This window comes from Terriglobus saanensis SP1PR4, assembly GCF_000179915.2.
GTDB classification, from domain to species: Bacteria; Acidobacteriota; Terriglobia; order Terriglobales; family Acidobacteriaceae; genus Terriglobus; species Terriglobus saanensis.
On record NC_014963.1, the window covers coordinates 1,956,079 to 2,013,749 of the forward strand.

Annotated in this window: 45 protein-coding genes, 1 other RNA gene and 2 pseudogenes (2 of these 48 only partly in view); 23 read left to right on the forward strand and 25 right to left on the reverse strand. The window is 55.0% G+C overall.

Features of this window, described 5'->3' with window-relative positions; genetic code table 11:
• On the forward strand, window positions 1–373 hold the 3' end of the coding sequence (locus ACIPR4_RS22470) for a hypothetical protein (RefSeq protein ID WP_013568162.1). 689 nt of this gene lie to the left of the window's left edge; only the last 373 of its 1,062 coding nucleotides appear in the window; its start codon lies beyond the left edge, outside the window; the stop codon is at window positions 371–373.
• A 112-nt stretch (window positions 374–485) separates the two neighbouring features.
• Here ACIPR4_RS22470 and ACIPR4_RS08045 read toward each other — a convergent pair.
• From ACIPR4_RS08045 to ACIPR4_RS22695, 3 genes and pseudogenes are all read right to left on the reverse strand, one after another.
• Window positions 486–872, reverse strand: a pseudogene (locus ACIPR4_RS08045) (error-prone DNA polymerase); the annotation flags it as partial.
• Window positions 873–1,001: 129 nt separating this feature from the next.
• On the reverse strand, window positions 1,002–1,256 hold the full coding sequence (locus ACIPR4_RS08050) for a PqqD family protein (protein WP_013568163.1): 255 nt from the start codon (window positions 1,254–1,256) through the stop codon (window positions 1,002–1,004).
• A 216-nt stretch (window positions 1,257–1,472) separates the two neighbouring features.
• Window positions 1,473–3,032 (reverse strand): hypothetical protein, encoded by a 1,560-nt coding sequence (locus ACIPR4_RS22695; RefSeq protein ID WP_013568164.1) that lies wholly within the window; start codon window positions 3,030–3,032, stop codon window positions 1,473–1,475.
• 646 nt (window positions 3,033–3,678) lie between these two features.
• Between ACIPR4_RS22695 and ACIPR4_RS08060 the strand changes: the two genes are divergently transcribed.
• Both ACIPR4_RS08060 and ACIPR4_RS08065 read left to right on the forward strand, forming a co-directional pair.
• The gene (locus ACIPR4_RS08060; protein ID WP_013568166.1) at window positions 3,679–4,734 is read left to right on the forward strand and encodes a hypothetical protein; all 1,056 of its coding nucleotides are present in this window, start codon (window positions 3,679–3,681) and stop codon (window positions 4,732–4,734) included.
• Window positions 4,735–4,886: 152 nt separating this feature from the next.
• Window positions 4,887–6,272: an MSCRAMM family protein gene (locus ACIPR4_RS08065; protein WP_013568167.1), complete on the forward strand. Its 1,386-nt coding sequence runs from the start codon at window positions 4,887–4,889 to the stop codon at window positions 6,270–6,272.
• A 1,557-nt stretch (window positions 6,273–7,829) separates the two neighbouring features.
• Here ACIPR4_RS08065 and ACIPR4_RS08075 read toward each other — a convergent pair.
• Window positions 7,830–8,243 (reverse strand): hypothetical protein, encoded by a 414-nt coding sequence (locus ACIPR4_RS08075; protein ID WP_013568170.1) that lies wholly within the window; start codon window positions 8,241–8,243, stop codon window positions 7,830–7,832.
• A 27-nt stretch (window positions 8,244–8,270) separates the two neighbouring features.
• Entirely contained in the window at window positions 8,271–9,434 is a 1,164-nt protein-coding gene (locus ACIPR4_RS08080) for an NHL repeat-containing protein (RefSeq protein ID WP_041585989.1), read from the reverse strand.
• 732 nt (window positions 9,435–10,166) lie between these two features.
• On the opposite strand from ACIPR4_RS08080, the gene ACIPR4_RS08085 reads away from it, so the two are divergent.
• The gene (locus ACIPR4_RS08085) at window positions 10,167–10,658 is read left to right on the forward strand and encodes a tetratricopeptide repeat protein (RefSeq protein ID WP_041585990.1); all 492 of its coding nucleotides are present in this window, start codon (window positions 10,167–10,169) and stop codon (window positions 10,656–10,658) included.
• A gap of 153 nt (window positions 10,659–10,811) precedes the next feature.
• Here ACIPR4_RS08085 and ACIPR4_RS21575 read toward each other — a convergent pair whose 3' ends face one another.
• Window positions 10,812–11,612, reverse strand: coding sequence for a MarR family transcriptional regulator (locus ACIPR4_RS21575; protein WP_013568172.1), 801 nt, complete (start codon window positions 11,610–11,612; stop codon window positions 10,812–10,814).
• An 80-nt stretch (window positions 11,613–11,692) separates the two neighbouring features.
• Between ACIPR4_RS21575 and ACIPR4_RS08095 the strand changes: the two genes are divergently transcribed.
• From ACIPR4_RS08095 to ACIPR4_RS08105, 3 genes are read left to right on the forward strand one after another with little or no spacing between them, the layout of a single operon-like run.
• Window positions 11,693–12,664 carry an alpha/beta fold hydrolase gene (locus tag ACIPR4_RS08095; RefSeq protein ID WP_245536489.1) on the forward strand — a complete coding sequence of 324 codons (972 nt, stop codon included), beginning with the start codon at window positions 11,693–11,695 and terminating at the stop codon, window positions 12,662–12,664.
• Window positions 12,665–12,675: 11 nt separating this feature from the next.
• Entirely contained in the window at window positions 12,676–13,695 is a 1,020-nt protein-coding gene (locus ACIPR4_RS08100; RefSeq protein ID WP_013568174.1) for an alpha/beta hydrolase, read from the forward strand.
• 31 nt (window positions 13,696–13,726) lie between these two features.
• Window positions 13,727–14,179, forward strand: a complete 453-nt coding sequence (locus ACIPR4_RS08105) for a VOC family protein (protein ID WP_013568175.1) — start codon at window positions 13,727–13,729, stop codon at window positions 14,177–14,179.
• An 819-nt stretch (window positions 14,180–14,998) separates the two neighbouring features.
• Here ACIPR4_RS08105 and ACIPR4_RS08110 read toward each other — a convergent pair.
• Window positions 14,999–15,430: a hypothetical protein gene (locus ACIPR4_RS08110; RefSeq protein ID WP_013568177.1), complete on the reverse strand. Its 432-nt coding sequence runs from the start codon at window positions 15,428–15,430 to the stop codon at window positions 14,999–15,001.
• Window positions 15,427–15,591: a hypothetical protein gene (locus ACIPR4_RS22700; RefSeq protein ID WP_013568178.1), complete on the reverse strand. Its 165-nt coding sequence runs from the start codon at window positions 15,589–15,591 to the stop codon at window positions 15,427–15,429. The genes ACIPR4_RS08110 and ACIPR4_RS22700 overlap by 4 nt, the downstream gene beginning before the upstream one ends.
• A 144-nt stretch (window positions 15,592–15,735) precedes the next feature.
• Here ACIPR4_RS22700 and ACIPR4_RS08115 point away from each other — a divergent pair, with 144 nt between their 5' ends.
• Together ACIPR4_RS08115 and ACIPR4_RS08120 are read left to right on the forward strand one after the other, a co-directional pair.
• Complete coding sequence (locus ACIPR4_RS08115; RefSeq protein WP_049780810.1) at window positions 15,736–16,050, forward strand: hypothetical protein; 315 nt, start codon at window positions 15,736–15,738, stop codon at window positions 16,048–16,050.
• Between the two features lie 126 nt (window positions 16,051–16,176).
• Entirely contained in the window at window positions 16,177–16,470 is a 294-nt protein-coding gene (locus tag ACIPR4_RS08120; RefSeq protein WP_013568179.1) for a YciI family protein, read from the forward strand.
• 57 nt (window positions 16,471–16,527) lie between these two features.
• Here the strand turns inward: ACIPR4_RS08120 and ACIPR4_RS23620 are convergent, their stop codons facing one another.
• Window positions 16,528–16,776: a helix-turn-helix domain-containing protein gene (locus ACIPR4_RS23620; protein ID WP_144312361.1), complete on the reverse strand. Its 249-nt coding sequence runs from the start codon at window positions 16,774–16,776 to the stop codon at window positions 16,528–16,530.
• A gap of 340 nt (window positions 16,777–17,116) precedes the next feature.
• Here ACIPR4_RS23620 and ACIPR4_RS08130 point away from each other — a divergent pair, with 340 nt between their 5' ends.
• The 6 genes from ACIPR4_RS08130 to ACIPR4_RS22920 are packed head-to-tail and all read left to right on the forward strand — an operon-like array spanning window position 17,117 to window position 21,074.
• Window positions 17,117–17,614 (forward strand): DUF302 domain-containing protein, encoded by a 498-nt coding sequence (locus ACIPR4_RS08130; RefSeq protein ID WP_013568181.1) that lies wholly within the window; start codon window positions 17,117–17,119, stop codon window positions 17,612–17,614.
• Between the two features lie 17 nt (window positions 17,615–17,631).
• Complete coding sequence (locus ACIPR4_RS08135; RefSeq protein ID WP_013568182.1) at window positions 17,632–18,141, forward strand: DUF302 domain-containing protein; 510 nt, start codon at window positions 17,632–17,634, stop codon at window positions 18,139–18,141.
• 51 nt (window positions 18,142–18,192) lie between these two features.
• On the forward strand, window positions 18,193–19,197 hold the full coding sequence (locus tag ACIPR4_RS08140; protein WP_013568183.1) for a quinone oxidoreductase family protein: 1,005 nt from the start codon (window positions 18,193–18,195) through the stop codon (window positions 19,195–19,197).
• Between the two features lie 48 nt (window positions 19,198–19,245).
• The gene (locus ACIPR4_RS08145; protein WP_013568184.1) at window positions 19,246–20,361 is read left to right on the forward strand and encodes an alpha/beta fold hydrolase; all 1,116 of its coding nucleotides are present in this window, start codon (window positions 19,246–19,248) and stop codon (window positions 20,359–20,361) included.
• 9 nt (window positions 20,362–20,370) lie between these two features.
• Window positions 20,371–20,652, forward strand: a complete 282-nt coding sequence (locus tag ACIPR4_RS22915; protein ID WP_222829269.1) for an alpha/beta fold hydrolase — start codon at window positions 20,371–20,373, stop codon at window positions 20,650–20,652.
• A complete protein-coding gene (locus ACIPR4_RS22920) occupies window positions 20,625–21,074 on the forward strand; it encodes an alpha/beta fold hydrolase (protein ID WP_222829270.1) in 450 nt (149 codons plus the stop codon). The genes ACIPR4_RS22915 and ACIPR4_RS22920 overlap by 28 nt, the downstream gene beginning before the upstream one ends.
• A 940-nt stretch (window positions 21,075–22,014) precedes the next feature.
• Here ACIPR4_RS22920 and ACIPR4_RS08155 read toward each other — a convergent pair.
• The 3 genes from ACIPR4_RS08155 to ACIPR4_RS08165 all read right to left on the reverse strand — a co-directional run bounded on the left by ACIPR4_RS08155 (window position 22,015) and on the right by ACIPR4_RS08165 (window position 32,877).
• Window positions 22,015–25,461 (reverse strand): S53 family peptidase, encoded by a 3,447-nt coding sequence (locus tag ACIPR4_RS08155; RefSeq protein ID WP_013568185.1) that lies wholly within the window; start codon window positions 25,459–25,461, stop codon window positions 22,015–22,017.
• A gap of 265 nt (window positions 25,462–25,726) precedes the next feature.
• Window positions 25,727–29,230: an alpha-mannosidase gene (locus tag ACIPR4_RS08160; RefSeq protein WP_013568186.1), complete on the reverse strand. Its 3,504-nt coding sequence runs from the start codon at window positions 29,228–29,230 to the stop codon at window positions 25,727–25,729.
• A gap of 119 nt (window positions 29,231–29,349) precedes the next feature.
• Complete coding sequence (locus tag ACIPR4_RS08165) at window positions 29,350–32,877, reverse strand: TonB-dependent receptor (protein WP_222829271.1); 3,528 nt, start codon at window positions 32,875–32,877, stop codon at window positions 29,350–29,352.
• A 252-nt stretch (window positions 32,878–33,129) separates the two neighbouring features.
• Between ACIPR4_RS08165 and ACIPR4_RS08170 the strand changes: the two genes are divergently transcribed.
• The 7 genes from ACIPR4_RS08170 (at window position 33,130) to ACIPR4_RS23485 (ending at window position 43,110) form a co-directional block, all read left to right on the forward strand.
• On the forward strand, window positions 33,130–35,271 hold the full coding sequence (locus ACIPR4_RS08170; protein WP_013568188.1) for a tetratricopeptide repeat protein: 2,142 nt from the start codon (window positions 33,130–33,132) through the stop codon (window positions 35,269–35,271).
• Window positions 35,272–35,597: 326 nt separating this feature from the next.
• Entirely contained in the window at window positions 35,598–37,844 is a 2,247-nt protein-coding gene (locus ACIPR4_RS08175; protein ID WP_049781114.1) for a GH92 family glycosyl hydrolase, read from the forward strand.
• A gap of 195 nt (window positions 37,845–38,039) precedes the next feature.
• On the forward strand, window positions 38,040–39,083 hold the full coding sequence (locus ACIPR4_RS08180; RefSeq protein ID WP_013568190.1) for a threonine aldolase family protein: 1,044 nt from the start codon (window positions 38,040–38,042) through the stop codon (window positions 39,081–39,083).
• A gap of 142 nt (window positions 39,084–39,225) precedes the next feature.
• The gene (locus ACIPR4_RS08185; protein ID WP_245536490.1) at window positions 39,226–40,557 is read left to right on the forward strand and encodes an alpha-L-fucosidase; all 1,332 of its coding nucleotides are present in this window, start codon (window positions 39,226–39,228) and stop codon (window positions 40,555–40,557) included.
• 97 nt (window positions 40,558–40,654) lie between these two features.
• Window positions 40,655–41,419, forward strand: coding sequence for a hypothetical protein (locus ACIPR4_RS22475; RefSeq protein ID WP_187290267.1), 765 nt, complete (start codon window positions 40,655–40,657; stop codon window positions 41,417–41,419).
• Between the two features lie 667 nt (window positions 41,420–42,086).
• Complete coding sequence (locus ACIPR4_RS08195; protein WP_041585994.1) at window positions 42,087–42,392, forward strand: hypothetical protein; 306 nt, start codon at window positions 42,087–42,089, stop codon at window positions 42,390–42,392.
• Window positions 42,393–42,831: 439 nt separating this feature from the next.
• Window positions 42,832–43,110 carry a winged helix-turn-helix transcriptional regulator gene (locus ACIPR4_RS23485; RefSeq protein WP_049780811.1) on the forward strand — a complete coding sequence of 93 codons (279 nt, stop codon included), beginning with the start codon at window positions 42,832–42,834 and terminating at the stop codon, window positions 43,108–43,110.
• Window positions 43,111–43,375: 265 nt separating this feature from the next.
• Here the strand turns inward: ACIPR4_RS23485 and ACIPR4_RS08210 are convergent, their stop codons facing one another.
• The 10 genes and pseudogenes from ACIPR4_RS08210 to ACIPR4_RS08250 form a co-directional block, all read right to left on the reverse strand.
• Window positions 43,376–44,932, reverse strand: a complete 1,557-nt coding sequence (locus ACIPR4_RS08210; protein WP_013568193.1) for a Do family serine endopeptidase — start codon at window positions 44,930–44,932, stop codon at window positions 43,376–43,378.
• Window positions 44,933–44,964: 32 nt separating this feature from the next.
• The gene (locus ACIPR4_RS08215; protein ID WP_013568194.1) at window positions 44,965–46,299 is read right to left on the reverse strand and encodes a M56 family metallopeptidase; all 1,335 of its coding nucleotides are present in this window, start codon (window positions 46,297–46,299) and stop codon (window positions 44,965–44,967) included.
• Window positions 46,296–46,685 carry a BlaI/MecI/CopY family transcriptional regulator gene (locus ACIPR4_RS08220; protein ID WP_245536491.1) on the reverse strand — a complete coding sequence of 130 codons (390 nt, stop codon included), beginning with the start codon at window positions 46,683–46,685 and terminating at the stop codon, window positions 46,296–46,298. The genes ACIPR4_RS08215 and ACIPR4_RS08220 overlap by 4 nt, the downstream gene beginning before the upstream one ends.
• Before the next feature lie 106 nt (window positions 46,686–46,791).
• A pseudogene (locus ACIPR4_RS08225) lies at window positions 46,792–47,219 on the reverse strand (PIN domain-containing protein).
• Window positions 47,216–47,458 carry a prevent-host-death protein gene (locus tag ACIPR4_RS08230; protein ID WP_041585996.1) on the reverse strand — a complete coding sequence of 81 codons (243 nt, stop codon included), beginning with the start codon at window positions 47,456–47,458 and terminating at the stop codon, window positions 47,216–47,218. Before ACIPR4_RS08230 ends, ACIPR4_RS08225 begins: the two are co-directional and overlap by 4 nt.
• A 349-nt stretch (window positions 47,459–47,807) precedes the next feature.
• Complete coding sequence (locus ACIPR4_RS08235) at window positions 47,808–48,278, reverse strand: tyrosine-type recombinase/integrase (protein WP_041585997.1); 471 nt, start codon at window positions 48,276–48,278, stop codon at window positions 47,808–47,810.
• A gap of 891 nt (window positions 48,279–49,169) precedes the next feature.
• Window positions 49,170–49,523, reverse strand: a transfer-messenger RNA (tmRNA) gene (gene ssrA / locus ACIPR4_RS22100).
• An 80-nt stretch (window positions 49,524–49,603) separates the two neighbouring features.
• A complete protein-coding gene (ligD, locus tag ACIPR4_RS08240; RefSeq protein WP_144312365.1) occupies window positions 49,604–52,471 on the reverse strand; it encodes a DNA ligase D in 2,868 nt (955 codons plus the stop codon).
• Window positions 52,472–52,483: 12 nt separating this feature from the next.
• On the reverse strand, window positions 52,484–53,416 hold the full coding sequence (gene ku / locus ACIPR4_RS08245; RefSeq protein WP_013568198.1) for a non-homologous end joining protein Ku: 933 nt from the start codon (window positions 53,414–53,416) through the stop codon (window positions 52,484–52,486).
• Between the two features lie 92 nt (window positions 53,417–53,508).
• Window positions 53,509–53,859, reverse strand: a complete 351-nt coding sequence (locus tag ACIPR4_RS08250) for a MarR family winged helix-turn-helix transcriptional regulator (protein WP_187290268.1) — start codon at window positions 53,857–53,859, stop codon at window positions 53,509–53,511.
• A 146-nt stretch (window positions 53,860–54,005) separates the two neighbouring features.
• Between ACIPR4_RS08250 and ACIPR4_RS08255 the strand changes: the two genes are divergently transcribed.
• Window positions 54,006–54,401, forward strand: coding sequence for a VOC family protein (locus ACIPR4_RS08255; RefSeq protein WP_013568200.1), 396 nt, complete (start codon window positions 54,006–54,008; stop codon window positions 54,399–54,401).
• Window positions 54,402–54,550: 149 nt separating this feature from the next.
• Here ACIPR4_RS08255 and ACIPR4_RS08260 read toward each other — a convergent pair whose 3' ends face one another.
• The 3 genes in view from ACIPR4_RS08260 to ACIPR4_RS08270 are tightly spaced (at most 23 nt apart) and all read right to left on the reverse strand, a layout consistent with a single transcriptional unit that may run on beyond the window.
• Window positions 54,551–55,501 carry an aldo/keto reductase gene (locus tag ACIPR4_RS08260; RefSeq protein WP_013568202.1) on the reverse strand — a complete coding sequence of 317 codons (951 nt, stop codon included), beginning with the start codon at window positions 55,499–55,501 and terminating at the stop codon, window positions 54,551–54,553.
• Window positions 55,502–55,524: 23 nt separating this feature from the next.
• Window positions 55,525–57,135 carry a malate synthase A gene (gene aceB / locus ACIPR4_RS08265; RefSeq protein WP_013568203.1) on the reverse strand — a complete coding sequence of 537 codons (1,611 nt, stop codon included), beginning with the start codon at window positions 57,133–57,135 and terminating at the stop codon, window positions 55,525–55,527.
• Between the two features lie 18 nt (window positions 57,136–57,153).
• On the reverse strand, window positions 57,154–57,671 hold the 3' portion of the coding sequence (locus ACIPR4_RS08270; protein ID WP_013568204.1) for a 2-keto-4-pentenoate hydratase. 256 nt of this gene lie beyond the right edge of the window; 518 of the gene's 774 nt are visible here — the last part of the coding sequence; its start codon lies beyond the right edge, outside the window; it ends in the stop codon at window positions 57,154–57,156.

The following is a 57,671-nucleotide window of genomic DNA, read 5'->3' on the forward strand; positions in this document are numbered from 1 at the left end:
GGACCGCGCGAGTCAGATTGCGACTACAGGGGTCTACTATGACAGGATGGTTTCAGGCGATCCTCATACAGAGCAGTACACAAGACCTTGGGGACCAAACGATATATACAACGACCTAATCGATGCGCGTAGTAAAGCAGTGATTCACCGTCGGATGTTCATCCTCGTTCGCTTCGATTATTACGACAAAACTGGACACTGGCGTGAGGATATCTGTAGACGCATTAAAGGTGAGATGACCTCGCAATCAAGTCATTGGGATTCCTGCGACATTATGCAAAATGCTCGCTACCGGATTGGGGCGCCTCTTGGTGTAAGAGAAGCGAAAAAGCTAGGAAAGCATGAAGTAGGGCAACAGCCAGGTTTCCCGTAAAGCAATCCCATTGCATGTAAGCAAACAGTCTTGAATGTGCCCATTAAAGTTTGGGCCCCGGAGAAGTCCATCGTTCCCTGGGCGTGCGCAACGCTTGCTAACGATAGTGCGACAATCCGCGCGCATATCCAAGACCAAGGCGCAAGGAGAGACTTTGGTCTTTTTCATGCTCGATTGTGCACGGCCAATCGGAGACCTGCACATCGATGGGTTTGATACGAAGGCCGTGTCGTTGCGCGTCTTTGACGAGGACGGCGGGCATGTAAAAACCCATGGGCTGGTTGTTGAGGATGGCGCAGGTGAAAGCAGCGAGGTACTTCACTTTGAAGTATGCGGAGGCATACGCAATCAGAGCGAAGCTCGCAGCATGCGATTCGGGAAAGCCATACAACGCAAAGGAACTGATGTTCTTCTGCGTCGCAGTGTCGAGTCCGTTCGCTGTCATGCCAGCCTTCAGTTTTCCTTCGAGATTCTTCATCCGCTCCCAGGAGCGCCGCATATCCTGATCAAGTGAAACGCTCCATCGACGGGGTGCGCTAACAACCTGCGTGAAGTCGGATCGACCAGAATCAGTCGGTACTCCACCTCTTCGAGATGCGTTGACGTTGTCATGATGCTTCCAGTCTGTTCAACGAGACAACAGTTTGTGTTCTTTGAGAGAAGCAAGGAAATCACTCACATCGTGTGCAACGACTTCTCGCGGTGCGCCAGTCTCTTCGACAAGGCTCGCCACGATGGCCTCTTCGCTCTCGCCTTGTTCCAGTGCCTGCCAGACATATCCGCCGGTAGTGTTCAAGGTCGAGATGGTTCCTTGCTGCGTATCGAGGATTGCGGCACCGTCCTCATTCGCGACAGTCCGAAGATGAGCCTTGTCGTTTGCCATAAACACTCCGCAGCCTTGGACGATCAATGCGCAACCGGCTGTGAAGGTGAGCTTCGTCTTCCTTCTTGCATCGTGCAAGCGAAAACGGGCAATTGGCCAAACTTACTTCGCCGTCGCAGCAGAAGGATTTGCGAGCGCAATGTGGGGAATTTCTAGTGCGTTTTTTTCACACACTTTCGGCCAAAGGTACTTTCAGGCTTAAGACTTCGCCACAACCTAAACGGGTACCACCACGCCGCAGACCCGTCGCAGTTGGGAAAGTTCGCTTATGCCGAACACGACCTTTTCACACTCGCCGCCTGTCCCGCTCAGCAAGGCTAAGCTGCTTCCGTCCCGATCCAGATATCCGAACATATGCTCCAATCCACGGCGCATGGCGTAGAGAGGTCGTGACCAGCCTCGCTTGTTCCAGTCGCTCCGTACGTCGGGTAGACCAGAAAGCTCTTCCAGGAGCACCCACGAGCCAGGTCGGAGATTCGGTTGAAAGCCAGTTACTGTCTTCTCCTCACCCATGCGCACTACTCGTTCTTCGAGAAGGCTCGGTTGCGGAAACTTCAAAGCGAACAACGCCGCATACTCTCCAATTTCTTTGCGCCTTGCGTCCCATACCTCAGAGGGCATTGGAGCGAGAGCCTTGGCGCGCAACGACGCCAGATCGGAAAAGTTTCGTGCGCGTAACATCGCGTCCAGGGAAAAATGACCCGCATCGTGGAGCGCGTAGCCTCCGGTTCTCAACGTATCGCTATAGGTTGCAAAGTGCTCGATACTCATCTGAATCAGAGCATCGGCGTGCGGTTCGGAGCTCGTATTGCTGCGGTAGCGACGCCTCGTTCTCTCGCTGACCTTTGAGTGGAGTCTCGCCTGAAGTAACTCCTGGACATAGCGTTTCTGTTCACTCGACCGCACGAACCTCCTATGCTTCGTTGCAAACAACTTCCCACGAGAACGGTGTTCCCACGGAAGGATGAGCTCTGCGCTGCCGTCATACGCCCAGATCCCGCGTAAGCAGCGATACTCCTGCATCGGCAACCCCACCGCGAAGGCGCGCACACGTCCCGCGATTCGCACCGACCCGGGATACAGAAACTCCTCCGTTCCGAAGTAGGAATGGTCTGCAGTGAGCAATTGCAATTTGCCCCGCGTGGCCACACAGCGGCTACAGCGATATCCGTTGCGAAACTGGAGCAGGTAGATCGAGCGTGGGTTGGGTCGGATCCGCTCCTCATCCGCAACTGGATCTACAAGTGCCATGGAACCCGGAGGAAGACTGGACCCCAGACTGTCTTCGGTTCCTACGTGGAGATAGAAGGTGCCGGGATGATGCCATCTTGGACGGTTTAGCGCACGGATCGGGACCGCACTCTGCCAGCTTCGCACCAGCGTGTGCAGTGTAGCGTTTTGTGAAAACGCCTCGGCGGGGGCTAACTCCAACGGCAGTTGTACCGGATAATCCCGATTGAAGATGTACGATTCCACGATGTGGGTACGCCCACCGTTGAGGTAGAGGTCATACTCTCGGATGGCATCAAGCGAATAGCCAAACAGACGATAGCCCCCCTCTTTCGTGAGCAGACACAGTGTCTCCAAATCTTCCAGCATCTGCACCATAGCGCGGTCGCGCGTGTGCCGTAGATTCGTGATGAGGTCTTTGATCCATTGCTCGCGCCGCTCGCGGACGCGTTGTTCGCGCTCATTGGCCGGTGGAATCTGCCTTAGAAGGCCGCGAATGTGTTCCACGCGCTCGATGATTTCATCGTAGTCGGCAGGTCGATACATGGCGAAGCCTTCTCCTCTTGGTACTCAGCGTCGGAGTTGCGAATTCGCACAAAGCGGAGCCAGACCCTACCAACGTTCGACAACGGGCTTTCCGGAAAAACTCTGGCCCAGAACCGTGCAAATCGTATGCTTGCGTGCAAGTGCAGACGCATAACGATTCCTTAAAGACGCTTTCTTTTACTTGGATTTCGTATAGCTATTCCGGTGTTTTCCCAATCTGGAACGACTTGATGATTGAAATAAGTCGAGTCTCCAAAGCTGGACGTCACCATCTTGCTTTATGAGGACTTTCTTCGGAGGGAGATGGAATGTTAGGGGCCGCGCTAATACACGTCACGGTCAGCGACGCTTTTGGGAAGGATTGCAGCAGCACGGTGCAAACTAAAGAGTTGGTAATTCTAAGTTAGCAAATGTAATCCCTGACCCATTGACAGACAAGGAATCGGAGGTTCATTAATATTCCGACGAGGTGATAAGTCAAAGACTTCGCAGCTATGTATCGATCTCTGTTCTTGTTACTCCTGCACCTCTTCCCCCCAGAAGTTTAGTTACGTATGACTCGTCTCTTGGCACCGGCTCGCTTACAGTCCCAGAGCCAGGGTGCCGAACCTATTTCGTTCGCTTAAACCCGAAAAGGAAACCGGCCATGAAAAACCTACTCAATCGATCCTCCAACTCCTCATTGATCAGCCAACGCGCTTCAACTAACTTCTGGCTTCTTTCTTCGCTCTTGATCGCGCTCCTCACTGTATTCACGGTCAGCGCCTCGGCGCAAAGCTTGTCATGGTCCGCTTCAAGCAGCTTAGGGGTAACAATCAGCGGTGTACCCGGACGCGAAACTCCCGCCGCCGCAGTCTACAACGGACAGATGTATGTCGCGTATACCTCCACTTCCGTGGCGGACCAATTTGGCAACAAGTACGTCTATGTGGGCAGCGGCACCGGCGCAGCTTACTCCGGATTCGGCTATATCAATCCTTCGGGCGGTGTCGCGTCATCGAACACGAATCCCTCGCTTGTGGCCTTCAAGGGCAGGCTATACCTGGCGTTCAACAACGCAGCACCGACAGGAACAGAGTTTACTGACATCGTTAGCTTTGACGGTACTAGCTGGGGAGTCGTAACGGGTCTTCCCGTATCGGGCAATGTGCTCTACTCTCCATCTCTCGCTACAGACGGTACCTATCTCTATGTAGCGCTTCTGGACGCTGCTACGCGGACGATGACGCTATGCAAATCGGCGGATGGGTCCACTTTCAGCTGCACAAACTTTGCCGGAAGTCTCCCTGACTCGTTGGGCTATAACCCAGGTCTAGCTGTCTACAATGGGGTCTTGTACGCGGGTTGGGTGACGAATGCCAATAGCCATGACATGTATTACTACACTTCATCCGACCAAGGAGTGACATGGACCAAGAGCAACGCTCTGGACGGCAGCCAATCTTCGTGCGCACCGCATCTCGGTGCACATAACGGGATTCTCTGGTACGACGTCCGGACCAATGATGATGCTCACAAGTTCTCCCAGCGATACACAACGAATGGGGTTAGTTGGGCGAATGGTGCGGATGCGCATCTTGCGATGGAAGGAGAACCCGCAATTCAGGATGGATCGGGTCTTTCGATCTTTTCTCAATATTTTTACCTCTTCTACGCTTCGAATGACGGAACCAACACGCTTAATGTGACGCTCGGAAGTTAGCGCGTTCTGTGTAATCTGCGACCTCACAAGAACGATCATCCCGAAACTCTTGTGTCGGGCGGGACTATGGCAGTCGAAGTTGCTGCCATAGTCCTACCGCCTCGATCTTGATGAGCGCCATGCCTCATCGAATGCAAAACTGGAGAAAGTTGATGGAGAACCAGCAGCTCGGCGATGATTCAGCCACTTACTTCATTAACCAAAAATCCAGTTCTTCTGGTCCGGAGCGATCCATGGCCTATCGCTTGATTGAGCGAAGCCTCTTGTTGGCTCTCTTGTTTGTCTGTGGGATGTATCGCGTGTGGCCCCAGGATAAGAATTGCTATTGTTCTATTTCTGGCTCAATCGTTGAGCAAGAGAATGTCCCCCTCTCTGCGGATGTGCTGATATACAAACTGGAAATTCAAGATGGGCGCGCGACCCCTGCACCGGCATGTACGACGAAGACGGATGGAGAAGGCCGCTATGTTTGTAATCTGCGTTCTAGAGGACAGTACATCGTCCAGGCACATGCACGGCAGCAGCCAGCGCGAGAGAAAGTTAATCTTCCGGCCCCGACAACCATCTATCCCGTGACCTTCTATCCAAATACCACAAACGTAGATACAGCGATTCGACTTGTCATTACCGATGGCGAACGTGGCTCAGCAAACATCATGTTTGCCGCAGTGGAGCCATCCACAATTCATGTGGCGCTTCCGACCAATCCCCCGAGGTCGTCGCTGACTGTGAGCATGCACGGGCATGACTATGATCTTGCTACGGAAATCATTGCAGCGTACAATGCGGCGGCAGGCACCTTCGACATCCATTCCATTTCCCCTGGAATCTATCGCATAGATGCTGGGTGGTATGCCGATGCCGCAGACCATCGGGCCACTGTGACTACAACCACTCAGTCAAATTTGGTCGCAACGATCAACCTCCAGGAAACGACCAACGCACGCATCGAAGGAAAATTGCAAGAAGGCACATGGCCTCAGCTAAAGTGGCCCTCCGCATTGGTTTTGCGATCGACAGGAAACGGGATCCAGAAAGAACTCGCTTCATCGGTCAGCTCTGATGGACGTATTGTATTTCCATCCGTTCCTGCTGGGGAGTATCGATTGGCGGTTCAGGGTGCAGGCGATACGTTTGTGCAGTTGGTAGCGCTCAATGGAAAATCATTGCCCGACGGGCGCATTCCGGTCGCAGTTGGTGAACGCTATGGTCTTCTGGATATTCAATTGAGCAACCTTGCCGCGAGTGTCGAAGGGAAGGTGGACACCGGCTCGGAGACCGGCGCTGTGAGCGTTGTCATTCAATCCGAGTTCGACGGAGAGGTTCGCACACTAACGACGGATCAGCAGAAACACTTCCAGATTATGGGGTTGTCGCCTGGACAGTACCGTCTTTATGCCTGGTCTAGTCTCCAGAATGTGGAGTACCGTAATGCCGATTACCTGGCCCGATTTGTTAGGGACTCTACCGAGGTGAATCTCGATGAGGCGGAGCATGCGACGCAAGTAGAACTTCATCTGTCGCAGCAAGTCGACTAAGCTGTCAAGGAACGATTGAGATAAACCCAGGAATGGACGAGCCATACTGACAGGTCTACACACTGACGTTATTTCTTTCTAAGGTGCTGTCCGCATGGATTCTTCGAAGCCAAAGCTAGCACTCCTGCGTACTTTGATATTGTCAACTAGGCCATTCAAGCTTAGATCAGACGCGGTTGGGGGGGAGATGCCGTACTCGTGACACAAGTCCGTCAGCGACATCTCTTCCTTCTGGTAGCTCGATAAGAACTGTAAGCGTTGGTCGTTCCGCGTTCAAAGACGCACGCTGCCACCGAAACACATGGCGCACACCGCACTCGTACCACTTGGGACGGAAACTGGAACCGTCTCCGTCTGTCTCACCGACGGAAAGCGTGTCGATCCCCCAGCAAAGCACCGTTGAACCCAACGGCGCCATCTGCAGAGCCGACACGTTGCAAATGATGACCACAGATCTCAAGGGACAACCCACTCCCGACCCATCACACGTCGCCAACGTGTGATGTGCGGATTCATTCACACGACGAGCTGCACAAGTTGGAGACGATCGCCGCCGCAGGCGTCTCCGTGCCCCACCCTTTCCTAAACGGGCGACACGTGTTCGGGATACTAGTTAGACAGCGCAACCCAAATAGTCGTAGTGTCCCTTATCGGTCGCCGCGACCCTCCGAAGACCCCTAGTGTCTATATCGAAGCACCAAATATCAGAGGTTTTGTTCTTTCCGTCGTACAACGGCAGAAAAACGCTATTTGTTCTAGCGCACCAAGCGCCTCTGTTTCCTCGAAACGACAAGCCTCTCATCTCAGCTCGATCCAGCAGCAGGATTGGCTGAGAACCTTTGTGAGGCATAAGCTGAAGACCTTTGGTTCCTAAGATAAGAATATCCTTCGTTACCGGCGAGAATAACGCCGTTGCCGTGCCGGAAGGAGCGCCAGTCACACTGTCGAGTCGCCCCGACGAAAGGTTCAAGATCTGTAAGTCTGTATTTGCTTTCAAGTCCTCTCGACTGTAGCGGATCAGTAGCACTTCCTTTGCATCCCCGGAGACATCTAGCAACTTGTACCAAAGCAGATTAGACGAAGAATCGCCAATCTTTTTTGTGAGTTCGAAGCTGTGGACGACAGTACCAGACCCAACATCGTAGAGATCCAGTGCAATCGACTTCCTGTCGGTGCCTATGGTCTGTGAAAGCAACCGAGTTCCTGACGAGAAGAGTAAGGGGGAGCCAAACCATCCGGAAGGATGTGGAAGTTCTTTATATTCCCATTTACCCCCGATGTTTTGCCATAGTCCTAAAAAGGATCGATAGGTCTTGTTCTTATACTCTTTGCAGTTGATGAGGAGCCGATTGCCACTTAGCGAAAGACCGGAAAGTGTCGACAACGTGCGGTCCAAAAAAACGCGATCGTAGTCGCTACCATCGGATCGCATTATATAAAGTGCATCGCTTAGTGGCTTGTCGCCTATCCTAAGAAACGCAATGTCATCACTGTGGACCACTCTACTCGCGCAGCCCACAGTAGATAACAACAAACTTGCAAGCAGACCCCTCATATTTACAGAAGACAATGCCATCTAAAAATAGCCCCCGAGCCTCCTACCTGCGCATCCAACTGTGCCTGCAAATTAGGATCAGTGCAAGCTGGTTCAGCCTGGCTCCAATCCATTTGGATGTACCAGGACGAATTCGTGATGGCGTCGGGATGATCGCTGATACCGTCTGCCGTTTCTGTCGTTCCAGAAAACGTGCTAGCGCTACCTGCCGAGCCTCCTGTTGGATTCACATAGTTCAGGGAGCCTCTGTCGTTTACACCCCCAAGATAGGTTTCATCGAGGGGATTTGCTTCAAGTGCAACCGTGGTGACGTCGCGAATGCCACCGTTGAATGCCTTCTCGCCACAAGAAAAGGTGAAGAACATCAAGGCAAAGGGTGAAGCTCCGATAAGCACGGCTTTTGCTAGAAGTATCATGGGGTCGCCTCTCCAGATCGAAATCAGTTAGTTGATATAGGTCGAAACGATATTGGCATTCATATCCACGCGTCGGATCGCATTATTACCTGAATCGGCTACATATAGGTAGCCGTTCGCGATTGCAATCCCTGTTGGCTTGTCGAACTTGGCAGATGTAGATGCTCCGTCCACGAGGCCACTTTGACCGCCAATCCCAGCATACGTGGTCACATTTCCCGCGGAATCCATTCTTCGTATGCAGTTGTTGAAGGTGTCGGCGATGTAGTACGCGCCGTCGCCTGAGTTGTAGACTACCTGTGTCGGTTTATTGAACCGGGCGCTGTTGCCCTGGCCGTCAGCATATCCGGCAGTGCCATTTCCCGCTAGAGTGGTGACTTGATTCGCACCGTTCAGTAAGCGGATCGCATGGTTTCCGGAGTCGACAATCAATGTGCCAATAGGGGTAGCCAATGCAACTGTGGGATAGCTAAAGCGCGCTACGCTGAGGTTGCCATCTATGAAACCTGGTACTTGAGATGCGATCAAAGTGCCAGCGTTATTGTTGGCGTCCATTGTGCGAATAGAGTTGTTGCCGGTATCTCCAATGAGGAGGCCGTCCGTCGCGAAGCCCGTAGGTGAATTGAATCTAGACGCGGAACCGTTGCCGTCGGCATCTCCTAGACTTCCGCCACCCATGGTTACAACCTGCCCATTTGGCAGTCCATTTACCGACTGACAAGTGACCTGGTCGCCCGGTGCCTGTATGCACATACGTCGGATTGCGTTATTACCAGTGTCATTGATTCGAATCTCGATAAGACGAAGCCGCGTGGGAGGAAAGCCCGGACCGCTTTGGATATCTTGCGCAGTGTAGACGGCGGACAACCCCGTTGGGGTATTGAATTGGGCGCTGGCAGGGCTACCGTCGTTGTACCCCGCTGTTCCCGATCCCGCCAACACACTCAGCGTTCCAAGACTCGGATTGAACATCTTAATAACGTTGTTTCCCGTGTCCGCAATGTATAGGTTCCCATTAGCCACGGCGAGACCAGTTGGGTTGTGAAGGTTGTTAAAAGTGTAGTGAGCGTAACCAGTGAAATCGACGACGTTTGGCCCGTCGGCAAATACGGATGAGATTGGGATCCGGTTGAATGAGATCAAACTGACCGCTGCAATAAGAATCATCAGCGGCAATATAGAAATCCTCATACGCTTCGTGCTTGCATGCATCCTCCTCAGAGCGCGTTGCTAGAGTGCGGCTGGAGTGATCGTCGGATCATGTTCACCTGGAGAAGAATCGGTTAACTGTTTCAACCCATTTTCAATGGGGAATACCCGTTCCAGTTACGATGCGGCGCGTCTATCGGCGCCTCTGAGATCAGAAAAATAGTAACGCCTCTTGCGAGGAATGGATCAACCGGCTTCAAAAAGGGCTGACCGACCTCCCAATTTGGGAATCATTTGATCTGTGCATGCCAATAAGTTCTGACAGCTCATCAAGACTAAGAAAGGGTTCATCATTCTTCACTCCATCTATGCTGCTTCTTACCGCCGCAACGGGAACGTTAGGAGCAAACACCAGCGCTCCGCGCTAAACAAGGACACCAAACCTCCTAAGAGGTGAGTATACCGGGACACGCGTTACACATTGGACCGGGGACATCCATTACAAGTCCTTTGCGGTGGTACTGGCTTAAGTTAACCTTATGGCTATCGCTTCTAAATACTTAATCTCGTCGTCGGGGCCGTGGGAATGTGGTAATCCCGAAGGGATTTCCAAAGAGTGTGGAAAGGGTGGAAAGCCGGCTTTATGGCTTTCCATACTCTGTCATTTCCATGGCCGCAGGGATCAGATAGACGGGTTCAGCTCTGCGCTGGAACTTCGATCACGACTGCCAAGCCACCGAATCGAAAGACCGCAAGACGCGCCTCGATCTCGCGATGCTGCTAGCGCGCGTAGGCGAGACCGAGAAGGCAAACGAGCTTGCCGACGTGCTCAGCCGCGAATACCCGTTGGACACGCTTACACAGAACTATTCACTGCCTATTGTTAGTGCCGCTGTCCGGTTACAGGAGAACGACCCGGCGGGCGCGATAGAAAGCCTCCGTCCAACCGTGAAGTATGAGTTCTCCATCCCGGACACCCTGAACAGCGTCTATCCGGCGTACCTACGTGGCCTCGCTTATCTGCAGATGGGCAACGGGGCACTCGCTGTTCCCGAATTTGAAAAAGTAATCGACCATCCTGGGATCGTAGGCCGATTCGTGATCGGAGCTTTGGCACGACTGCAGCTGGCGCGTGCCAGGGCAATGTCCGGCGACAAAACGTTGGCAAAGAAAAGCTATGAGGAATTCCTCGATCTTTGGAGAGGTGCCGACCTGGACCTTCCAATTTACCGCAAAGCCAAAATCGAATATACGAAATTGGAATAATCGGACACTTCGATTTTATTGAGTGCCATGAGCCAGCTTCCTTAATCGATGGGATTCCTGATCGGCCGCTTGAATGAGGAGAACAGGTCAAAGCACGTTTTGAGCCCGGAGCTAGCTCGCTGCAGGGGGAACACCGGCGCTTTAGCAACCTTCCTATATCGAGGAATTTGTCAGCTTAAACTCCATCGTCTCGACTCCGCGAACCACTCGAACTTTCTTTGTCTTTGGCTCGGAGTGATTCAGGATCTTGCGAAGGTCCACTAGGGATATAACTGCTTGTCTCTCAACGGAAATGACGAGATCGCCCTTCCGGAAGCCGAGTTCTTCAGCCCGGCTGCCCGCTGCAATCTGCTTGACAAGCAGACCTGGGATATCGGGAAGGCCAACAGCTCGCCGCATTTTCGCCGAGGCGCGAGAATCGAGCAGAGTCATGCCGAGGTAAAGCTGACGACCGTGGGCGACCTCTTCTTCGAGGCTGACCAGCCACTTGCGCAGCAAGCCAATGAGCTGCGTCCGTTCCGTTCGACTAAGCCCCGCGACCAGGCTGCTTTCATTTTCAAGATGCGCAGGAATCACGGTTTCTAAAAGGTCCACGCCTTTGGTAGTCAGAGTGACGAAGACAGAGCGACGGTCTTCACTATCCGGCGACCGGTTCACCAGGCCTTGCTTCTGGAGGGCGTCGATCCTCAGACTCATGCTCCCGGAAGTGCGGAAAAGACTGCGCATCAGATCGCGCTGCGTCAGCTTATAGGGTTTGCCGCTCCGACGAAGTGCGGCCAACACATCGAACGATGCCCTTGAGATCTGAAACTCTTCGAACTTCGCTTCCAGAGCGCGATCGATATGTTCCATGATGCGGCCCGCCCGCCCGATGATCTCAACCGGAGCCAGATCGTAGTCGGGCCTTTCCGCTTTCCACTGTTGAACTACTCGATCGACGTGGTCTATAGGCATAGCTCATGTCACCCTATCCGGGTTGGCTCTGTCAAAAGCAGATTGGGTATTAGTTGCTTTAGGTCAAGCGAATATTTAGGATGAGTTCAGGAAGTGGAGGGCAGATGGAGTTCAAGGACTATCAGATCGTCTCGAATGGCATCTCCTTCCACGTCACCGAGATTGGGGATGGGCTGGCCGTGCTCTTCTGTCACGGGTTTCCGGACACCTCTTATACGTGGCGACGGCAGATGAAGGCAGTTGCATCTGTAGGCTATCGAGCCATCGCTCCGGATATGCGCGGATATGGGCGCAGTTCAGCACCATCAGATCCAGCTTTGTACACGCCGCTGCACACCGCCGGTGATCTAGTCGGACTCCTTGACACACTGAATCTTCCCAACGCGGTAATTGTCGGTCACGACTGGGGCGCAACCCATGCCTGGAATGCCGCCATGATGCGTCCCGACCGATTCAAGGCGGTGTTTTGCCTGGCGGTACCCTATTTTCCGCGTGGTGATGTCAGCGTCTTCGAGCGGATGCGAGCCACTGGACATGAGGACGACTTCTACATGTTCGAACAGATAAAACCGGAGGCCGATCAGGTTTGGGCGGACGCTGCCGTCACGATTCCGGGCATTTTGTATTGGGCATCGGGTTCAGCCCCTGCAGACCAGCGATGGAACCCGTTGGATCCTGCACGGAGCCTGCATCGCGCTGCTTCCGGGCCATTGCCTTCATGGGTGGAACCGGAGTACTTGGCTCACAACATCGCGGAATTCCAACGCACCGGCTTTCACGGGGCATTGAACTACTATCGCGCCGCTGAACTCTATTTCGATCTCTCCGCTGCCTGGAAAGGAGCGAAGATCACCCAACCGTCGTTTTACATTTCGGGAAAGGCAGACGGCCTGGCTGCGCTTTATCCCCCTGCGGAAAAGCTTCGCGCTGGCCTTCCAGGCCTCGTCGGGAATCTGGAACTCGACAACGTAGGTCACTGGATACAACACGAGGCCTCCGCTGAAGTCAGCGAACAGCTCGTGAAGTTCTTGCGCAGCGTAAACCCCGTGTAAAGGAACACAAGATGACAACATCCGTCCCACTGACCGAGGCCGCATTCAGCTCGCCACGTCACACGACGCACTATTGGGAGGTCGGCCCTGCCGATGGCCCATTGATGATCTTCCTCCACGGGTGGCCCGAGATCGGATTGGTATGGCGTTCACAGATCGAGGCCTTCGCCTCTGACGGCTGGCATTGCATTGCGCCGAATATGCGCGGCTACGGCAACTCTTCTGTACCGACCGCATCGGTAGCCTACGCTCTGGAAGAGATCGTCGAAGACATGGTCGAACTGCATGATCATCTTGGCGCAAGCCCTGCGATCTGGATCGGGCACGACCTCGGAAGCCCCGTTGTTGGGGCACTGGCCGCGCATCACCCGAAGCTAAGCCGGGGCATCGTTTTTGTTTCCGTCCCCTATATACCGGATGGCTTCGCGCTTCCCAATCTTCTGCCGCCCATCGACCGCAAGCTTTATCCCATCGATCAGTACCCGGACGGACAATGGGACTACTACCGCTTTTACCTGACCCACTTCGAACAGACGGTCGCCGATTTCGATGCAGATATCCGCGCAAGCCTCGCGGCGATCTTCCGAAGTGGAAGTCCCGAATTGGCAGGTAAGATGTACCGCTCGGCCATCACCACGCGCAACGGCGGTTGGTTTGGTTCGGAGCACCACGCTCCGGCGCTGGAGCCTGATCCTGCACTTTGGCCTCCGTCTGACTTTGAGATTCTCGTCGATTCATTCCGCGTGAACGGATTCCGGCCCGGCAACTCCTGGTATTTGAACGATGCCGCCAACGTAGCGTACGCTCACGCAGCGCCGGACGGCGGGAAACTGCGCCAGCCCGTGCTGTTTATCAACGGTGAGTTCGACGGCCTCTGCGATATCACCCACAATCGCTCCGGCGAAGCCATGAGCAACGCGTGCCAAAACCTGACTGTAACAAGCCTACTTTCCGGTCACTGGCTGCCGCTCGAACGCAAGGCGGAAGTCACTAAGTCTGTGCGGTCCTGGCTCACTACGAAGGCACTCTAATTCGCATCGCAAAGCAACACTCAAGGAAAACATGGCCAGTCCCACCACACCTCCCGTCCTGAATCCGCTTTCGTCGCTTAAGATCAACCACACCGCCATCCGCGTGCCGGACTTTGACACAGCGGTGGCTTGGTACGCAGACAAACTAGACTTTCGCTTGAAGCAATCCGCGTTTGTAGCCGGGCTCAGTTTTGGTTTTCTTTACCCGGCCGGGGACGAGAGCTTTCATTTCGAATTGCTGGCCGGCCAAGGCGCTGCAGAACGACCAGCTTATAAGGATCTCCATGACAGCTACCGTATGTCTGGCTGGCATCACCTGGGGTTCCGTGTCGATAGCGTCGACGCTGTCATCGACGAACTGAAGTGCCGTGACGTGACGATCGCCAGCGAGCCGCACGATGTACCTGCCATGGGCCTCCGTGTAGCCTTCTTCGCGGATCCTTGGGACAATCTCTTCGAGGTTATCCAGCCCATACCCCAATGAGAGACGGACAGGCGATTACCTCAGGTGTCGATCCACACCATGGCTTGGTGATTCTCAAGCAAACATTGGTCCTCGTAAGTTGGCTTCTGTTTATCAACTCCGGCCCCAATTGGCGATATCAGGTCGACGCACTCATTGAGGAGTTCTTCCGCGGAGAATCCGGGAGTGGTCCCGGCACACGCATATGTCATGTATTGGGTGGCCTCGATGGTTCGTTAAGGGGCCAATAACCAGAAAAATCTGTTGCGTGTAGTGGTGTATAGAGCGGTTGGTATCGTGCATTTTCAGTTAGTTGTGTGCCGCTGCCAAATGCGCAGGAAGAAAGCACTATTCGAACGTGCCTGTATCCCATTCTGAATGTGTTTCTTACAGCAACACCGCTCAGTAACGAGGGTCCATTAGGGTCCAATAAAGTCCGGCCTCTATCATTCCTCTGCGGGTAGACCAGTTCGGTTGGTTTATCGCCGGGTCTGTAGTGCTCGCCTGTTACAGGCTCTTCCTGAACTCTTCGAAAATCGACTCGGCAAGCTGTTGGACATCTATGTTGTGCTCTTCTTTCTCGTTTCTCAAATTGTGGCGAAGGTGCGTTTCACCAATCAGCTGGCAACCCCATCTCTCTGGGCGGGGCCTTCGTCGTAGTGGGCGGCTTGATCATGACCCTTTGGAAGGGCTGACCGCCTGTGTACGCGACGTCGACCGAGGCGATCAGAATGCGAACTCTGATCGCCTCGGTCAATTGCATGGGCAAAACGCGATCCCAAGGCAATTCTCGCTTGCGTCCGGAACACCGGTCGCTCCCCGATGGATTCAGCCGATTCTTCAGCGATCCATCCACTCAAGAACCGGTCCGAGTAAGTACGCGACGAAGAAGCCGCCGTACCAGATGAGTGCAGAGACCCAGAGGAGAATGCGGCTCAACTTGCTGACTTCACCGCAAGTTGTTGGATCATCGGACGCACAAGCCTCACCGTTTCTCAGCCGAGGTGCAGTCACATAGGTGACGACGAAACTTGCAGCGATCAGCGTTCCTGCGATGCTGAACGTCCACACCTTATGGCGGGAGAGACTAACCAGCCACGGAGCTGCGGAAAGCAGTGACGCGACCGTAGTTCCCAGTCCCAGAAGTACGAGGATGGAAGGCAATGCACAACAGACCAGGGTGCTGAATGAACTGAATAATGAAAAGTAGTTGAGCCGGGCTGCTCGCTTTGCCCTGCGCTCAGGGGTGAGAGGAATGCTGGTTGAGGTCACTGCGCCTCCGAGATGGTGTTGTAGCGCAAGATGTCGGGCACTCTGCCTTTTGCGGCCTGCGGCAGCGTTCCGGCGACAATTACAGTCTTGCCGAGAAGGGCTGTGAAGTCTTTCGAAGTTGCTACCGGTTTCAGCGCGAAGCGGTCTTGGGTTCCAATCACCGCAGACCTCCGTTCCACACACAACCAGCCGGAATGGTTCCTGCCTTTAAGTACCTCGGTGGGTGGCCTCACTCCCGAACAAGCCAAGTGGATTCCCACCAACTCCGCAGGCAGGTTAATCCTAATGCAAACCACTCTGTAGGAATGATCGCGAACCATATCCTGTTTTGGGACCGTCATGCTCTTGCGCAACTAAAGGGTGAGCCCCCCACAAATCCGAACACCAATGACGAGACTTTCAACGACTTCAATCCTGTGAACTGGGCGAACACCGTACGCGATCTGGATACGGTGATGAACTCGCTCGAACAACTCGATCAGCAAGCCGATTCGGCTACGCTCCTCAGGATCGCTCCTACGATTGGGCGGATCAGCACACACAACGCCTACCATACCGGTCAGATCTTCTATGTCCGTAAGCTCCAGGGCACCCGGAAGCTCGATAACGATGTCAGCTGAAGCCTTTGATGCTTGGGGACTACGGAAATACCGGGTTGCCGGGCTCACTTGACTACCGCATCGCTGGAGTCAATACTCAGTGATGTATATGCATCATCGAAATGAATAAAATTCGGAGGGTTGTCCATGAAGTACATCAACTTGTGCCACTACATAGATGATTTGAATCGGGTCGCAGAGCTCAGGCCCGCGCACAGGCAATACATGGCGCAATTGGATTCAGAGAACAAGTTATGGGCGGCGGGTCCGTTTTCGGATGGCACGGGAGCACTCTTTATCTACGAGGCTGCGGATGCCCATGCGGCCGAAGAGATACTTCATGCCGACCCCTATTTCACGGGCGGCGCTTTAGGGAAGTTTGAACTGACTGCGTGGAATCCAGCCCTATATAACGCCGACTTACAGGGAGCTTCCTCGTAGTGCGTCCATCGGACTGACGTCGTGCGATCTTGGAATGGGCTCGACCTTAGGTCTGGCCTACTCTTCCACGGCGCACTCTGCTAGACGATCCAGTTCGGCGAGCAGTTTCCCGTATTCTCTCTGCCCAAATTTCCCGATGATATTCCGCTGTACTCTTTCCCAGCGTTTGTTGGCAACGGTTAGGAGTTTTCGTCCCTTCGCGGTTATCTCCGCCGTGCGAAACCGAGAGGTGCTCGCGTCTTCCGAGGTGAGCCACCCGTCTCGAATCATCGGCGCGATGGCGCGATACAGCGAGGTTCGATCCATCTCCATTTCCTCGGCGACGCGAACCAGAGGTTCTCCGACGCGTCGCGCAATACAGCGAAGCACAGCTAGTTGGGTAATGTTCACACCGGCCGGCGAGATGGTCGAGTCATAGTGTCGGCCCAATACTCGTGACACCTTCTTCACAGTGGTGCAGGCACAGGGGTCTATTCTCGATGGAAGTGATGTATACACATCGTCAATGTACCATAAACTGCCGCTCCAAGAGAAACAAGTATGATGTATATGCATCTTGACCGCGTCTTCGTCCATCCAAAGTTTGAATAGGAAAGGATACCGTCGTGGGGAACGCCCCAGACGTGCCACCTATCAGGAGCGTTCCGTGATTGATGAATATGTAGTGAAGCACTGTGAGCATGTGTGTACGAAGTCGTTTGAGGAAGTCGTCGAGGCATTTGAAGCTGCCGTCGGTGACGGCGATGATGGCAAATTCTTGAACGGCATGAAAGCTCTCTCCAGGGCAGACGATTGGGAGAGATTGTGTAAAGCAAGCTTTGGTCCGAGTGGTTTCCTCCACGTATTGACGTTCGATCACGGCCACTGGCTAAAGCTGTACGGAATTGAAGCTAAGGCGAAACAGTACACCTATGGCAATCCGCTTCTGGCGCACACGATGATCAAACACGACATCGGTGTCTGTTTTCAGGTGCCGTTCCACGTCCTGATCTACGAGACAGGGGAGGGCGAGGTACGGATTGCATACGATTTGCCATCCACCCTCATGGCTCGTCTTCATAACGATGAAGTGGATGAAGCCGCGCGCCAGATCGACCCTAAGGTCATTGCGTTTGTAGCGGGTCTTGCTGGCGCAGCCGCTTAAGTACCGAAGGAGATCGTATGAACATCGCCACTCAGACCGCTCATCAATTCACGGGAGTAAGGCTCCAAATCGATAGCCCCTTGGCATTTGACGAAGTGCTGCGCCGGCTCCACGAGCAAACGGGCGAATCGACCGTACCGCTCATCAACGAAATAGCGGCCAATAGCGTCTCTTCACAGGAGTTCGATGCCGAGGTGACAAGGCGCTTTGTGGGCCGGAGCGGCTTCATGATATTCGCAAAGATCGAGCACAGCACCTGGATCTCCCGGTATGGAATCAATCGGCGGGTGCTTCGCATTATCCTGGGCAACCCCCTCTTCGCCATCACCATGATGCGGGAGGACATTTCGGCAGGGCTTTTCGCTCCTGTGGAGACGCTGCTCGTCGAAAACGAACCGGGCTCTACGCTGTATTTCGTTCGGCCTTCCACATTGATGGTCACTGTTGACAATCCTCCCCTCCAAGTCGCTGCCCTCGAACTTGATCGCAAACTCGAACTCTTGGTTTCCAGCATTACCGGCCTCTGAGGAGAGACGGCTTCCCAACCTGGAATAAGCGAAGATCTGAAGGAGAATTGCATGAAAGCGATATATTTTGAGAAGTTTGGTACGCGCGACGTCTTGCAGTTTGGCGACAGGCCAGAACCTATACCCCAGAACAATGAATTACTCATCGACGTGGAGCGATCGAGCGTCAACTTCGTCGACATTCGGGAACGGCAAGGAACATACAATCGCCCGGAGACACACGTCGGAGGCATTCAGTTGCCACACGTCTCAGGCCTGCAGGCGGTGGGTAAAGTCGTTGCAGCCGCATCTGAAGGCGACAAGGTCTGGATTGGGAAGAAAGTAGTAGCCTATACACCGAATGGCGGGGGCTATGCCGAAAAGGTGGTCGCCAACCCGCGCTTCTGCGTTGAGATTCCTGAGTCAGCGAATGCTGATCTCTTTGCCGCTTTGCCCAACCAGGGGCTCACGGCATATCTGCTCTTGACCGCATCCACGCAGATTCAGTCCGGCGAGTCGGTGCTAGTTCAAGGTGCGTCAGGAGGCGTAGGGAGCCTCGCTGTTCAGATCGCGAAGATCCTTGGCGCTGGCGAAGTCATCGGGACCGCGAGCACAAGCGAAAAACTGGATTTTATCCGCAGTCTGGGTGCTGATGATGCAGTCGACTACACTCATGACGATTGGCCTCAACGTGTCCTTGAAAGCACCGGAGGGCTGGGCGTCGACGTGCTTCTCGAATCGATCGGCGGAGACATCTTCGAGCAGAACTTTGAGTGCCTTGCACCATTTGGCCGCTACATCATCTTTGGATCAACACGCGGTCCCGGTCAGCCCTTTGCGCCCCGCCGGCTCATGCAGAAGTCTCAAACCATGACAGGGTTCTACCTTCCCGTCTTCCTCGCGAAGCCGGAGCTTATTCACGCGGGAATGGAATTTCTGGTCAAAGCCACGTTGGAAGAGAAGCTTCGCCCTTCAATCGCCAAAGTGCTTCCGTTGAGCCAGACAGCTGAAGCGCATCGCCTTCTGGAAGACCGGGAAGTTCAGGGAACGATTCTTTTGGACACGACAAACGTCTGAGCCAAAGAAAGCCAATCGCCGCTTAACCCTGGCAACTCAAGGAGTGTGATGAGAAGAGAATGCAAATTTATCCTGCCTGTGTTGATAGGGATTGCCCTTAGCATCCTGCTTTCGGGCAGTGGCGTTTCCCAAACCGCAGCGCCAATGACGGAACTGGCGGGACCGCATGAGTCGGACGCATCCTTTGCCAACTATAAATTTCGCGATGGCGAAACGATCCCGCAGCTACGCATCCACTACGTCACTCTCGGAACTGCGCACCGAAACAGCCAGGGCGAGATCGATAATGCCGTCCTGGTTCTTCATTGGACGGGGGCGGATGGTCGGGATCTACTCGTTCCGATGTATCGAAAGGCGCTTTTCGACGAGGGGCGCCCTCTTGATTCACGCCGCTACTACCTCATCATTCCCGATAACGTGGGCCATGGGCAGTCCAGCAAACCGAGCGATGGATTGAAGGCACGCTTCCCTAACTACGGGTACAACGACATCGTAGACCTTCAACACAAGCTGGTCACAGAGATCCTCGGCATCAAACATCTTCATGCGATTTTAGGTATGTCGATGGGCGGTATGAACGCCTGGCAATGGGCCGAAGCTTATCCCACTGAGATCGATGGGATCATGCCAGTTGTCTGCCTGCCGGTCAAAGTCTCGGGACGAAATCTTCTATGGCGCCGCATGGTGATTGAAGACATCCGTTCCGATCCCATGTGGAACAACGGGAACTATACAAAGACACCGCAAGGCCTTGTTCATGGCTACGAACTGGTCCGGCTGATGATCGATGGCGTGCCACATTTCCAAGCCACGCTTGCCGATCCTACCGCAGTCAATCAGTTTCTCGATCAGGTTCACCAGCAAGCTGACAAAATTGATGCCAACGATTTGCTCTATTCGCTCAAGTCTTCGACCGATTACGATCCCGAACCTCACTTGAGCTCAATCCAAACCAAGGTGTTCGCACTGAACTTTAGCGATGATGAGTTCAATCCTGAAGGGCTTCACATCCTGGAGCACCAGATAGCCAAAGTGCCGCGTGCTCACTTCGTTGTGCAAGATGGCTCCGCAACGTCCTATGGGCATTTCACGATGGCTCATCCCGAGTTGTGGGCAGATCGCGTAGCGGACTTCATGCGCTCGATTGCAACACCCATCAGATAGGAGCAGAACATGTATCAAGATCAATCGGTGACGCTTCAGGTAACCCACGGCATGGCTCAACTCGAACCTGGGCTACGCATCCACTACGTGACCGCGGGAGGTGGCGATCGCACAGTCGTTCTTCTACACGGCTTTCCGCAGACCTGGTGGACGTGGCGTCGTCTCATTCCACTCCTTGTGCAGGCTGGTTATCGCGTCATTGCGCCCGACTATCGTGGTGCTGGCCACTCGTCGCGCCCCGCCGCAGGATACGCAAACGAACGATGGCAGGAGACATTCATTGTCTGCTGAAGGAGCATTTTAAGATTGAACGTCCGGTCGCACTGATAGGTCACGACATCGGGCTGATGGTTGCCTATGCCTATGCGGAGATGTTCCGCGATGACGTCACTCACCTCGTAGTGATGGATGCCCCTCTGCCCGGAACCGCAGTCTTTGACCGGCTGCGCGTTGACCCTCGCACCTGGCACTTCGCCTTCCACGGGACACGAGACGTCCCCGAAATGCTCGTCGCTGGCCGAGAGCGTCAGTACCTTCAGCTCTTCTACAGCGCGCGCATCTTCGATCCTTCTGCAATTACCGAGGCCGATCTTGACCTGTATACGACCGCCTATAGCGCCGCAGGAGCGATGCGGGCCGGGTTTGAGCTTTATCGAGCTTTCGACCAGGACGGTCAGGAGATCGGTCGGCGCTTGAACGGAATGGAAAGCTAAAGATCCCCGTTCTGGCTGTCTTCGGATCAATCAGCAATACCAGTGCGGGCGTGGTTGAGATGATGCGTGAAGTTGCTGAGAACGTCACTAGCCTTGAGGTCTCACATTCAGGACACTGGATCGCGGAAGAGAATCCTGAGGAACTCATGGCATCATTGCATAAATTTTTGGCGACATAGCTATGCCGAAGGACAGCGGAGATTTGGTCGGATTTGGTGAATGAAGAGCGATTCTGGTGAACGCGGCGGTTCAATCACATCTCCGGCTTCGAGCCGCCGCTCATCGTCGTCTCGGAAAACATCTAATTTGTACGACCACACGTCTGTGGTTTGAGGGTCCATTAGGGGTCCAATAACGAGGAAAATGTGTGCATTCTGCTCTCTCATTGCGCGGTTGATGTCGAGCTTTTTCAGTTATTTACATGACGTTGCCGAGATGGCATGGAAGAGGTCATCGGTCTGACCCGTTTCACCTCTATAAAAAACCCGTACCGGCTAAGAGCAGAGTTAAGCTTCCGACGCTCGCACCGATGGAGGAGTTCAGGTCCGTTCTGTCCACGACCAGGTTTCCAGAAACGGTTGAGCGACGAACATTCGGGTAGTTTCCGAATGGTCATCTCGGTAAAGAACTTCATCAAAAAGTCCGTCAAATTTGGGTGCCGAAAATGCTCCAAAAACGTCGTCCTGCTCCGACTCATCCTATAGGAAAAAAGGGTCCAGAACTTACACGTGCCCTGTTAACCGAAGGGTTGTAAGGGTCAAATTCGATACAAGGCCATGAATCCAAGGATCAAGAGCAAATGCATTCGAACGAGTGACTGATGGCGTCCGGTTACTAGGAAGGTATAGCTGGCAGCGCGGTCGTCCTAAACCTTGCGGAAGAACTTCTCAAAAAAACAGGCGCCGGATCACTCCGGCGCCATAAGTAATAATTGAACGGATTAGAACTTTAGGCTTTCAAGCGCGCCCGCGAGAGGCGACTCGCACAGCAACTCTTCCACCCTGTAATAGGCCGGGTTGTTATCTAACGTCAACGCAAGAATTACAACGTTGCGGTTGTCTGGCATGGTTACGCTTGTCACCCTCTTGAGGGGGTTGATCGCGAAGGAGTAACGGTAGACGTTGAAATTTTGCGTATTTTTGCTGCCATCGTTATAGTCGCGGTAGGAAGTTTTCGTCACCAGCGATTCATTGGTGTAGCCCGTGAATGAGGACCAGTCGCTGAAGCTTTGGGTAAAGGTTGACTTCGTCCCATCGCTATAGGTCACCACCGCGGTCTGGTCTGTCTGGTCGCCCTGTACGCCGGTGCCCACCATGGTCAGTTCGCTATAGTTACCCGGTGGCAAGGCTAACTTCGCGCCCGTACCGTAGTATGCGTTCGGAGCGTTGGCACCGCCCAGGATGAAGCGAATGCCGTCAACCATGATGTGCTCCCCGCTCAGGCCATCGTCCAGCAGGTTTGCCGAGTAGGCCGCGCCGCCACCATCGAGACCTCCATTCCCGTCGAAGATTGTTCCATCGGTGTAGATGCCCGTGGTATTGAACGGCAGGTTGACCGCAGTTCCATCGGGAAAGGGTGAGAGCGTTGCGGCCAGAATCACCACGTTGCGGTTATTTGGGAGCGTGATGCTCTTGACTGTCCTCGAGAAATCAAGGAGCAGCGAGTAGTTATATACGTTGAACTGCGCCGTGCTTCGGGCACCCGCGGCAGTGTTGCGATAGGGCATCGCAACCGCTTCCATCTCGTTGAGCGCCACGGAGGGAGTGTGCCAGTCACTGAAGGTCTGAGAAAACTGGATCGTGCTGCCATCCGTGTAAGTCACGGTAAGTTGTTGCCTGGTTTGAGTGCCATTCAGCCCCAGACCCATGAGTTGCAGGGTTTGATATTTGCCGGAAGGTAATGCCAGGGTTTGGCCCGCTGCGTACACCGCGTCGGGTCCGTTAGCCGGACCAAACTTGAAGCGCAATCCATTGAGGACGCGCGCGGACTTCAGCAGTGTGGACGAGAGCGTATAACCGTCACCATCGATGCCCGATCCACTTACGGTGGTGCCGTCCGCGGTCAGGCCGGAAAGGTTATAGGCATTGTCCAGTTTCACCTCCGTACCCACACCGCAATCGCCCGTTGCCGCGCTCACCGCAAGTGTCAGCGCAGGCACAGAACGGTCGATGGAGCCAGCGTTTCCTACAATCGACACCGGCGTGCCCGATGTTGGAATGGCAGCGAAGCCAGCTTTAAGCGTCAGCGTGCTCGTCATACTCGTGTTCTTTGCGGAGAGATTGCCGATGACGCCGGGCGGCAAATTAGTAAGACTCAGCGCCACCGGACTGGAGAAGCCGTTGAGCCCATCCACGGTGATGTCGTCCGTTGCGGAGCCTGACTGGTTTACATAGAGCATTGGGCTGGAAACGGTGAGGCTGAAGTCGGGGATGGCCAGACGCACATAGGCTATCTGCGTGATGCCATTTGCCGTTCCTGTCACAGCTACCATCTGATTGCCGGGCGGTGCGTCGGCGGTTGTGCTGATGGTAACGATCGCCTCGCCGCCGGATGACACCGCGGTTGTACTAACCGACGCGGAGATGCCCGCAGGCGAACCTACAGGGATTGCCGAAAGTGCGATCTGCCCTGCAAATCCATTGACCGGGGTCACAGTGACCGTTGCTGTGGTCGAACCGCCGGGCGTGATCGATGCGGTGGCCGGGGTTGCTGTCAACGTGAAGTTGGCTCCGGTGCTTACCTCCGCCGGGGGTGCCAGAAGGTTGAGGAGCGCCTGTCCGTTTGGAGATCCCCATCCTGTCACGAGGTCGTAGCCGGACACGGCGGTGAACAGGTTAGGACTTCCGGTGTTGAAGTCGTTGCCTTCTGTGATGTCATGAAGCACGGCGCCGTAATTGCTGCTCGCGCCGATCTGGTATGGTGTTGCCGAGGTGAATGTGACACCGTGTCCGTTGGCCTGTTGGTTGACCAGAGCCATATAGCCAGCCCAGCGAGGAGCGGCGAGGCTTGTACCGCCGATTCCCGTGTAGCACCCCCCGTTTGCGCAGAAGTAGCTGTCGAAGTCTGCTTCTGCCGCAACGTCAGGCACGTTGCGAAACTGCGTTGAGCCCTGATTCTGTGAGTTGATGAACGGAGTCTGGAAGGCCGGGATGGGAGACTGGGTGCTCCATCCGCCGGTTGAATCGACCCAGGTTACTTCGTTCTGCCATGCTCCACCAGAACCGTTCGTTGTCAGATCCGTACCGCCCACATCGATCACGTTCGGGCTGTTGCCTGGGTAGCCGATGTCGCCGACGTTCGCACCTGAATCACCTGAGGCGATAAACAGACTCTGCCCCTGTGCCTCCATCTGTAGGAAAACCTGCTCGTAACCTGGCTGCGTAGCAGGTGTTCCTCCAAACCCAAAGGACAGACTCAGCTGCTTGGCGATATTATCGTCGGCAGCCTGGACGAATGCTGCCAGCCAGTTTGACGCATCGTTGTAACCCTCGTACACCAGCAGGCCGGATGCTTTCGGGGCCATCGAGATGATTTGCTCAATGTCGATCACCTCTTCACCGTCATCGCAGGAACCCGTGCATTGGCCATCCACGTTGAGGAGCACGTTATAAATTGGGACATCGAGAGACTGTCCTATGCTGCCGAAGTAGCTCTGCACATCGCTCAGGTTGTAAGGCCCAAGTTCAATGAGGCCAAGCGTCTGTCCTTCACCTTGATAACTCACATCGCCTGCATACGCTGCGCGGATATCACTGCCCAGAAAGTTATTGCTGGGCCCGGAACCTGTAAGAAAATATGCGTGCGGCGTTCCACGCTTGGAGAATGGCTTGGGACGGTCTCGGTCGCTCAGCCCCTCAACGCTCAGAATCGGAAGCGAGGCGTCGATGGTTGGAGCAACGCTCGGAGCATGGTAATTCCGTTTTTCCGTAGGATGCTTATAAACACGCATGGTAGTCGCGAACATGCGGTTCACCGAGCCCACGGAACCACTGATCTGGACCAGGGTATGGTTCCTGGAGGTCTTGCTCACCGTGAAGCCCTGTGCCTGGGCATAGGACATCACCTTGTTGTAGTCGGCCTCTGTGGGACCATACTGTTCGGCGAATTGCCCAGCGGTCAGATATCTCTTGTACAGCGGGCTTTCGGGATCGGCCTGGTTCTTAATCAATTGCTTCAGCGCATCGACATTACGCAGCGGAAGCGTGATCCCAAGATGGATCGGCTGGTTTGCAGGAAGTGCGCTCACAGCAGGATCGGTCGTTGAGGCATTGCTCCGCATTGGCAGCTGACGTCGCTGGGCGAAGGTGGGTTGTATAGAAATAGCAATTGCGGACAGAAACATTACGGACAGCATCGGGAAGCGGGGGAAACCTAGTCTCTTATGCATAAGGCTCCTTCACATGGTTCGAGCAGCGTTAAGTTTCGAATTGAGAAAATGTACAAGGATCTCCAGAACGTCGGATCAGCCTCCAACAGGCGTCGTCATCGAGATAGAGTCACTCCATCTGGTGGAGACTTCAGTGCTGCTATGTAACGTATTTACCCGGGGATAGAGGTCTTTGAATCCGTAGTTACAAGTTCAGATCATCTTTGGTTACTGTGAACTCCGACGCTTCTACAAATCACTTATGGCGGCCAGAAATGAAGAGAGCTTATTTAGGTTCTGGCGAGTTACTTTTAGGAAAGACATCGTAAAGGGGTTGTACAGGTTGGACCTGGTCCTCTTGCCTTGCCACACTCAGCGCAAGAATCTTGACTTCTTTGTTCTGTGGGAGCTTAAGCATTGTGGCGCCGGCGGGAATGTGAATGCGATACGCAAAGAGATATGAGTAGGCATAAGGCTCGTTGTTTCCAGCGGAATCGTGTCGATGAGAGGCAAACCATGCCACAGGAGCTGGCTTGATGAAGCCTGGGGTCAGCCCGACAAACTCATCCTTCGTGATTGGGCCATTTTCCTTCACGTAAGCGCGGATGCGGCGCGCACGCTCGGCGGCACGACTCTTGTCGTCCGGCTTTGGTTCTTCGGGAGTGGCGACCTCTACGGTCTTCCATTGCCGGTTGTCCCACTGTCCGATGAAGCCTCCCCAATCCTGCACGTTGACCTCAGCATCCTGGTTGCCTGCATGGAACACGGCAGAGTGATCTCCGTCGGCCGCAGCAGCCAGCAGATAAATTGTGTTGAAGTCGCCTGCAGGCAATGCGATGGTCTGCCCCTGAGCGCGAACAGCGTCCGGAAATCCTGTGCCAGCCGGTGCAAGCCTGAAGTGGACTCCGTTGTAGGCGATTTCGGATGAGAGCATCTCCGCGGGGTAGGCCTTACCTCCATTATCGAAACTTCCGCTGGTCGGATGTCCGTCGTTGGTGGCCACCGATTGGTCGTAAGGCAGCTCGACGGTTTCGGACTCAACAACGGCGAGTTGTACAGGGGCCGCTGCAAGCTTCAAAGCAAAGGATCTTGGCTGATACCCTGTGAAGTCCGTGACGAGATCGCCGTTCGCAAGTTGTGTCGGGCCGACAGGTTCCTCAGCGCCATTGATCTCTCGCGCGCTGACGATCTGTGAAGGGAAGTGGATGTGAACTCCCTGCTGCCGCGCACCATCCAACTCGACGAGACGCACGACTACTTCATCCGATGCCTCTGCTTTCTTCAGTGCCAACACGCGTACGCGGCTGTTGCTCACCTTGAGGAGAGAGAAATCTTTCCCCAGGCCACCCGGATGCTTGTTGCTGGCAAACCCGATCAGCGGTTGATTCAGGCGTTCAGCCTCCCAATCGGTCTGTCCCTTGCGCCAGTCATCGCCATGACCGGCGATGCCATAGACAAACTCATGATGTCCCCAGTCCTGCGTGGCCTGATCTTCATAGCCGCCCCTGGTTCCCGGGCTGCGCAGCAGGGTAAGACGGAGCGTATGGTCATCGGGTTTGTCGGATCCGTTCTTGCAGTCCGTCAAAATTGTGAGACCGAACTTTCCCGACTTATCCGTCAGATCGACCCACTGATGCGATGCCACCTCGTACTGCTTTGGCTCGTCGTTTCCGCGCTGGATCGTACCGATGTCCCAGTTGTAGGTGGCGAGAGGATTCGCGGCGTTGAGGGGAAAGGTTGCCTTGAGGTTGGCTTCCTTGGTCTTCCAGTCGATCAAGTTAGCGAACTCCAGGTGGTTTCCGGCCTCGCCTGCCGACAGTCGAACCGTCTGGACGAACTTGGATCCCTCCGATTCACGCGTGATCTCAAGCGCAACGCGGACAGGCCCGTTCTCAATCACCTTGATGCTAGGGGTTCCCTGCACGTACGCTCGAGGAGCGCGCGTCTGGTCGCTATAGTCCATGTTCCAGGCGGGCCACTGCGAAGGATTGTCAGTGCTGATCGCCATACGGATCGGCGCAGAGAGCATCTCCTTCGCGACCTGTTTGTCGTAGAAGCTGGAGACATCGCCGTTCTTGTCCAGTTGCACGCGGTACCTGCTGTTCTCCAGCGAAGTCTCGGTGACCTTCAACGGGGAGGCCTGAACGCCCGTGGCATCGACCGATTGCACGTCATAGACGGCATAACCAACCGATGGCATCCTCGCGAGGAACAGCACCTTCGTTTTGCCGTCGATGTTCGAGACGATCTGCCCGGGAATAGTCTTACCATTCGGACCGACAACGTGAACGGCTTTCGGGGCCTCGCCGGGAAATTGCAGACTCGCTTCCACAACATCTTCACGAGCCACATTCAACGGGTTATAGATGACGACAGGAATCCCCTTCGTCTGCGTATCCAGACCAGACGCGATCGAGTCTGTTGCGCTCGTCAGTACATCCGAGAACTGATTCATCGCGAGCACTTCGTCATTCCACGAATACGTGTACGCCTTCGGGGTGGCCGTTCCGGGAACCACATCGTGGAACTGCCCACCCATCACGAGGGTCCACGCCTTGCTCAGGCGCTCCAGCGGATAAGGACGTCCACCCATCCAATCGGCTCCAACAGAGGCGCGTTCCGCAGCGTCTGCGAGCAACTCGTTTTTGCGGTTCCATCGCTTCATGTAAGCTTCCGACGTCAAAGAGCCGGCGGAGTGCTCCACAAGCTCCAGATCTCCGGTGTAGCGCGGAAGCAGCGCTGCTTGCTCAGGCGTGATCTTATTGAACATTGTCTCGGCCGTCGCCTGCACGATATGTAAAGGACCATCCCCAACCTGCACGGCAGGAGCCGGATCGGCATATACCCCGTTCACGATGTCACCGCTCCTCTTCTTCACCTCCGGCAACACAGCCGTGCCCTTGGTGACCATCGCCTCCATCAGGCGAACGGATTCCTCCTGCGGAGCACCGCCGGTGTCGCCCGTTCCGTAATAGCGAAAGTCCAGAGCCAATCCGCTCGAAGCTGCAACGTTTTCATTCCGCTTGATCCAGTAAGGACTCTTAGTAAGATCTTCGATCACATCGCTGTCGTACGCCGTCCCGTTGAGTGCCGCAATGACATACTTGCCATCTGGTCCTTGCCAAACGCCGACGTTGAAGGGAATACCGACTGGCGTTTTCTGCGGGGACTCCGGGCCGCCAACCTGTGCTCCTGAGTGCCAGGACAGCTTTTGCGTTGAGAAACCTTTTATGCCGGTGTGTGCCAGGATGCTGGGAATAGAAGCTGGAAAGCCAAAACAATCCGGCAGCATGTACTCGGAACTCGTCTTGCCGAAATCCTTACGGAAGTATTCTTTGCCATAGAGGATTTGGCGGATGATGGCTTCGGCTGATGGGTTGTTGACGTCGTTCTCTTCCATCGACGAGCCTGCCGGGAACCAACGTCCTGCAGCCACATATTGCTTTACCTTTTCGTAGTCGGCTGGGTAGTACTCCTTCATCATGCGGTATCGGTTCGCACCGCTGAAATTGAAAAGGTAGTGCGGATACTTCTCAAACAGCGCGAAGTTATCACGCATCGTCTTCGGCAGAAACTCACCGATGGTCTGCGGGTATTCCCAGCGCCACTGCGTATCGAGGTGGGCGTAGGGTGTGACATAGAGCGTAGGGACGTCATTCCCGTTTACGGCCGCAAACGGATTCTTGGTCCCGGGTGCCGGGGCTGCACCTGCCTGCATCTGCGCATTTCCTGCGGGGGAAAAACCTGCAAACAGAAGCGCCAAGAGAATGCGCCCTGTACGGTCGGCCATTGCTGCCGAAGTTTCATCAGCTTCATGCTTCGTTCTCCTGGTGCCTGTGTTACACCGGGGAACGCTCAAAGCGTTCCCCGGCCCGTTGATACTTTTGTCTGGATGTTGAGTAACGTTCTCTAGAAAAGGATTTTTCCGGAGAACTGTGTCTGCCGTGGGAAGTTTAGCTGGGTTGAGCCGATGGTGCCGTATCCGGACCAGGCACCAGGTTGATTTGGATCGGCAACACTGTCAACGCGTGTAACGCGACCGGTCGTACCGCTCGTGGTTGGCCCAGGAAACTGCGGTGTGTTTGTGGCGTTGAACATCTCCGCTTTGAATTGGAACTTCACCCGTTCGGTAATGGTGAATGCTTTCTGAACACCAAGCGCTGTCTGCTGAGCCCACGGAGCGCGCACTGCGGCGGTAATGGGAAGCTGCGTGATGGTCGTATATTGCGGGAAGCTTTGGAAGCAGGAGCCTCCGCCCGCAGTGCTCGTTTGCGCGGCATTGTTGAGATAGCTCTTGTAGGTGTGGGGGGAGTTGGCGATGTCAAAGGTTCCGCAGTTGTAAAGCGCATTATTGGGGTAAGTGACCGGGGTGCCGGATTGATTCGTGAAAATGAAGCTCAGTTGCCAGCCTCCAACAGCCCCTTGCACTAGTCGATTCGCATTCGGCAAGAGCAACGATCCCCTGCCAATCGGCAAGCCGTAAAGTCCACCTAAAGTGAAAACCCATGACCGGTCGGCGCTGGAGAGCGCGTAGTAGGGCTGGGCATCTACGAGGCCTTTATTGTTGTTATTCAGGCGACCGGTTGCGATCATCGCCTTTGACCACGTAAAGGAACTGAGGACGCTCAAACTCTTGAGCAGGGGGTTGGTTCCTCCGACGCGGCGCTCGAGTTTGGTGATGAGAGAGTTGTAGTAGTTGTACCCCTGCGGGTTCGCGTAGTCGTAGACATATTCGTACTGCGAGTAGGGGGACATCAGGTTCTTTGCGGAGATGGTTGGCGAAGAACCGATGGTGGTGGAAGTCGGAATAGCGCCATAGTACGGATTGGCGACCTGTTGGTTGAGGTACGAAGGATTCGCGTGACCTGCATTCCAATCTGCAAGGGAAAGCTGATCCAGATATTGTCCGGAGCGAAGTCGGCTACCGTGACTTCCAACATATTCAATGTCGAGCACAAACTGTTGTGGAAGCTGGCCCTGGAAGCCGAAGGAGTACTGCTGCACCCGCGGAATCTTGCGTTCACGGCGATCAAATTCAAGACTGTTGCCGATGCCCGCGAGCAAGCCGAGAGAGGCTCCATCGGGTGCCACAACGCCGTTGGAGAAGGGCGTGCCACTGCGGAAGTAATTTGAAGGCGTCACGCTCCCATCCAGGGAGGTCGTGTAGTTTGTTGATTGTTGCCAGCTGGATTGCGCACCAAGCTCAATGCCGAGAGCTGTACTCGTCCCCCAGCCACCGCGCATGACGAGGTTTGGAGCGATGAGGTACGCAAAACCGACCTTGGGCAGAAACGACCCGACATAATTCGCATAGGGGCTAAGAGAGGAGCTGGAGAACTGTGGCCCTCCAAGCACCGGACCAGTAAAGGTCTGTCCATTGGGCAACATTGGGCTTGCTGTCAGGGAGTTAGAGACTGGATTGGTACAGGTGTAGCAAAAACCTGCATTCAGACGATAATTCCGATCTTCCGGGGATGTTTCCTGCTCATAACGAATTCCGAGGTTCAGTGTGAGTTTCGGAAGAATCTTCCAGTCGTCCTGCACATAGCCGGCGTAGCTGTTGTAGCTTTCGTAGTTTGTGAGGAAGTAGTCGACGCTGCCACTCTCGGGATAGCCGAGTAGCAGATCGGCCATGGCGGATCCATCGCTGTTGCCCACATAAGGATCCTGTTGCGTGAATCCGGGACCAAAGGTGAACACTCCATTCGGCTTGCCGACGCCACCAGGAACATCGTGGAAGAGCATCAGATCGGCGCCGTAATGTAAATTATGGCGTCCAATGGTTTGCGAGACGGACGGGCTGAGGTCGTAGGTCTCGTACAGCGAGGGGCTGATCGAGTTTCCGATAATGTTCGCGATGCAACAGTCGTCCATATCGATTTCAGGTGCAAGGTCTTTTGAGGTGGTTGGGATCGACGGCATGTTTAAACCCAGATCGCCAGCCGTAAGCTTGGCGCTTCCCGCGGCAACGGAACCGTTCGGATCAACGTTGTAGGACCGGTTATATGAGGCGCGCACGTCAAGAAAAAGGCGTGGCCCGAAGGTATGAGTGAAGTCGACGACGGGAGCGTAGGTGAGGCGGTGGTTGTCAATGTCGCCCTGTGCGGCCGCTCCGGGAAGAGCGGATGAGTTGCGATATTCGCTTCCGGTGAAATAGGTGAAGACCGCGTACATGCGTGTCTTATCGCTGAACACATGATCGATACGAGCGATAGGCTGGCTGTAGCCGTATCGTCCCGGGTCCTGCGCGACATAGTTATTGATGTATCCGGGACGATTGGGCAGGGGGAAAACGTTGAGAATTTTCGCTGCGATCGGCGTGATGCGACCTGCGGGGATCGTGTTGTTAGAAAACTGGGCACGCTGATACTGGTCGCACCCGGAAGTCGATGGAGTTGTGCAGGTCACGTTCGATGGGTCGTAGATGTTGCCGAGCCCAACAGCATTTTGATAACTGGTCAAATTTACGTCGCCATTGCCGGGCCGCATGTCTGCCGTAGGAACGGTGACGGTTCTGGTAACGGGGAGAACTTCGCGCCAACCTTCATAGCTGAAGAAGAAGAAGGTCTTGTCCTTCCAGACAGGACCGCCTATTGTCCCACCAAATTGGTGTTGGTTGTGGAAAGGCTTGGCTTGTTCCTGTTGCTTGTACTGATAATAGTTGGCGTCGAACAAGGAGTTGCGCCAGAAGTCGAAGACGGTACCGTGGAACGCGTTCGTTCCGCTTTTCAGGATCGTGTTGACTGTACCACCTCCTGTACGGCCATACTGAGCGTCGTAGGTGTTCGTCATTACCTTGAACTCCTCCACGGCATCGACGCTAGGGGCTACATTCCAGGTGCCGGCCCCGCCACCGCCCTGCTGTGAGACCGGTGCTCCGTTAAGAGAAAACTGGTTATAGTTGCCAGACTGTCCGTTGATGGAAGTAGCGTTAGACTGATCCCAAGCACGCGTGCCGGAGTTTCCGGTCGGACCGTACTGTTGAGTCGTGATCTTCACGCCAGGCGTAAGTGGAAGGAGCTGGTAAATCTGGCGGCCGTTAAGTGGAAGCGACTGCACCTTTTCGGGATCCATAACGGTGCCGCCTGAGCCGTCCGAAGTGTTTAGGGCGACAGACTGGTCAGCCGTCACGGTAACAGACTCAGTACCCCCAGCGAGGAGCGAGAAGTCCACGGTTAGCTTTGCGGATACATCCACATTTACTTGGTCTTTGGTGACCTGATTGAAGCCTTTAGCTGTAGCCGTGATGGAGTATTTCCCCGGCTGAATAAAGGGGATCGTGAACTCGCCGTTGCCACTGGTAGTTGTCTTGAAGGTTTGTTGCGGCCCGACTGCTGTTACCGATGCATGTGGAATGACAGCTCCGGTGGCATCCGTAACGTGCCCAAAGAGAACACCGCGATATTCCTGCGCTGACATGACATAGGGAAGACTCAAACACAGAGTCACCACCCAAAGAAGTTGAGAACGCACTCTCAGCAGGTACGACATAAACCTCAGCAGGTACGACATAAACGACCCCCTCGGAAGACAGCAATGGCCGCATCGCGGCTTTTCTATGAATCTTGTGAACTGGAATGTATCGGAGGATGGCGCGAGAAGTAGTGAGGACTTGTGAATATTCATGAAACAGCAGTGATATTCTCGTCAGACCACGATCAATGAACTCCGCGCAAGTCATGAGGTCCTATGACAGACGAGAGCAGAACGACCCTTCTTGGGCATGGTGCCTTTCAGATCGACCTTGTCCGCGAATGCCTTATTTTTGAGGGAGAGCCGCAGACTTTGCGTCACCAGTCATTCCAGGTTTTGTATTATCTGGCTTGCCACCCGTGCCGCACTGTTACCAAGGACGAGCTGCAGTCCGCAATCTGGAAAGAGACCTGTGTCACTGACAATGCGTTGGTGCAATGCATTGCGGAGGTGCGGCGTGCATTACGCGACGACCCTAAAACTCCGACCTACATCAAGACTGTGCCCCGACAGGGGTATCGTTTCCTGGTCTCTTTTATAGAGGAGAAAGGAGCATCAGAGAGATCCCTCTCGGCGATACACGAGATGTCACCAGCTAAACTGAAGACACCACCACCCGTGTCAGCTGAATTGAAGCAGCCACTGCGTTTTCGTGCTGTCGCTGTCTCCGCGGCGTTTCTTCTCTTCCTCGGACTTACAGGCCTGCAGCTCTTCACACGCCATTCGGTTCATCTAAAACGGGAAGCCGAACTGCCCAAGATCGCGGGGGTGAAGCGTATTCGGATGGAAAGCATACGCAATGAGACGGGCGACCCTGAATTCAACTGGGTTGATTCCGGGATGCCAGAAATGCTCAAGGCCGGGCTGCAGAACATCCCAGGAGTCGAGATTTCAGACGATGAGAAGGGCACGGTTCGGGTGCAGGCTGTCCTATCGGGATCGATGATCCGGCAAGGCTATGGGTATTCGCTGAAAATCGACACCCTTGCCGCTGATGGGCATTTGCTTGGTTCAGATTTCATACCGACGGAGCGCAAGAAGTTTCCACTGGAGGCGAGCCTTATTGCTTCGCTGGTCGCGGAGCACCTCGGTCTTTCGGTCCCTGACAGGGCGATACAGGAAGAGGCGCTTACTTCAGATTCTATGGATGCGGCAGGTTATTACCAACAAGGCGTCGCGCTTGCGGAACGGTTCGAAACAAAGGAAGCGATCGAACTGCTAAAGAAAGCTGTCGCGCTCGATCCGGGGTTTGCGATGGCATATGCGCGCATCGGCTACGCGTACGCGGTGGTAGATTTTGCGCCGAAGCAAGGATTGCCCTACCTGCTGAGGGCATCCTCGCTGTCGGATCGTTTGACGGAAAAACAGCGACTTTACATTGCGGCATGGCGTGCGACGGCCGAGGAAAATTACGATGAAGCCGCCAGGATCTACGCAACCATCACGCAGCGGTGTCCCCATGATCCAGAGGCTTTTCGGCAGCTTGCAAAGTTGCAGCGCTCACTTGAGCACTTAGATGCAGCGAACGCAACACTCCAAAGTGGTCTTACGGCCAATCCGAATGCAAGTTCTTTGTTCAATGTGAAGGCGATAGTTGAGCTTGCTCAGTACCATTATTCCGCGGCGATCGTGTCCGCGCAGGAATATCTTCGTTTATCACCGAACGAACCAAACGCCCACGACACGTTGGGAATGACGTATCAGCAGGCAGGCAAACTTTATCAGGCGATTGCGGAGTTCTCCGCAGCGCTTTCTCTTGATCCGGAGTTTGAACCCGCCATCGTTCACATGGGAGACGTCTACTTTCAGGCAGGTCGTTACGAAGAAGCTATACAGCAATATCGGCGCTACATTGGAGCCGCTCACACGGATGCCGCACGAGCGATCGGCTATGGCAACATAGCGGCGGTGTACCGTCAGCAGCAGAATTTAAAGGAAGCAGCCAAGGCCGCCGAACGTGAGATCCACTACGACCCACACGCTATTTGGAACTCGTTAGTCATTGCCGTTGATGAGAAACATGCAGCCAAGGTTCATCATTATGAAGTTGCGCTGCAAAGTGCAAGGAACAGTCAAGAGCGAGGAACACCGGGCGATCGCCGCACCATAGCGTACCAGCGGGGTTGGCTGGCGCTGCAACGTGGCGACCGTTCCAAGGCCATCGCTTCGTTCCAGGAAGCGCTACAGCATATTCCGGCGACATCAGGAATTGATTTACATGACTCTTGTCTGGCGGACGCCTTCATGCAGTTAGGAATGCAACAAAAAGCGGAGACGGAATACCGTCGGCTGCTTGCAAATAATCCGAGCGATCCGTTTGCCCTTCGTGGCATTCATTCGATCGCTCACAATATGTAATACGTTCTGTGTGAGGTTCCATCAGCATGGACTGCAACCTCCACTCTCCCGACTAATCGGCAATACCCGTCACAATACGGGGAAGGCCTCTTGCTTCCGAGATTCATCCCTCAAGAAAAAGAGGTCAATGGCAGCGCGACGGGACGCGCAATGGCTCTGGCTCAATGGCTGTGAAATATTATGAAATTTTCTGAAATCAAGACGAAGATATGGAAAATGGGAGCCTTCATCGTCTGGCACCGTTTCCTAACGCCTAGAATCGCACTTGTTGGAACAGAATCATGGCTGCAAGCGCGTCGGCAACAAAGGTGACACGAAAGGGAATCATGATGAAGAAAGTTGACGAGATTCTGCAGAACAGCAGCCGGCGTTCCTTCCTGAAGACCACTGGGCTGGCGGTTACTGCGGCTATCGCGTCGCCCGCGATGGACATGGAGCCGCAGTCACCCATGGTGCAACATGCCTCGGGAAGTGGTGCGAGCCTCGCCAGCCCGGTTACTCTAGTCAATATTTTGCAAGGCACGGATTCGACGCCGTATTTTTCCCGAGGAAACACGCTGCCCATTGCGGCACGACCCTTTGGCATGGGGCACTGGACAATCCAGACGACACCGAACACGCCGTGGATGTTCCAGCCGGGGCAGCGACGGATCCAGGGCTTCCGTGCTACGCATCAATTGAGCCCATGGCTGGGCGATTACGGCCACGCCACCTTTCTGCCGATCTGTGGGGCGCCGGGGGTGGAATACGGTGCGCGTGCCAGTTCTTATCGGCCAGAAGACTCGACGCTTTCGCCTCACACGCTCCAGATGCGGCTATTGCGTTACGGTATCGACACGGAGTTGGTACCGACCGAACGTTGCGCACTCATTCACGCAAGCTTTATGAAGCCTGAGGCGCCCGGATTTATCTTTGATGTGCCCGGCGAAAAGCCGCCGACGCATGAACCGGACGAGCAGCGGCGCACGATCCGATTCAGATCGACCGCAAACTCTGGTGGGGTTCCGGAGGGCTTTGCGTGCTATTACGTGCTGCATTTTTCGGAGTCCTGGACAAAGCTGGAAGATAAAGACGAGCGCGGTCACCGCACGACTCACTTAACCTTTAAGGATGGCGTGACAGCATTGGATGTGCGAATTGGCACATCGTTCATCTCGTTCGAGCAGGCCGAGCACAACCTGGACAGCGAGCTTGGTTCGAAACCGGCAGCGATCTTGCGAGCCGAGGGCGAACACGCGTGGAACGAGTTGTTGAAGCGTATTGAGATCGAGGGGGCGACGGAGACGCAGCAGCGGACGTTCTACTCCTGCCTGTATCGGACGCTGCTCTTCCCACGCATCTGGCACGAGCCAAATATAAACGGCGCGATGAGCCATCGCAGTCTCTACACCGGGAAGGTGACGCCGGGCGTGATGTACGCCGATCACGGCTACTGGGACGTCTATCGCGCATGGTATCCGATGATGACTGTGCTCTTTCCCGAGCGGCTTGGGGAGATTCTTCAGGCATGGGTCAACGCGTACAAGGAAGGCGGCTGGTTGCCACAGTTTCCATGTCCGGGCTATCGCGCATGCATGACCGGAAGCCTTATCGATTCGCTTTTTGGAGAGGCGGCCGCCAAAGACATAAAGGGTTTTGACATGGCTGCGGCATATGACGGACTGAAGAAGCATGCCACCCAGCAAGGCAATCCCGATGCTGGCTACGGTCGTCGCGGTATTGAGGAGTACGTGCAGCATGGCTACGATCCAGCAGACAAAGTCGAGCAATCGGCGGCGGAGACGGTGGATGCCGCGTACGGCGACTTTTGTATCGCGCAGGTCGCGAAGGCTTTGGGCAAGACGGACGACTACGCTATGTTCATGAAGCGGGCAGGAAACTGGCGCAATATTTTCGACCCGAAGACCGCTTACTTCCGAGGCAGGAATTCTGATGGCGCCTTCGTGGAGCCGTTCAGTCCCATACGCTGGGGCGACCCGTACGTTGAAGGCGCAGCGTGGCAGCACCGCTTCGACGCACCGCACGATATGGCGGCGCTGATCGATGCGATGGGTGGCAAAGAAAAGGTTGTGGCGGAGCTCGAGAGGATGCTGACCATCTTCCCCGAGTTCGACACCGGTCCTTACGGTAGTGAGATTCACGAAATGTCGGAGATGGCTGCGGTCAACTTCGGTCAGTACGCACACAGTAATCAGCCTTCGCACCATATTCTTTATGTCTTCAGCGCTGCCGGGCGACAGGATCGCGCCGCATACTGGGCGCGGCGCGTGATGAACGAACTCTACACGCCGGACCTCTTCGCAGGTGACGAGGACACGGGCTCCATGGCCGCGTGGTACATCCTCAGTTCTCTAGGCTTCTATCCGTTATGCCCCGGCAAGCCCGAGTACATGCTGGGCGCGCCGTTGTTTCCACGTGCGAAGGTGCACTTGCCTGGTGGCAAGACTCTGATTGTCGAAAACGCTTATAAGGGGGAAAAGACCATACGCACGACGCTTAATGGAAGGCCCCTCGCCAACGCAACGATTCAGCATATGGAGATAACAGACGGCGGAACCCTCCGGTTCGCCTAAAGACATTGTTGATGAAATTGATGACCTATCCTGAAGACACTATCAATAGTTGAGTCGCGCTCTCAACTGCACTCTTCTCCCGGGCAAGGCCGCCTCGCCCATTGGATGGAATGTGGCTTCCAATAAACCCCACAGGACAAAGCCGCGTAGACTTCGCTTTCAGTGGGATAGACAAACGAAAGGCAGGCATCACGGTTGAACGAGGTTGAGCAGCAATTTGCCAGCGACAATTATGCGGGGATATGTCCCGACGCCTGGGCCGCCATGGATGAAGCCAACCGTGGTCACGCTACAGCGTACGGCGCGGACCAATGGACCGCGAAAGCTTCCGACGCTTTCCGCGACTTATTCGAGACACGGTGCGAAATCTTCTTCGCCTTCAACGGCACAGCCGCCAACTCGTTGGTTTTGGCGTCGCTGTGTCAGAGCTACCACAGCGTCATCTGTTCGGACTCGGCGCATATAGAGACGGATGAATGCGGTGCGCCGGAATTTTTCTCCAATGGATCGAAGCTTTTACTCGCTCCATCCACAAATGGCAAACTCACGGCAGGGGCCATACGTTCGATTGCTACCAAGCGAAGCGATATCCACTTCCCCAAGCCAAGAGTTGTCTCCATCACCCAACCTACGGAGATGGGCGAGGTGTACACGGTCGATGAAATCCGAGCCATCTCCGAAGTGTGCCGTGAGCTCGGTCTGCGCCTTCACATGGATGGGGCAAGATTTGCCAACGCATGCGCCAGTCTGGACTGCAGCCCCGCGGAGATGACCTGGCAAGCTGGCGTAGACGTTCTTTGTTTTGGTGGTACGAAGAACGGCATGGCATTTGGTGAGGCGGTAATCTTCTTTGACTCCAGCCTGGCCGCGGATTTTGACTATCGCTGCAAGCAGGCCGGTCAGCTTGCTTCGAAGATGCGCTTTCTTGCCGCCCCGTGGGTGCGCATGTTGGGGAACGGTTCTTGGCTGCGCAACGCGGCACATGCAAACGCCTGTGCGCGTCGATTTGCCGAGGCCGCGGCTCACGTCCCAAGAGTCCATTTAATCTCGAAGGTCGAGGCAAACGCTGTGTTTCTCAAAATGCCGGAGTCGATGATGGAAGAGCTGCGGAGTAGAGGTTGGGTTTTCTATACATTCATCGGAGGAGGCGCGCGGTTCATGTTCGCTTGGGACTCATTGCCGGTAAGAATTAATGCACTTGTGGAAGATCTGAAAGATCTGGGACGCTCTGTGGTTTGACTGTTGCTTGGTAAATCATCTGAAGGAGAAGTGAGTGAGCTTTAGCCGAAGAGAATTTAACTATGGGCTACTTTCAGCGACAGCATTGAAAGGGCCTGCCGGACTCGTGCCAGCGCCTGCGGAAGCACGAGAGTCAAAGAGTTTGTTGGAGCTGCAACGGAAATTTGTAGATCTTCGTTTTGGCATGTTCCTGCACTTCAATATGGCGACCTTCCAGGATCGTGAGTGGGGTGATCCGACCTCGCCATCCGAGCTCTTCCATCCGACAGCGCTTGATACAGACGAATGGGCAGCTGCCGCGAGATCCGCAAAAATGACCTGGGGCTGTCTCACCACCCGCCACCACGATGGCTTTTGTATTTGGACAACGAAAACGGAGGCTGGCAGGGTCGCCAAAGCTGAGCCTCAGATTGACATAGTGCGCTCGTACGTTGATTCGTTCCGCAAAGCCGGACTGCGGGTAGGGCTCTACTACTCGATCTTGTCTTTACGTGATGACATTCGACACTTCAATGTGACGCCTGAAAAAATTCGACTGATCAAAGATCAACTCACAGAGCTCTTCACGAACTATGGTGAAATCGACATCCTCATCACGGACGGATGGGATGCGCCGTGGAGCCGCATCACTTATGAAGAAGTGTCCTTTCGTGAGATTTACGACCACATTAAGTCAATGCAGCCAAACTGCCTCATCTGCGATCTCAACGCTGCCAGCTATCCAACGGGAGGTCTCTATTACTCCGACATCAAAGCCTTCGAACAAAACGCCGGTCAGCGGGTGCCGCAGGGAAGTGATCTGCCTGCGCTTTCCTGCGTAACGATTACCGATGGATGGTTTTGGAAACAGCAGGATCTTCATGGCAACCTCAAGCCAGCAGAGACCGTGGTGAACGAATGGCTGGTTCCTCTGAACCGTCGCCACTGCAATCTCATCCTCAATGCACCTCCCACACGTGAAGGTAAGCTTGCTCCGAACGTAGTGCAGCGTCTTGCGGAGATTGGGCGCCTGTGGAGTCCCGAGCAGCCTTCGGCGCAGGTCACGCAGCATCCAGTCATCACTACCCCGAACCTCGCGAAGGGGAAGCCGATCCACGCAAGCTCCAGCCCCGATACCGTAGGTCCCGATCTTGCCAACGATGGGAACTTCCGATCTTCCTGGTCGCCCGAGGACTCCGACACCGCGCCCTGGCTGGAAGTTGATCTTCAATCTGAACATCGCGTCTCAGTCATAGCTCTCGTTCAAGGGCAGCGTGGAGATTTGCTCTCCACAGCCAAGAGTTTCAAGTTTGAGTGCTGGACCAGATCAGGCTGGACGACTATGGTCGAAAGTTCGATCCACAGCGCAACAATGGTCCTTGCAGTGCGACCTGTCACTGCAAGCAAGTTCCGCGTAAGTCTAACGTCCAATAGAGGTCCACTGTCCATTGCGGATATCGGCCTCTACAACGAACCGTCGGATGCAGAGTCGTAACCAAAGGAGTTGGTCTGGCTTAACTTCGGTTTTAAAGGGATGGACAAAGCCAATGCATGTTTGCCTAAACCTCCGAATGATGATGTTGGAAGCGACGATGTTCCTTCTGGCCCTCCTTCCAGTAAATCCCGCGTTAGCACAGAGCTCGGCGCTTAGTCTTGAGGAGGCGCTGCAGCACCTCGAAAGTAATTCCCGCCTATATCAAGCCACCGCGCCGGATTTTTTCTGCAACGAACATGTTGTTTCGACCAAAAGTTCCCTCAATGTCCGAGAACGCACCGTCACCGACTCTATCTTTCGCGTAGAGCGTCGCATCAGCGGACATAATAAAAGACTTATTGAGTCCCGAGAGGTCAAGGCAGTCAATGGTCACCCCTCGACCAGGAGTGAATTGCCTGGCCCGATCACGCTCCAAGGTGTGTTCTCTGGCGGTCTGGATGTGGTTTCTACTGGCCAAACCTCGTGTATGCGCTATGCTTTTGACCCCGGTAGTTCCGATCCCTCCACTAATCATTACGCTATCCAGTTTGCCACCCTGCCCGAAGAGCAGCGACGGCCAGGATGCTCCCTTTCCGAGGACACCAACGGTCGTATCTTGGTTGATAAAGGGACCATGCAGGTTGAACAAATGGATCTCGTCACTCCCCATCATGTCTTCCTTTCTGGCTTGGAGGGTATTTGGCGCATCTCCATCACATACGGTACGGTCGACTTGGACAACCACCGATTTCGAATGCCTAAAACGATAGTTTCAACTCTGACATGGAGCGATATTGGAGGTGTGACGGTGTGGTCATTTGATGCGACGTACTCCAATTATCATAAGTTTGGAGTATCAGCCTATATCTTGCCAGTACAGTAACTCTTCGCTTCTTATCTGAAGGGAACTAAAATTTTCGGTCAGCCGTTATGTCACAATTCCTAAAACTTAGTACGCAGGGGTAATCGGGGTTTCAGCGGACTGGCGACGATTACAACACCTTCTCTTCTCTCGACTCAACAGCGGATGGAACAACAGCTCCATCCACTGTTCTAGTCTAACGACTACTCGTCGTCAGCCCCATCTGCGTGGTCATCGGCGGCCTCAATTTTCGAGAGCCGCTTGATGCTGAGGGCGCTCCATTTGCTACCTCTGCTCTGATGCGAACCAGGCCCAAAGCTTCAGCAAGAGTCGTCCGCTCTTTGTGTACTTGCAGAGCTATACGCACGAAGCAGCGGCTGAGCCTGCTGCCTTGATAGAGCGAGACGTAGGCGATCAGAATCCACAGACATCCTCAATCGTCTACTCTGCGCCTTTATCTGGTTCAGGTGGCTCACGGCCGATCCTTACTGCTTGGGCTGCAATACGAGTTTCCGGACCACTGGGTTGCCGAAGTGAATGGCTACTACACACGAGGGTGGGACACGCTTCGACTGCGAATATCAACTCTCCCAGCAACGCAGACCCTTACGGACCTCGGCCATTCGTGGCGGGCATCAACCTACAACAATTTCAGCAATCGGGAAGATTCAGCGGTGATTCCCAGTACATGAGGTTCGAGCAGAATTCTCTCAAACGTGTGCAACTCTTTCTTGGCTATTTCCGCTCATCGGTCCGGTCCAATGCGGACACTCCTTCGACCGAACCGCAGTCTGCATATTCCGATTCGGGGGAATATGCACGTCCTAGCTGGCAAGCCACGCACAACAGCCTTGGAGCTGTCACCGTCCACCTACCAGAACAGTTGTTGCTCAGTTCGATCTTTGGCGCTTCAAGCGGCCAACCATTCAATCTCCTGACGGGCTCCGACAACAATGGCGACGGCGTATTCAATACCGCCCCCAGTACGCCGTAACGATCGCATCAGGGGCTATCCAAACACGGTACGGTTTCCTAACGAATTCTGGCGGCTCCAGTTGGGTTCCGCGAAATGCCGGAACACTGCCTTGGAAAGTCCATTTGGATCTGAATCTACAGAGAGCTTTTGTGCTCAATCCAAAGGCGCCGAAGGATTCTCAAAAGACGCTCTCATTGAATCTTCGATCCACGAACATTGTGAACCATACAAATGTGACCGCGGTCGGGAACGTATTAGGGTCATCCATCTTTGGGGTTCCTTATCAGGCGGAGGCCGGGAGACGGGTCGAGGTAGGAATCAATGCACGCTTCTGACCGCAAACATCCTGCAGCGCTTCGGGGCATGCCTTCAGATGGCCACTTCGATGCCAAGGCATATGCCCGTTTTGCTCACTTGACCACCGAGACGCTTTTCCAGGGAAAGTGGCAAGGTTCACGTGCTCTGTGCGTTACGGCTTGGTCCTGTCCGAATCGGACAACTCGGACGCGTGATACCGGGTGCCTCGAAAAAAGTTCTCACTCAAATACTGAGAAAGTTTGAATCAGAGAACATAGTCGTCAGGATAGATTTAAGCGACCTCGTCCTTCACGTCGAATACCAACTGCATCAAGAGGTCCGGGAATCAGTCGAACAGCTTCTCGATCACGTTTCAAAATGGGGCGCGAGCTTCATGGCTCTTCAAGGCAAGGCGAGCGCACTGAAGGAGCGGATGTGACAGAGGAGATTTGAGGACATAGCACTGCCAAGTCAAGAAGCGTGGTCAGTATTTATATTTCAGGCATGTGTCGATCTTTATTCGTACTTCTCTCTGTGTCGTCGGTATGGAGCTACGCTCAGGTGCAGACTTGTATCGACGTAAGGCAATTCGATTAAATATGAATGCCGCCCGAAGGCGGCATTCAAAGACTTAGGGCGCGCATTCGACGAAACGACCGGTTGCCCCAAAGTCTACGGAGTCAATACTCCGGCAGGTATCGGGGTTAGCCCTCGCTGGGACTCACGACACGATAGCTGGCGCCGCCGTTAGACCACACCAGCAGCAGGATTTGCTTGCCATTCGGTGTGCTCTTGATGCTACTTACGACGTCGCCAGCTGAAAGTGTCAGCTTGCGGTTCACTTCCAGGATCACGTTACCGGGCTGCAAGCCTGCGTCTTCTGCAGGGCTGCCAGGCCTCACCTGTGCAATCGCTGCACCCTTCACACTGTCTGGAATGTTCATCTGCTGCCGCATCTCGGGCGTTAGATCACTCATCGCCAGACCCAGCTTGCCGCCGTTCGATTGGCGGCCATTGCCATCCCCGTCGTTGCTCGCGGCTTGTGCGTCCTTTTTATACTCGCCCAGCGTTATGTTTACCTTCTGCGCTGCGCCGTTCCGCAGAATGCCAAGGGTCGCATGGGTGCCCGGCGTCATCTGGGCCACCTCCACCTGAAGCTCACCGCCGTTCTCCACGGTGCGTCCGTTCAGGCTGGTGATCACATCACCATTCTTCATACCGGCATTGGCTGCCGGAGAACCCGGCATCACCTGTGACACGATCGCTCCAAGAGCGTCCTTGAGATTGAAGAACTGTGCGTTCTCGGGTGTCACATCATTCATGCTGATGCCAAGATAGCCATGATGAACTGCGCCGGTCTGAATGATCTGCGTTGCGATGGCCTTCGCAGTAGAAGCTGGAATAGCGAAGCTTGCGCCTGCGAAACTGCCATTGCTGGTCGCAATCATCTGGTTGATGCCGACAAGTTCTCCATGAACGTTCACCAGAGGACCGCCGCTGTTGCCACGGTTTACGGCTGCGTCGGTTTGTATCAGGCCGCCGGGCGTACGTGCATCGGGTGAGAAGGGAGCAGCCCGATTGACCGCGCTGACGATGCCGCGTGTCACACTGAACTGCAACACGCCAAATGGGCTGCCAAACGCCAGTACAGTCTGGCCAGGCCGTAGCTTGCTGCTGTCGCCCCAGGAGATCGCAGGCAGATCATGCGCATCCACTTTGACCACGGCGATGTCGGTCAGCTTGTCCGTTCCTACGACTTTACCCGTCAGCACGCGCCGGTCATGAAGAGTCACCTTGATCTGCTTTGCACCCTCCACAACGTGGTTGTTCGTAACGATGTAGCCGTCCGGAGAGATGATCACGCCCGATCCGACGCCGCGGCGAAGCTCCTGTTGTTGAGGCTGCATCCGTAACCCTTTGCCGGGGCCACCAAAGAACTGGCGAAGCTGCGGCGGCAGGTCCTGCGGATTGATCTGCTGCGCCGTTTCATCGTCCTGTTCATCGACTTCGCCGACGCTTGTAACAGCCACGTTTACAACAGCAGGCGTCACGCGCGCCGCGAGCGTCTCCATGTCACGATCCAACGCAGTCAGTGAACTTACGCTTTGGTCATCCAAAGCAGAGGCCGTGACAGCGCTGGCGTGGACGCCATAGTTGTGAAAGAGCGTGGCCGAACCCAACACCGCGACCGCTGCAAGGGTGAACGGGGCAGCAAAGCGGTGGATACTGCGAATAACTAAAGAATTAGTTGTTAGCGACATAATGGTTCTCTCCAGTGTGAGGTGGGTTCAACTTACAGTTCGATCAGCAGCCAGCCACTCGACACCGGCACGGCTACATAATGCCTATAAAATACGGCCGGCGTCAGTCGGACTGGTTCTGTCGCCGGTGATGCCGAGTCATCTTCTATCGTCGAGACGTCCCCCGATGGCGTGTAATGCGTGCGCATCATCATCGGCGCGTGCTTCGAGTTCGGGACCGTGAAATCTCTCGAATCTGTCGAGAGCCCCGTCATCTTCCTGAATGCTTTCTTGTGTGTCGCACGAACTTTGATGAATCGAGCAGACCTCACACGGAACGATGCAGGCTCCGCCCGCGCACCAGTGAACGTGTCCATTTGATTGCTAGTCGGTACCGTCGCCACATTCATAACAGGCACCACGGATGCTTTAGTGGCGGCGACTTGCACGGGCTCATCTCCAACGTGCACAAGCTGGGGTATATGCACCATACCGCTAACCGCAGTCAACAACACGGCAGCAGCAGTAGCAGTAGCCCATGCGGATTGGGCTTGCGTCCAGGTAGACGATTGATCTAACAAAGCGTGAACGCGTTGTACGAGCTCAGACTTACGCTCCCAGGCCGTAAGCGCTAGACGCAAACGACTGTGTCCCAGCCGTTGTTCCGCAAGCCGGGTGAGGCAGGCAGCGTAGGCGAGGGGTTTTCCCGTTTGAGCTACAACGGCGGAGTCGACGGCAAGTTCTCGCTCTTTGCTGATGATGCGATTCAGCCAAAACAGCCCCGGATTCAATGGCGAGAGAATGAGCCCCACTTGCAGTACCAAGTTCATCCAGTCGTCGCCGCGTCGGAGGTGTTCACACTCGTGCAGAGCAATTTGCTGAAGCTCGCTCTCAGAAAGCCGGGGCACCAGCCAGTCTGGAAGTAGTAGACGTGGTGAGCGGAAACCCAGAATCGTTGGTGAATCTACGTCCGGCGAACTGCATAAGATAGCGCGGCGAGAACCTGCAGCAAATGCGGTTGTGCCCTGCACCTGCACCGGAATGGCAGCCCGCTGAACAGCGCAGAGATGATGCCATGCGAAGTAGAGCTGAACACTGCGAAAAGCTGCAGCGGCCAGCCAAACAGCAGCAATTGCAGCGCCGACCCATGGTGCAAGTTGGAAGCTATGCTGCCCCGAGCCCGCTTCCCCTCCATGAAAACTGATGAACGGGAGAAACAGGGCGCCAGTGAACATTGCGATCAAGAGGGAATGACGAAGGCTCGCGGAAGCGCGCGGCATAAGGCTGCACAGTGTTATGCCCATCAGCACCATGACAAGCCCTTGCCACAGCCCCGCGACGCACCCCGCAGTCAGCAACGCAGAAACATGAAGAAGGGATGGCATCATTTGCTTTTCCTCCTCGTTTTTTGTCCGGCGGCAGCTTCTGCTTCGGCGATGGCTCGCTTCAGTGCTTGTAATTCGTCAAGGCTCACGTCTCCGCCGCCAAGAAGGGCGAGCATCAGACGTTCGCGGCTGTCGCCGAAGAATCGACTGATAACGTTCCGCACTTCGGACTGTTGCGCATCTTCCTCCGCAACTACCGCGGTATACAGAAATGCGCGACCTTCCTGCCTGTGCTCGACGTAACCCTTTGTCTCGAGAATTCGGATCGTCGTCAGAACAGAGTTATAGGCGAGACGGCCTTCCGCGGGCATAGCCGAAACCAGATCCTGGACGAAACACTCTCCGCAACGCCAAAGCAGGCGCATCAGTCTCAGTTCGGCTTCGGTCAACGTATTGGAACGGTTTCTCGGCATATTCGCGCAATGTTGAGACGGGCAACTAATAAATTAGTTAGCGCACCCAAAAACATCCAGGCGGCAACAGTTGATGGGTTCGCTAAGCATTCTTCAAATATAGTTCGATCGTCTCACTCGTCCAAGTGGAGATCCCACTGCCGAAGAAGTCCCGGTCTTCAGTCCAAATGGGGCACTTCAAAAGAAGTGCGGATGCGACAACCGGCAGTCCTCTTCGTCACGGGAGATCATTCGCTCACGCGCGGAGGCTTCGTGCTCTTCATAAAGACTTCTGTCCACCACCTCAATCAAACGCGACAGGTGATCGAGCAGCAGAATTCCAGGGGAAGGATCGATTCGGCGTTTTTCCGAGATGGAAGGGATGTACTTGCGTGCATCCGCAAAACAGATCTCCGGAGCGTAGAACGATACAGAGTCTTCGTAGGTTTCGAGGAGGCTACGTACGCGCACGCCGAAGACGGCTCGCAGGAGGATGTTCGCGTCGAGCACAAGGCGCTTCTGATCTGTCATCGCTTCTGCCTAGTCCGCCACCGATTAAAACCGGTGACCGCTTCGTCCTCAGAGATCCCCTCGGCATCCAAGACTTCCTGCCAGCGGGTCGAGGCCTCACGCAACGCTTCTTTGTCTGTATCGCTGCGCTTGCGGCGAGCAGGGATAAAGTAGCCCACCGTATCTCCATGACGGGTGATCGCCACGGGGGATTCTGATTCCAAAAGGTACGTGGCGAGCTTGTCGCGGAACTCTCTCATTCCAACCTTCACGGCTTCCGTAGCAACTCCTTGAGTACCAGTGCGTACACAAGTGTACCATTTGGAAGATATTCTGGACCCGCCACCCCTGCCGTCGCGCGACAGAACTTGCGATTGAAATTCGACGTAAAAATGGCCAAAACTCCTGCAAACTGAGGGACAGGGCAAAGGTTCAGAGGGCAAAGGTCGCGGGTCCGATAAGGGGCCAATAACCGTTGCCGTGGGTCCAATAAGGCGCTCAGGTAGCCATCCGCTACGCCTGGTATCAACAAGTTACGCAACACGGATTAGCTGTCACGGCAGAGGTCGCGGTCGGTTCGGCAACAGGCAAAGAGAAGATAAGCTACATTCAAGATCGGGACAGCACGGGATCGGCAAGGTGCCAGGCATTGCGGACGCTGTCTTGCAGCTGCAACTGGCGAGCTTTGACGAACGGCGCGTAGCTCTTCTCTGTTATCTTGACCGATGAGTGACCCAAGAGCAACGAGACCTGGTCGATCGGGACGCCCGCCAACAGATTTTCAACCGCAAAGGTATCGCGAAACATATGGGGATGGCAGCGCTTGGGCGCGCCATCCAATCTCTTGATGTCAGCGATCTCAAATAGCCTCCGAAAAGCTCGCTGCCAGTTCGCAACGGCGCTTTTGGGGTCGCCATTTCCGCTCCAGAAAAAATATCTTGGGTTTGGCTTGGCTCCTGGCGGCAGCTGCTTGAGCGTCTTGACGACAAAAGGAGGCAGAGGAACATAGACGGGTGTTCCGGTCTTTGCCTGATAGAGAAAGAGATCGTCTCCCTGTAGCCGCGTCTTCTCCAGCGTCACGGCATCCCGTATACGAAGTCCCGCTCCATCGCATGATCAGTGTCATGGCTCGGATGCGGATTCTGAGATCTTCAAGCGGAATGAATCCACCGCGTGGATCACCGTAGATATAGGTCGTATCCACGATCTTATTGAATTCATCTCGGGGGAAGTAGTCGGTTGGCACATGGACCACTTTGATCTTTCCTATCTCTAGCGTCGGGTTGTGGGTGATGTATCCACGCCGGACGCATGACCAAAAGAAACCAATCAAACGCTCCTGTTTTTTCGATTTTGCGAGGGCACCATCCGTCCATGTAGAGCGAAAGTTCTGGACTGCATCCAGATCAATCTCGTCCAAGTATTCAAAGCCTTCGCCTATCGCCCAGATGAGGAATTGCTTCCGGAACGTCGTTTCAAGCTTCGAGAGAGTGGATTTCTCCAGATCTCGGCTCCTGGCATCGGTCAAATATTTATCGACGGCAAATTGGATTGTGATTCGTTTCCTCTCTTGAGATTGCACTCGGTGAGATGGCCGTGAACCAGCTTGGACAGGATCTGCAGGAGGAATGAAGTGGGTTGGGGAATTTTCTAACGTGTGGAAAGCCGGAGCCGGGATCAATTTTTGTTCGAGATTGCGACGAAATTCTTCAGCGTGTTCCCAGCTGCGCGTCTTGGCACTTCGACGAATGAACTCGTCGTTGACCGTTCCCCAAACCCACTTTGGGCACCTGCAACGTTTCCAATTTCGGTCGGCCGAACGGGGACAGTGCGCAGAATGGCGAGTGTAAATCGACAACATAAACGTCTCCGGCCAAGCAATCTCGCAATCGCCCAGCTGGATCCATTGTACAAACGTTGTACAATGCTATAACGCGCTTTGTAAATTTATAATAATAAACAGTTTAGGTATGGTGGAGGCGGTGGGAGTCGAACCCACGTCCGAAACTACCAATAGCAGAGAGCTTTCATGCTTTTTCACGTTCGTTAGTCTCGTCTCGAGCGCTTGGAACGGACGAAGAAACGCCTGAGACCAGCCTGATCGATCTCATCCTCGGCGCACAGGCGGAGCGCGTTGGACCAGCCTACAGTGCGACGCTCGCCACCAGCCCGTAGGCGAAGCCGATGGAAAACGGCTACTTAATTAATTAAGCAGCAAGCGCGAATTGAGGTTCGGCACTTATAGTTTTTGTGAGCGATTACGGGTGTCCACACCCCGGCATGCCTCTCTACCACAAGCAATCCCGTCGAAGCCGTGACGCCCCCACACTTGTGGAGATGCTTCTACAGGTGCATTTGCAGCACTGCAAAGATCTGTATTCATTATAAGCGCTCAAAAGGCCTATCTAAGAAAGTCCTGGAAGCGTCTGCTTGATCCCTTGCATGTTCTTCCACGGATCGGACTTCAAACGCGCCTTCCAGTTCTCAAAATCCTGAATGCTGAAAGCCGGATGCTTGGGCGAAGCAAGCTCTTTCCATGCCAAAGGAACAGAGACGGTAGCGCCCGGACGAGCTCGTGGAGAGAAGGGGGCCACGGCGGTAGCGCCGCGTTCGTTGCGAAGGTAGTCGATGTAGATCTTTCCCTTGCGCGCGGACTTGGTCATCTTGGTCAGGTAGAGGTCCGGTTGTTCTTTCTCGAAGGCTTGCGCGAAGGCGTGGGACCAAGCTTTTACCTGTGTCCAGTCATGGTTCGGCGTCATGGGAATGACGACGTGAAGGCCCTTGCCTCCGGTGGTTTTGAGAAAGCTCTTCAAGCCGATCGTTTCCAGACCGTTGCGAACGCTCTCCGCGCTATCGGAGAGCTGCTTCCACGTAATGGCTTCGTCCGGATCCAGGTCGATAATGATCCGGTCGGGATGTTCCAGATCCGAGTTTTTGGATCCCCAGGGATGGACTTCGAGCACGCCCATCTGGGCCAGACCCGCGAGTGCTTCCGCAGTATTGAGTGTGATGTACGACTCCGGTTCCCCGGTCTTCTTGTTGGGAACCATCACGCTCCCGATCCCGGGTGGAAGCATGTGGTTGGTGTGCTTTTGAAAGAAACACGGCTTACCGCTTCCTTCCGGGCAGCGAACGAGCGAAAGTGGCCTGTCTTCAATGTGCGGAAGCATGTGCTCCGCAATGGCCCAGTAGTATTCCGCCAGCTGAAGCTTGGTGATTCCCGTGGTCTCGTCCAGGATCTTCTCTGGATGCGTCAGGCGAACCGGCACCGTGGTGCGTGGTGCATCTTCCGATTTAGCCTTCTTGGCCTTTGCAGGAGCGACCTTGGCGGCGATGCTCGCACTCGGAACTTTCACGGAGACTCGTGCCGATCTGGGCTTAGGAGCCACGGTGGCTTCTTCGCGGCGGACGTCAGCGGCGAGCTTGTCTTCGCGGAGGCCAAGGTACGAGGCTTGGCGAACAAGATCGTCCGCAGTCCATGTGGCAAAGCGGACCTGCGCAAGGAGTTCCGGTTTGACCCAGTTCGCATCGCGCTTGGCCACGGCTGGGATCTGATCGAAGGTTACGGATTTTGTGCGAAGACCCTCAAGCTTGTCGCGCAGCATGCGATGGATCTTCTGGGTGAACCCCGTACCGGTGCGCCCTGCATAGATCAGTTTTCCGTCGCGATAGTAGCCCAGCAAAAGGGAACCGATCCCGTAAGTATCGTTGGAGGGAAGCGTGAAGCCCCCAATAACGAATTCTTGCTCGCGGACACACTTCGATTTGACCCAGCTCGCGTTGCGTCCGGGAGTGTATGGCGCATCTGCGCGCTTGGAGATGATGCCTTCAGCGTGCAGCTCACAGGCGTGTTGGAAAACGGACCCTCCGTCAAGGTGGAGATGTTCGCTCATCTGAATTTCAGTGGAGGAGGGAAGGATCGCTGTGAGGAGCGACTTGCGCTCTCTGAGTGGCAGCTTGCGCGTGTCGGCTGCGTCCAGATGGAGCAGGTCGAAGACAAAGTACGTCATCGGATGCTTCTCTCCCTGTTCGAAGGAGGCCTGTAGCTTTGCGAAGCTGGAGATGCCGCTCTCATCCAGCACGACGACTTCGCCATCGACAAGCGCATCTTTAGCTTTGAGACTTCGCAGAGCTTCAGCCACAGGCTTCATGCGATGCGTCCAGTCCAGACCGGTGCGCGTGAGCAGTTGGATCTTGTCTCCCTGCTTGCGTGCCTGAATACGGTAACCATCAAGCTTAAGCTCATGCAGCCAATCGCCATGTTCCGGTGGCGTATCGGCATGAGAGGCCAGCTGAGGCGCGATGAAGTCAGGCAGTTTTTCCTTTGGAAGAGGAGCTAACTTGGCTTTGAGATCAATAACCTTTTCCGAGGCTTTTTTTTTATCTTCTTTAGGGGCAGCTTTTACAACGGCTTCAGTCTCTGGTGCTTCTGTTTGGTCGGAGCCCACCTGCGTGTCGTCGTTGCGGAACCATGCCTGGCCCGCGTTCTTCGTACGGTTCGACTGCCATACGTGCGTTTCGGCGGCGGCAATCTGTTCGAGCGACCTCCCTGTGACCACGGAGTTCGGTTCCTCCGCCGTGACGCAGGGATCGTCCTTGGTGCGTTCGAACTCGTCATGTTCTTTAATCAACAGCCAGTTGGGTTTGTTCCCAGACATGTTGTTCATGCGGACCAGGGTCCAGTTGCCCTTCATCTTGGTGCCGTTCATAGCGAACTTCAGGGTACCTTTGGACAGACCTTCGTCCACATCGACATGCGGCTCCCATGTGCCCTGGTCCCAGACCATAACCGTCCCGCCGCCGTACTGCCCTTTGGGGATGATGCCTTCAAAGCCGCCGTACTCCATGGGGTGATCTTCCACCTGCACGGCAAGCCGGCGATCGCCGGTGAAGTAGCTCGGTCCTTTAGCGACAGCCCAGCTTTTCAGCACACCATTCCAGCCAAGACGAAAGTCATAGTGAAGATGGGAGGCGGCGTGTTTCTGGATGACGAAGGGGAAAGCGTCGCTCTTCAGCTTGGAAGATTTCGAACCTCCGCTCGGTTCCGCCGTGACACCAAAATTCCGCATGGAGCGATAGCGAGCTAGCTGAGTGTCGATCTGATCGCCCGCGTCAGCGTAAGGAACGGCTTTCTTTGCCGCCGCTTTCTTCACGGCGGTTTTTGGGGACGCAGACTTGACCGCCGCCTTTGCAGAGACCTTCTTCGCCGCTTTTTCCGTTGCGGTTTTCTTTGTGGCAGACTTCTTTGCCGGGGCCTTTTTTGCAGTCGCCATCTTCATCCATCCCTACGCTGATTTACGACGTGCCGTTTTTGCCGCTACCTTGCTACCTTTCGCAGGTACTAATGTCGGACCTTTGCCACTGGCTTTTGGTATCTGCTTTTTAGTTACTTTCCGTTCTTTTTCTTCAACTTTTGTCGATTCCTTCGCGTCAGACTTTAAGCTATTGCGAAGGGCATCCATCAGGTTGATGACCTTGCCTCGTGCCGGAGCGGGTTCTTCATCCTGTGGGATAGGCTTATTCTCCACCTTGGCTTCGACCATCTCCTTCAAAGCAGCTTCGTACTCGTCGTGGAACTGGGAAGGATCGAACTTCGCCGTCTTTCGCTTGATGAGTTCCTGCGCGAGTTCAAGCTGGTCCTTCTCGACTTTGACCTTTTTGATGTCCGAGAAGTAGGTTGCAGGATCGCGAAGCTCCTCGGCGTAGCGCATGGTGTAAGCCATCATTCCGGGATGCTCCTCGGTGCCCGCCGCAGTAATGGCAAGCACATGCTCACGTCCACCGAAGGCGATCTTTCCCAGTGCGGCCTTGTTGGACGCTTTCAGCGCCTCCCGTACGACGATGAAGGCTTCCACCTGTTTATCGCCCTGGGGCGTCACGAAATAAGGCTTTTCAAAGTACTCGGGGTCGATTTCATCCATCGAAACAAACTGCTGGACGTCGATGGTGTGCTTCGAAGGAACGCGCAGCTTTTCGATCTCTTCGGGCTCGATCTGGATGTACTCGCCCTTGCGGTACTCGTAGCCTTTGACGATGTCGGATTTCTCGACGGGCGCGTCGTCATTGGAAGAGACCTTCTGGTGGCGGACACGTTCTCCGCTACCACGATGGATCTGATGGAAGTGAATCTCGCTCTTTGCTTCGGTTGCGACAAAGAAGCTGACAGAAAAGGAGACCAGGGAGATCTGAATTTGACCGGACCAGTAGGGACGCGCCACACCACACCTCGCACGCGAACGAGTTTTCGCGTACAAAGTACGATTCATCCGATGGGTTTGCCGATGCCTGCGAGTGTAACTGTCTACAGCGCTTAGCTCATTCTTTTGATCAGATTCTGCATTGTGCCCAGCGCCGAGAGTAGATTTGCCTGCTCCTCTTCACTGACCTCCTTGATGAGATCGGCGAGCACCTGCACCCTGCGGTTACGGCCGTCGAGGAGCAGCCTTTTCCCCTTGATGGTGGCGGAAATATGAATCTGCCGACCGTCGTCTTCGTCTCTCGTTTTCAGAACGAGTGCCTGTTCCTCCAGGGCGCGGACGATGCGCGTCATCGTCGGCGGACGGACCTGTTCCGCCTCCGCCAGTTTTCCCAGGGTGATAGGTCCGTTGAATACGATCATCGAGAGTGCCGAAAGGCGTGGTGCGGTTGTTCCGCTCTCCACATCAGCCCGCCGTAGTTTGCGCAGCAGGTGGATGGCGGTGGAATGGAGTTCCTCTGCCAGTTTCTCAGGATTGGGTTGATTTTTCGTTGACAGGTCCTCGCGTTGTTATCATAATTCATTAGCAATGCTAACGATTGGAGATTGCTATGACTTTGAAGACGCATACAGATGTAGAACTAAAGGAAATCGCGCAGATTGCTTTTACGGTGAATGATCTGGCGGAGGCCAAAACCTTCTATCAGGAGATCCTGGGGCTAAAATTCCTGTTCGATGCTGGAACGATGGCCTTCTTCCAATGCGGCACGATACGCGTGATGATCGGGCAGGGGGAAAAGCCGTCCGGTTCAGAGGGAACGATCGCTTACTTTCGAGTTGCCGATCTTGAAGCGACGTCGAGTTCTTTGGAATCTTGCGGAATTGCATTTCTGCAGAAGCCGCACCTGGTGGCCAGGATGAAGAGCCACGATCTCTGGATGGCATTCGTGAAGGACCCGGCGGGCAACACGCTTGGACTTATGAGTGAGTTGGAGAGAGGACAGTAAATTCAGAAGCTGTCGGGTGCCCCATTTCATCGCAGTTTTATCGCGATGAGTGGGTAATGAGCGAAGCGCATCCCTTTGCAATCTGTTGGTACGCTCCGCGCGACCCCACCCTTTGCGGGGTAAAGCTGCGCAAAGAATGGGGCACGGGGTTATGGATGCTCAGCCAGGAAGGTATCAATCTGTGCGAGTTCGTCGGTTGAAAGACGAAACCCGCTATGAGTGACGATCTGTTCGACCTGCTGAGCGTTCCGGCCACCGACGATGGAAGCGGTGACGGCTGGATTGCGCTGGGTCCAGGCAATCGCGACGACACCGGCAGGGACGTTGTGGCCCGCGCCAATTTGCTTCAGTAAATCGGCGATGGCCAGGTTACGCGTGATCTGTGGCTCCTGATAATTCTTGGCCCGCTTGCGGAAGTCGTCTTCCGGAAAGGCGGCGATGCGCTCGCGCGTCATGGCCCCGGTCAGCAGGCCGGAGTGCATGGGAGCATAGGCGATGGTGCCGATGTTGTGTACGGCGGAGTAGGGAAGGACTTCCGCCTCAATGGCGCGGTTGATCATGGAGTAGGGCGGCTGGTTAGACGTAATCGGCGCGATTTTGCCTACGAGTTCCATCTGTGCAGCGGAGAAGTTGGAGACGCCTATCCAGCGGACTTTGCCTTCCTGCTGAAGTTTGGCCATGGTGCTCCAGGCTTCTGAGATCTGTTCCTCGGGCTTGGGCCAATGCATCTGGTAGAGATCGATGGTGTCGGTCTGAAGGCGGCGGAGACTGTTTTCCAATTCCTGCCGAATCTGCGATAGGTCGTTGTGGATCTCTCCTGCTTCATCCCACAGAAGACTGCACTTGGTGAAGACATAGGGCTTGTTGGAATGGCCTTTGAGAGCGCGGGCGACGACCTCTTCCGAGTGGCCGAGGCCATAGGCGGGAGCGGTGTCGATCCAGTTGACGCCGAGGTCAATGGCCTTGTGAATGGCGGCGATCGAGTCGTTATCATCCTGCGGACCCCAGCTGATCTTCGAGCCGGGCCCGCCGATGGCCCATGCTCCCAGGCCGATAGTGCTGATCTCCATGTCACTGTTGCCGAGACGTTTTTTCTGCATTGCGAAAAGCTCCTGGGGTTTGCCTAAGCGGTGGCGAAGGTCTCTTCCTTCATGATGCGGTCGTAGGCGGGGAGGGTAAGAAAGTCTGTGAAGGTATCCGAGCGGACGAGTTGGCGCATCAGTTCTGCTGCCTTTTCGTAGGCGGCCATGCGCTGATCATCGACCTTTTCGCGGGCTGCGGTGAGTTCGGAGTCGATAACTCCGCCGACCATGTCGGCTGTCACGGAGCGGCCATCGTCCAGCTTGGCGTTGTGGTGGACCCACTGCCAGAGCTGAGCGCGGCTGATCTCCGCCGTGGCGGCGTCTTCCATCAGATTGAAGAGAGGAACGCAGCCGATGCCGCGCATCCAGGCTTCGAGATAGCCGAGACCCACGGCGACGTTCTGCCGAACGCCTGCTTCGGAGATGGTTCCTTCGGGAATGCGGAGAAGATCTGCTGCTGTCACGGTGTAGTCGTCGAGCTGCTTCGAGATCTGGTTCGGTCCGGGCATCAGGCGGTCAAAGACCTCAAGCGCAATAGGCACAAGGCCGGGATGAGCGACCCATGTGCCGTCGTGGCCGTCGGAGGCTTCGCGTTCCTTGTCGGCGCGAACCTGAGCAAGGGCGCGGTCATTCGCTTCTGCGTCGGACTTAATCGGGATGAAGGCGCTCATGCCACCCATGGCGTGGATCTGGCGGTGGTGGCAGGTTTTGATGGCGAGCTTTGAGTAGCTGCGCATGAAGTGGGTGGTCATGGTGACCTGTCCACGGTCGGGGAGGACGATGCTTTTATCCCCGGAGAGCTTTTTGATAAAGCTGAAGATATAGTCCCAGCGGCCGCAGTTGAGGCCAGCGGAATGGTCGCGGAGCTCGTAGAGGATTTCGTCCATCTCGAAGGTGGCAAGGATGGTCTCGATGAGGACCGTAGCGCGGATGGAGCCCTGCTCTACGCCAAGCTGCTCCTGGGCGCGGACGAAGATATCGTTCCAAAGGCGTGCTTCTCGATGCGACTCTATCTTGGGCAGGTAGAAATACGGTCCGCTGCCACGCGAAAGAAGTTCTTTCGCATTGTGGAAGAAGTAAAGACCGAAATCGAAGATGGAACCGGACATCGGTTCGCCGTCAACGAGCATATGCTGCTCTTCGAGGTGCCAGCCACGCGCGCGGATGAAGAGGACAGCCGGATTTTCTTTCAGCGCGTACTGTTTGCCGGTCTTCTCGTCCGAGAAGGTGATGGTACGACGCACGGCGTCGCGGAGATTGATCTGGCCGTCGAGGACGTTACTCCAGGTGGGCGTCGTGGAGTCTTCAAAGTCCGCCATGAAGACCTTCGCTCCGCAGTTGAGGGCGTTGATGATCATCTTGCGATCGACAGGGCCGGTAATCTCTACGCGACGGTCCTGCAGATCGGCAGGGATGGGCGCAGCCTTCCAGTCCCCGGCGCGAATGTCTGCAGTCTCCGGAAGAAAATCGGGGAGAATGCCTGCATCGATCTTCTTCTGGCGTTCGATGCGTGCGGCAAGAAGCTCTTTCCGCTTGCCGTTATAGAGGCGCTGCAGATCCGCAAGAAATGCGATGGACTCGGGGGTGAGAATCTCATTCCATGCGCCGGTGATGGGAGCTTTGAACTCCACTCCGTCCAGATGGGTTGGCATTTGTTTTCTCCTGAAGTTTTATGCGAACTGCAGGCTGACGTGGCCTGCATGGGTGAATTGCACATCGATCTTTGCGCCTGGCTGGACCCAGGTCGCTCCGGTCCAGCTACCGGTGGTGATCCAGTCCCCCTTGTGGAGGCCGCCGGTACGGGCGGATCCTTCGTTGACGAGATGCAGCATGAGGCGAAGGAGGTCGGTCCCGCCGGGGTTGGAGGCGGTGCGTTCCATCTCGATTTTGCCGTCGATGGCCAGGGTCACGCTCTCCTTGCTCCAATCAATGGTCTGCCAGTTGGCGATCGTGGGGCCGGGGACGAAGCCGCCGTGCATCTGCATATCGCTGAACATCGCCATACGAGGCGCGGTACGTGGGTCTTCCAGACCGGCTTCGAGGACTTCGATGGCGGGATGCGCGCTGGCGATGGCCGCAATCACCTCTTCGCGGGTGTAAGGCTCGGGGCGTAGCGGAAGATCCTGGCCGATCAGGAAGGAGATCTCTGCCTCGACGCCGCGGAGTCGGTGGCGAGCGTCCGAGAGGA

Excerpts from the sequence above, each read along its gene's own strand:
- ACIPR4_RS08065 (WP_013568167.1), top strand. The coding sequence starts at position 4,887 with ATGGAGAACCAGCAGCTCGGCGATGATTCAGCCACTTACTTCATTAAC.
- aceB (WP_013568203.1), bottom strand. The coding sequence starts at position 57,135 with ATGCCAACCCATCTGGACGGAGTGGAGTTCAAAGCTCCCATCACCGGC.
- ACIPR4_RS08145 (WP_013568184.1), top strand. The coding sequence starts at position 19,246 with ATGAGAAGAGAATGCAAATTTATCCTGCCTGTGTTGATAGGGATTGCC.
- ACIPR4_RS22695 (WP_013568164.1), bottom strand. The coding sequence starts at position 3,032 with ATGTATCGACCTGCCGACTACGATGAAATCATCGAGCGCGTGGAACAC.
- ACIPR4_RS08080 (WP_041585989.1), bottom strand. The coding sequence starts at position 9,434 with ATGAGGATTTCTATATTGCCGCTGATGATTCTTATTGCAGCGGTCAGT.
- ACIPR4_RS08085 (WP_041585990.1), top strand. The coding sequence starts at position 10,167 with ATGCTGCTAGCGCGCGTAGGCGAGACCGAGAAGGCAAACGAGCTTGCC.
- ACIPR4_RS08260 (WP_013568202.1), bottom strand. The coding sequence starts at position 55,501 with ATGCAGAAAAAACGTCTCGGCAACAGTGACATGGAGATCAGCACTATC.
- ACIPR4_RS08120 (WP_013568179.1), top strand. The coding sequence starts at position 16,177 with ATGAAGTACATCAACTTGTGCCACTACATAGATGATTTGAATCGGGTC.
- ACIPR4_RS21575 (WP_013568172.1), bottom strand. The coding sequence starts at position 11,612 with ATGCCTATAGACCACGTCGATCGAGTAGTTCAACAGTGGAAAGCGGAA.
- ACIPR4_RS22475 (WP_187290267.1), top strand. The coding sequence starts at position 40,655 with ATGTTCCTTCTGGCCCTCCTTCCAGTAAATCCCGCGTTAGCACAGAGC.
- ACIPR4_RS08215 (WP_013568194.1), bottom strand. The coding sequence starts at position 46,299 with ATGATGCCATCCCTTCTTCATGTTTCTGCGTTGCTGACTGCGGGGTGC.
- ACIPR4_RS08060 (WP_013568166.1), top strand. The coding sequence starts at position 3,679 with ATGAAAAACCTACTCAATCGATCCTCCAACTCCTCATTGATCAGCCAA.
- ACIPR4_RS08135 (WP_013568182.1), top strand. The coding sequence starts at position 17,632 with ATGAACATCGCCACTCAGACCGCTCATCAATTCACGGGAGTAAGGCTC.
- ACIPR4_RS08170 (WP_013568188.1), top strand. The coding sequence starts at position 33,130 with ATGACAGACGAGAGCAGAACGACCCTTCTTGGGCATGGTGCCTTTCAG.
- ACIPR4_RS22920 (WP_222829270.1), top strand. The coding sequence starts at position 20,625 with ATGGCAGGAGACATTCATTGTCTGCTGAAGGAGCATTTTAAGATTGAA.
- ACIPR4_RS08095 (WP_245536489.1), top strand. The coding sequence starts at position 11,693 with ATGAGTTCAGGAAGTGGAGGGCAGATGGAGTTCAAGGACTATCAGATC.
- ACIPR4_RS08230 (WP_041585996.1), bottom strand. The coding sequence starts at position 47,458 with ATGAGAGAGTTCCGCGACAAGCTCGCCACGTACCTTTTGGAATCAGAA.
- ACIPR4_RS08155 (WP_013568185.1), bottom strand. The coding sequence starts at position 25,461 with ATGCATAAGAGACTAGGTTTCCCCCGCTTCCCGATGCTGTCCGTAATG.
- ACIPR4_RS08100 (WP_013568174.1), top strand. The coding sequence starts at position 12,676 with ATGACAACATCCGTCCCACTGACCGAGGCCGCATTCAGCTCGCCACGT.
- ACIPR4_RS08050 (WP_013568163.1), bottom strand. The coding sequence starts at position 1,256 with ATGGCAAACGACAAGGCTCATCTTCGGACTGTCGCGAATGAGGACGGT.
- ACIPR4_RS08160 (WP_013568186.1), bottom strand. The coding sequence starts at position 29,230 with ATGGCCGACCGTACAGGGCGCATTCTCTTGGCGCTTCTGTTTGCAGGT.
- ACIPR4_RS08075 (WP_013568170.1), bottom strand. The coding sequence starts at position 8,243 with ATGATACTTCTAGCAAAAGCCGTGCTTATCGGAGCTTCACCCTTTGCC.
- ACIPR4_RS22915 (WP_222829269.1), top strand. The coding sequence starts at position 20,371 with ATGTATCAAGATCAATCGGTGACGCTTCAGGTAACCCACGGCATGGCT.
- ACIPR4_RS08255 (WP_013568200.1), top strand. The coding sequence starts at position 54,006 with ATGACTTTGAAGACGCATACAGATGTAGAACTAAAGGAAATCGCGCAG.
- ACIPR4_RS08195 (WP_041585994.1), top strand. The coding sequence starts at position 42,087 with ATGAGGTTCGAGCAGAATTCTCTCAAACGTGTGCAACTCTTTCTTGGC.
- ligD (WP_144312365.1), bottom strand. The coding sequence starts at position 52,471 with ATGGCGACTGCAAAAAAGGCCCCGGCAAAGAAGTCTGCCACAAAGAAA.
- ACIPR4_RS08140 (WP_013568183.1), top strand. The coding sequence starts at position 18,193 with ATGAAAGCGATATATTTTGAGAAGTTTGGTACGCGCGACGTCTTGCAG.
- ACIPR4_RS23620 (WP_144312361.1), bottom strand. The coding sequence starts at position 16,776 with ATGGATCGAACCTCGCTGTATCGCGCCATCGCGCCGATGATTCGAGAC.
- ACIPR4_RS08175 (WP_049781114.1), top strand. The coding sequence starts at position 35,598 with ATGATGAAGAAAGTTGACGAGATTCTGCAGAACAGCAGCCGGCGTTCC.
- ACIPR4_RS08115 (WP_049780810.1), top strand. The coding sequence starts at position 15,736 with ATGATCGCGAACCATATCCTGTTTTGGGACCGTCATGCTCTTGCGCAA.
- ACIPR4_RS08105 (WP_013568175.1), top strand. The coding sequence starts at position 13,727 with ATGGCCAGTCCCACCACACCTCCCGTCCTGAATCCGCTTTCGTCGCTT.
- ACIPR4_RS08210 (WP_013568193.1), bottom strand. The coding sequence starts at position 44,932 with ATGTCGCTAACAACTAATTCTTTAGTTATTCGCAGTATCCACCGCTTT.